49 protein-coding genes and 3 pseudogenes (2 of these 52 cut by a window edge) are annotated in these 57,019 nt (G+C 71.4%); 27 read left to right on the top strand and 25 right to left on the bottom strand.

Annotated features, from left to right (window positions below; all coding sequences use genetic code 11):
• Both PV419_RS19075 and PV419_RS19070 read left to right on the top strand, forming a co-directional pair.
• Positions 1-314, top strand: the end of a protein-coding gene (locus PV419_RS19075) for a carboxymuconolactone decarboxylase family protein (RefSeq protein WP_415925343.1). Its footprint begins 370 nt before the window's first position; 314 of the gene's 684 nt are visible here — the last part of the coding sequence; the start codon falls outside the window, past its left edge; the stop codon is at positions 312-314.
• A 168-nt stretch (positions 315-482) separates the two neighbouring features.
• Entirely contained in the window at positions 483-776 is a 294-nt protein-coding gene (locus tag PV419_RS19070; RefSeq protein WP_319690496.1) for a DUF1330 domain-containing protein, read from the top strand.
• Positions 777-1,306: 530 nt separating this feature from the next.
• On the opposite strand, the gene PV419_RS19065 is transcribed toward PV419_RS19070, so the two are convergent.
• A complete protein-coding gene (locus tag PV419_RS19065; protein WP_319690495.1) occupies positions 1,307-3,334 on the bottom strand; it encodes an AAA family ATPase in 2,028 nt (675 codons plus the stop codon).
• 403 nt (positions 3,335-3,737) lie between these two features.
• Positions 3,738-5,770 (bottom strand): annotated as a pseudogene (locus PV419_RS19060) (DEAD/DEAH box helicase); the annotation flags it as partial.
• 183 nt (positions 5,771-5,953) lie between these two features.
• Here PV419_RS19060 and PV419_RS19055 point away from each other — a divergent pair.
• The 3 genes from PV419_RS19055 to PV419_RS19045 all read left to right on the top strand — a co-directional run bounded on the left by PV419_RS19055 (position 5,954) and on the right by PV419_RS19045 (position 8,072).
• Positions 5,954-6,139 (top strand): hypothetical protein, encoded by a 186-nt coding sequence (locus PV419_RS19055; protein WP_319690493.1) that lies wholly within the window; start codon positions 5,954-5,956, stop codon positions 6,137-6,139.
• A 455-nt stretch (positions 6,140-6,594) separates the two neighbouring features.
• Positions 6,595-7,785 (top strand): tyrosine-type recombinase/integrase, encoded by a 1,191-nt coding sequence (locus PV419_RS19050; RefSeq protein ID WP_319690492.1) that lies wholly within the window; start codon positions 6,595-6,597, stop codon positions 7,783-7,785.
• Complete coding sequence (locus PV419_RS19045; RefSeq protein ID WP_319690491.1) at positions 7,782-8,072, top strand: hypothetical protein; 291 nt, start codon at positions 7,782-7,784, stop codon at positions 8,070-8,072. Before PV419_RS19050 ends, PV419_RS19045 begins: the two co-directional genes overlap by 4 nt.
• Before the next feature lie 269 nt (positions 8,073-8,341).
• Here the strand turns inward: PV419_RS19045 and PV419_RS19040 are convergent, their stop codons facing one another.
• On the bottom strand, positions 8,342-8,596 hold the full coding sequence (locus PV419_RS19040) for a hypothetical protein (protein WP_319690489.1): 255 nt from the start codon (positions 8,594-8,596) through the stop codon (positions 8,342-8,344).
• On the opposite strand from PV419_RS19040, the gene PV419_RS19035 reads away from it, so the two are divergent.
• Positions 8,568-9,869 carry a hypothetical protein gene (locus PV419_RS19035; RefSeq protein ID WP_319690487.1) on the top strand — a complete coding sequence of 434 codons (1,302 nt, stop codon included), beginning with the start codon at positions 8,568-8,570 and terminating at the stop codon, positions 9,867-9,869. The two genes, PV419_RS19040 and PV419_RS19035, sit on opposite strands and share 29 nt — an antisense overlap.
• A gap of 13 nt (positions 9,870-9,882) precedes the next feature.
• Here PV419_RS19035 and PV419_RS19030 read toward each other — a convergent pair whose 3' ends face one another.
• A complete protein-coding gene (locus PV419_RS19030; RefSeq protein WP_319690486.1) occupies positions 9,883-11,244 on the bottom strand; it encodes a hypothetical protein in 1,362 nt (453 codons plus the stop codon).
• Positions 11,245-11,774: 530 nt separating this feature from the next.
• Here PV419_RS19030 and PV419_RS19025 point away from each other — a divergent pair.
• Complete coding sequence (locus tag PV419_RS19025; protein ID WP_319690484.1) at positions 11,775-12,056, top strand: hypothetical protein; 282 nt, start codon at positions 11,775-11,777, stop codon at positions 12,054-12,056.
• Between the two features lie 550 nt (positions 12,057-12,606).
• Here PV419_RS19025 and PV419_RS19020 read toward each other — a convergent pair.
• Entirely contained in the window at positions 12,607-13,008 is a 402-nt protein-coding gene (locus PV419_RS19020) for a hypothetical protein (protein WP_319690483.1), read from the bottom strand.
• A gap of 284 nt (positions 13,009-13,292) precedes the next feature.
• Here PV419_RS19020 and PV419_RS19015 point away from each other — a divergent pair, with 284 nt between their 5' ends.
• The gene (locus tag PV419_RS19015) at positions 13,293-14,591 is read left to right on the top strand and encodes a hypothetical protein (protein WP_319690482.1); all 1,299 of its coding nucleotides are present in this window, start codon (positions 13,293-13,295) and stop codon (positions 14,589-14,591) included.
• Between the two features lie 104 nt (positions 14,592-14,695).
• On the top strand, positions 14,696-15,262 hold the full coding sequence (locus PV419_RS19010; protein WP_319690480.1) for a hypothetical protein: 567 nt from the start codon (positions 14,696-14,698) through the stop codon (positions 15,260-15,262).
• A gap of 101 nt (positions 15,263-15,363) precedes the next feature.
• Here PV419_RS19010 and PV419_RS19005 read toward each other — a convergent pair whose 3' ends face one another.
• The 3 genes from PV419_RS19005 to PV419_RS18995 all read right to left on the bottom strand — a co-directional run bounded on the left by PV419_RS19005 (position 15,364) and on the right by PV419_RS18995 (position 17,529).
• Positions 15,364-16,158, bottom strand: a complete 795-nt coding sequence (locus PV419_RS19005; protein ID WP_319690478.1) for a hypothetical protein — start codon at positions 16,156-16,158, stop codon at positions 15,364-15,366.
• Positions 16,159-16,287: 129 nt separating this feature from the next.
• On the bottom strand, positions 16,288-16,824 hold the full coding sequence (locus PV419_RS19000) for a PadR family transcriptional regulator (protein WP_319690476.1): 537 nt from the start codon (positions 16,822-16,824) through the stop codon (positions 16,288-16,290).
• A gap of 87 nt (positions 16,825-16,911) precedes the next feature.
• Positions 16,912-17,529: a class I SAM-dependent methyltransferase gene (locus tag PV419_RS18995; protein ID WP_319690474.1), complete on the bottom strand. Its 618-nt coding sequence runs from the start codon at positions 17,527-17,529 to the stop codon at positions 16,912-16,914.
• A 208-nt stretch (positions 17,530-17,737) separates the two neighbouring features.
• On the opposite strand from PV419_RS18995, the gene PV419_RS18990 reads away from it, so the two are divergent.
• From PV419_RS18990 to PV419_RS18980, 3 genes are all read left to right on the top strand, one after another.
• Positions 17,738-18,172 (top strand): roadblock/LC7 domain-containing protein, encoded by a 435-nt coding sequence (locus PV419_RS18990; protein WP_319690473.1) that lies wholly within the window; start codon positions 17,738-17,740, stop codon positions 18,170-18,172.
• A gap of 126 nt (positions 18,173-18,298) precedes the next feature.
• Positions 18,299-19,489, top strand: coding sequence for a zinc-dependent alcohol dehydrogenase (locus PV419_RS18985; RefSeq protein ID WP_319690471.1), 1,191 nt, complete (start codon positions 18,299-18,301; stop codon positions 19,487-19,489).
• Positions 19,490-19,598: 109 nt separating this feature from the next.
• Complete coding sequence (locus PV419_RS18980) at positions 19,599-20,051, top strand: YbhB/YbcL family Raf kinase inhibitor-like protein (RefSeq protein WP_319690469.1); 453 nt, start codon at positions 19,599-19,601, stop codon at positions 20,049-20,051.
• Positions 20,052-20,079: 28 nt separating this feature from the next.
• Here the strand turns inward: PV419_RS18980 and PV419_RS18975 are convergent, their stop codons facing one another.
• Complete coding sequence (locus tag PV419_RS18975; RefSeq protein ID WP_319690468.1) at positions 20,080-20,508, bottom strand: PPOX class F420-dependent oxidoreductase; 429 nt, start codon at positions 20,506-20,508, stop codon at positions 20,080-20,082.
• A gap of 124 nt (positions 20,509-20,632) precedes the next feature.
• On the opposite strand from PV419_RS18975, the gene PV419_RS18970 reads away from it, so the two are divergent.
• Together PV419_RS18970 and PV419_RS18965 are read left to right on the top strand one after the other, a co-directional pair.
• Entirely contained in the window at positions 20,633-21,043 is a 411-nt protein-coding gene (locus PV419_RS18970; RefSeq protein WP_319690466.1) for a roadblock/LC7 domain-containing protein, read from the top strand.
• Between the two features lie 97 nt (positions 21,044-21,140).
• On the top strand, positions 21,141-22,136 hold the full coding sequence (locus tag PV419_RS18965) for a DUF6397 family protein (protein WP_319690464.1): 996 nt from the start codon (positions 21,141-21,143) through the stop codon (positions 22,134-22,136).
• Here PV419_RS18965 and PV419_RS18960 read toward each other — a convergent pair.
• Together PV419_RS18960 and PV419_RS18955 are read right to left on the bottom strand one after the other, a co-directional pair.
• Entirely contained in the window at positions 22,073-22,933 is an 861-nt protein-coding gene (locus tag PV419_RS18960) for an acyl-CoA thioesterase II (protein ID WP_319690463.1), read from the bottom strand. The genes PV419_RS18965 and PV419_RS18960 overlap by 64 nt on opposite strands.
• A 90-nt stretch (positions 22,934-23,023) precedes the next feature.
• Entirely contained in the window at positions 23,024-25,537 is a 2,514-nt protein-coding gene (locus tag PV419_RS18955) for a DEAD/DEAH box helicase (RefSeq protein ID WP_319690462.1), read from the bottom strand.
• A gap of 176 nt (positions 25,538-25,713) precedes the next feature.
• Here PV419_RS18955 and PV419_RS18950 point away from each other — a divergent pair, with 176 nt between their 5' ends.
• Positions 25,714-26,505, top strand: a complete 792-nt coding sequence (locus PV419_RS18950; RefSeq protein WP_319690460.1) for a metal-dependent hydrolase — start codon at positions 25,714-25,716, stop codon at positions 26,503-26,505.
• A 47-nt stretch (positions 26,506-26,552) separates the two neighbouring features.
• Here the strand turns inward: PV419_RS18950 and PV419_RS18945 are convergent, their stop codons facing one another.
• Entirely contained in the window at positions 26,553-28,334 is a 1,782-nt protein-coding gene (locus PV419_RS18945; protein WP_319690458.1) for an ABC transporter ATP-binding protein, read from the bottom strand.
• On the bottom strand, positions 28,331-30,265 hold the full coding sequence (locus tag PV419_RS18940; protein WP_319690456.1) for an ABC transporter ATP-binding protein: 1,935 nt from the start codon (positions 30,263-30,265) through the stop codon (positions 28,331-28,333). The genes PV419_RS18945 and PV419_RS18940 overlap by 4 nt, the downstream gene beginning before the upstream one ends.
• A 156-nt stretch (positions 30,266-30,421) precedes the next feature.
• On the opposite strand from PV419_RS18940, the gene PV419_RS18935 reads away from it, so the two are divergent.
• Complete coding sequence (locus PV419_RS18935; RefSeq protein WP_319690454.1) at positions 30,422-31,159, top strand: L,D-transpeptidase family protein; 738 nt, start codon at positions 30,422-30,424, stop codon at positions 31,157-31,159.
• 55 nt (positions 31,160-31,214) lie between these two features.
• Here the strand turns inward: PV419_RS18935 and PV419_RS18930 are convergent, their stop codons facing one another.
• Complete coding sequence (locus tag PV419_RS18930; RefSeq protein ID WP_319690453.1) at positions 31,215-31,868, bottom strand: phosphoribosyltransferase; 654 nt, start codon at positions 31,866-31,868, stop codon at positions 31,215-31,217.
• Positions 31,869-32,095: 227 nt separating this feature from the next.
• On the opposite strand from PV419_RS18930, the gene PV419_RS18925 reads away from it, so the two are divergent.
• Positions 32,096-33,505 carry a cation:dicarboxylate symporter family transporter gene (locus PV419_RS18925; RefSeq protein ID WP_319690451.1) on the top strand — a complete coding sequence of 470 codons (1,410 nt, stop codon included), beginning with the start codon at positions 32,096-32,098 and terminating at the stop codon, positions 33,503-33,505.
• Between the two features lie 44 nt (positions 33,506-33,549).
• On the opposite strand, the gene PV419_RS18920 is transcribed toward PV419_RS18925, so the two are convergent.
• The gene (locus tag PV419_RS18920) at positions 33,550-33,993 is read right to left on the bottom strand and encodes a MarR family winged helix-turn-helix transcriptional regulator (protein WP_319690449.1); all 444 of its coding nucleotides are present in this window, start codon (positions 33,991-33,993) and stop codon (positions 33,550-33,552) included.
• 126 nt (positions 33,994-34,119) lie between these two features.
• Between PV419_RS18920 and PV419_RS18915 the strand changes: the two genes are divergently transcribed.
• Positions 34,120-35,928, top strand: a complete 1,809-nt coding sequence (locus tag PV419_RS18915; protein ID WP_319690447.1) for an ABC transporter ATP-binding protein — start codon at positions 34,120-34,122, stop codon at positions 35,926-35,928.
• Positions 35,929-35,951: 23 nt separating this feature from the next.
• Here the strand turns inward: PV419_RS18915 and PV419_RS18910 are convergent, their stop codons facing one another.
• The 6 genes from PV419_RS18910 to PV419_RS18885 all read right to left on the bottom strand — a co-directional run bounded on the left by PV419_RS18910 (position 35,952) and on the right by PV419_RS18885 (position 42,927).
• On the bottom strand, positions 35,952-37,094 hold the full coding sequence (locus PV419_RS18910; RefSeq protein WP_319690445.1) for a CaiB/BaiF CoA-transferase family protein: 1,143 nt from the start codon (positions 37,092-37,094) through the stop codon (positions 35,952-35,954).
• An 88-nt stretch (positions 37,095-37,182) separates the two neighbouring features.
• Positions 37,183-38,151, bottom strand: coding sequence for an acetylxylan esterase (locus tag PV419_RS18905; RefSeq protein ID WP_319690443.1), 969 nt, complete (start codon positions 38,149-38,151; stop codon positions 37,183-37,185).
• Between the two features lie 118 nt (positions 38,152-38,269).
• A complete protein-coding gene (locus tag PV419_RS18900; RefSeq protein ID WP_319690440.1) occupies positions 38,270-39,313 on the bottom strand; it encodes a LacI family DNA-binding transcriptional regulator in 1,044 nt (347 codons plus the stop codon).
• Positions 39,314-39,530: 217 nt separating this feature from the next.
• Complete coding sequence (locus PV419_RS18895; RefSeq protein ID WP_319690439.1) at positions 39,531-40,355, bottom strand: hypothetical protein; 825 nt, start codon at positions 40,353-40,355, stop codon at positions 39,531-39,533.
• Positions 40,356-40,575: 220 nt separating this feature from the next.
• Positions 40,576-40,830: a hypothetical protein gene (locus PV419_RS18890; RefSeq protein WP_319690437.1), complete on the bottom strand. Its 255-nt coding sequence runs from the start codon at positions 40,828-40,830 to the stop codon at positions 40,576-40,578.
• 129 nt (positions 40,831-40,959) lie between these two features.
• Positions 40,960-42,927, bottom strand: coding sequence for a glycoside hydrolase family 127 protein (locus PV419_RS18885; protein WP_319690435.1), 1,968 nt, complete (start codon positions 42,925-42,927; stop codon positions 40,960-40,962).
• Positions 42,928-43,155: 228 nt separating this feature from the next.
• Here PV419_RS18885 and PV419_RS53315 point away from each other — a divergent pair, with 228 nt between their 5' ends.
• The 7 genes and pseudogenes from PV419_RS53315 (at position 43,156) to PV419_RS18845 (ending at position 50,211) form a co-directional block, all read left to right on the top strand.
• On the top strand, positions 43,156-45,039 hold the full coding sequence (locus tag PV419_RS53315) for a family 43 glycosylhydrolase (RefSeq protein ID WP_415925330.1): 1,884 nt from the start codon (positions 43,156-43,158) through the stop codon (positions 45,037-45,039).
• The gene (locus PV419_RS18870; RefSeq protein ID WP_319690433.1) at positions 45,039-46,487 is read left to right on the top strand and encodes an RICIN domain-containing protein; all 1,449 of its coding nucleotides are present in this window, start codon (positions 45,039-45,041) and stop codon (positions 46,485-46,487) included. Before PV419_RS53315 ends, PV419_RS18870 begins: the two co-directional genes overlap by 1 nt.
• A 125-nt stretch (positions 46,488-46,612) precedes the next feature.
• Positions 46,613-47,278: pseudogene (locus PV419_RS18865) on the top strand (beta-L-arabinofuranosidase domain-containing protein); the annotation flags it as partial.
• Between the two features lie 13 nt (positions 47,279-47,291).
• A pseudogene (locus PV419_RS18860) lies at positions 47,292-47,884 on the top strand (beta-L-arabinofuranosidase domain-containing protein); the annotation flags it as partial.
• Positions 47,885-47,920: 36 nt separating this feature from the next.
• Positions 47,921-48,499 (top strand): hypothetical protein, encoded by a 579-nt coding sequence (locus tag PV419_RS53310; RefSeq protein WP_415925342.1) that lies wholly within the window; start codon positions 47,921-47,923, stop codon positions 48,497-48,499.
• A gap of 30 nt (positions 48,500-48,529) precedes the next feature.
• Positions 48,530-49,141 (top strand): LamG domain-containing protein, encoded by a 612-nt coding sequence (locus PV419_RS18850; protein WP_415925341.1) that lies wholly within the window; start codon positions 48,530-48,532, stop codon positions 49,139-49,141.
• Positions 49,142-49,203: 62 nt separating this feature from the next.
• The gene (locus tag PV419_RS18845) at positions 49,204-50,211 is read left to right on the top strand and encodes an aldo/keto reductase (RefSeq protein ID WP_319690431.1); all 1,008 of its coding nucleotides are present in this window, start codon (positions 49,204-49,206) and stop codon (positions 50,209-50,211) included.
• Positions 50,212-50,238: 27 nt separating this feature from the next.
• On the opposite strand, the gene PV419_RS18840 is transcribed toward PV419_RS18845, so the two are convergent.
• The 4 genes from PV419_RS18840 to PV419_RS18825 all read right to left on the bottom strand — a co-directional run bounded on the left by PV419_RS18840 (position 50,239) and on the right by PV419_RS18825 (position 54,926).
• Positions 50,239-51,066, bottom strand: a complete 828-nt coding sequence (locus PV419_RS18840; protein ID WP_319690430.1) for an alpha/beta hydrolase — start codon at positions 51,064-51,066, stop codon at positions 50,239-50,241.
• Positions 51,067-51,166: 100 nt separating this feature from the next.
• Positions 51,167-51,934 (bottom strand): enoyl-CoA hydratase-related protein, encoded by a 768-nt coding sequence (locus PV419_RS18835; RefSeq protein WP_319690429.1) that lies wholly within the window; start codon positions 51,932-51,934, stop codon positions 51,167-51,169.
• Positions 51,935-51,999: 65 nt separating this feature from the next.
• Positions 52,000-53,319, bottom strand: coding sequence for a hypothetical protein (locus PV419_RS18830; RefSeq protein ID WP_319690427.1), 1,320 nt, complete (start codon positions 53,317-53,319; stop codon positions 52,000-52,002).
• Complete coding sequence (locus tag PV419_RS18825) at positions 53,316-54,926, bottom strand: amino acid adenylation domain-containing protein (protein ID WP_319690425.1); 1,611 nt, start codon at positions 54,924-54,926, stop codon at positions 53,316-53,318. The genes PV419_RS18830 and PV419_RS18825 overlap by 4 nt, the downstream gene beginning before the upstream one ends.
• 502 nt (positions 54,927-55,428) lie before the next feature.
• On the opposite strand from PV419_RS18825, the gene PV419_RS18820 reads away from it, so the two are divergent.
• Positions 55,429-56,064, top strand: a complete 636-nt coding sequence (locus tag PV419_RS18820; RefSeq protein WP_319690424.1) for a TetR/AcrR family transcriptional regulator — start codon at positions 55,429-55,431, stop codon at positions 56,062-56,064.
• A gap of 94 nt (positions 56,065-56,158) precedes the next feature.
• Positions 56,159-57,019, top strand: partial view of a GTP-binding protein gene (locus PV419_RS18815; RefSeq protein WP_319690422.1) — the 5' portion only. The gene runs 222 nt beyond the window's last position; only the first 861 of its 1,083 coding nucleotides appear in the window; its start codon is at positions 56,159-56,161; its stop codon lies beyond the right edge, outside the window.

Here is a 57,019-nt window from a genome sequence, read left to right as displayed (position 1 = left end):
AACGCCGTCGACGAACTGCACGACACAGCACAACTCTCACAACCCGCTTGGGATTCCCGGGGCGTCCACTACGAAGACGCCCAATTCCTGGAGTTCCTCGTGTTGGCCGGCTGGTACCGAGCCATCAGCTGCCTGGCCAACGGGCTCCTCCTGGAGGAAGAGCCCTGGGGCGCCCCGTTCCCGGCGCCGTGAGCCCTTTCCGACTCCACGCTGAGCTGGCCAGATGTAGAGCGAGGACGGCTTGGGCGGGACATGTTCACGACTTCATCCAGACAGGGATGCCTGGTGAACTGAGCGATTGGCACGAGTTGTAGGCAGGGCTCCATCGCCAACTGAGACATCGTCTTATCTCAACAGCACACCACAATCAGCCAGTCCCTTGCGAACCGCCCTCTGACATGCCCGGTGATCCGTCGCCGGGGCCGATCAATCTGAGTGGCGACTCGAAGGCTGGCACGCTTGTCCGAACACAGGAGGTTTCCATGGCCAAGGGCTACTGGGTCAGCGTCTACCGCACCATTTCCGACCCCGAGAAGCTAGCCGCCTACAACAAGTTGGCCCGTCTGGCCGTCGAGCCCTGGGGCGGGCGGACGCTCGTCCGCGGCGGTCGGGTCGTCGCCCACGACGCCGGAATCGCCGAGCGCACCGTCCTGGTCGAGTTCGACACCTTTGAACAGGCGGTCGCGGCACGCGAGAGCGCGGCATACCAGGAGGCGCTGGTCGTCCTTTCCGACGGCGTCGAGCGCGACTTCCGCATCGTCGAAGGCATCGACTGACCGGCGCACTGACGTTCAGGCCGGCCTGGCGGCCCCGCCGGCCTCGTCGGCAGAACTCACGCTCGCCCGAAGCGAACCGCGAACCGGTACTCATGCGACAGATCGGTCCAGCGAGCAAACGGATCTGATGACCAGCGGCACGTCCAGCATCCATCTGCTGCGTGACCCGTCGGGGCTACTTTCATGAAAGGCCCGTGACCAGCAGGAATGCCGGTCGCGGGCCTTTTTTGTGATCTCCAGTGTGCATGCGAGTGTGCACGAGTGCCCGAGAAAACCTCACTCACACTCCTGTCCGACATTGCGGGACAAGCCTTACCCGTCCGAGGCGAACCCCTCGGACGGGTAGAACAGGTCGCAGACTCCGTCGGTCTCAGTCTGCAGGGACCCGTTAGCCGGCTCCCTCGTTGGACGACGCACGCCGGACGGCAGGACACCAGGCTGAGCAGGGAGGCCAGGGCTACACCAGTCCGTACGTTGACGGCGCGTTGGGGCACTTGTGCGCCCGCGGCGACCACGCGGGCGCCGCGCCATCATGCGGGCTGGGTGGTGATGGTGCACAGGCGCTTGGTGGCCCGGGTCAGGGCCACGTACAGGTCCCTCTCCCCGCCGGGGCGGGCCGTGATGATCTCCTCGGGGTTCAGGACGACGACCCCGTCGAACTCGAGGCCACGTGCTTCGGACGCGGGCACGATGCGTGCGTGGTCGGCGATGCCGTGAGCCGTCAACTGGCTCACCCGGGTGTCCGCGCAGATCACTCCCAGGAGTTCGTCCGGCTGCGCGGTGCTCTGGGCGCGCAGTTCCTCCACGACGGCGGTGACCAACCCGTCCCCATGTGTGGTCACGGTGCGCGGGCTCTCACCGCTGCGCAGTGACCGTGTGGGCCGCTGGTCCGGAGCGATCCGCGCGAGCAGGTCCCGGACGCTCTCCAGGATCTCCTGCGTGGTGCGGTAACTGACCGTCAGGTCGTGCAGTCTGAACCGCGTCCCGACATGCGGACTCAGGGCTTCCTTCCAGTCGCGTGCCGTCGTGGCCGGGCCCGACTGGGCGAAGTCACCCACCAGCGTCATCGCCCTCGCCGGGCAGCGGCGGACGATCATCCGCCACTGCATAGCGGTCAGTTCCTGCGCCTCGTCGACGACGACGTGCCCGTACGTCCGCTCGGGCGGGCCGTCGACCAGGCTCGCCGCCTCGTCCAGCAACGGCACGTCCGCATCGGTCCACGGGGCGTCCGGGGCACGCAGGAGAAGGGACCGCTCCTGCGGGGTCAGGGTCGGCAGGCGCTCGGCCAGGGCATCGGCATCCGTCAGCAGTGCCTTCACGAGGTCGCCGGGTACCAGCCTCGGCCACAGCGCCTCGACCGCCCGGTCGACACCGGCGTCGTCGAGGAGATCGGCCCCGATGGCGTCCAGGTCCAGCTCGTGGACCGGACCCGGGTCGGCGGCGCCCTCGGCACGGCGCTGGGCGACCCCCGTGAACCGGTCTAGGTTCAGGCCCGTCATCTGCTCGGCGTCGGCGTCGATCTGCTCCAGGAGGTCGCCCATGTCCCGTTGCATCGCGTCGGTGACGGCGTCGACCAGGAGTTCCTTGAACGCCTGGCGCGCGGGGTTGTGGCCGGATGCGGCCGCCAGGGCGGCGGCGCGTGCAGTGGCGACCTCCTTCTCGGACAGGTGGACCAGTTCCTGCCCGACCCGGACGGTGAAGTCACCGGCGGGGGCCTGGTGGTCTCGCAGCAGGCCGGCCAGGGCGTCGGCGAGGTCCAGGCCGCCCTTGAGGCGCGCCGTGTCGAACGGGTCCACTGCGTCCGGGGACACTCCGGCCAGTTCCTGACAGATCGTCAGATCGACGTCGTTCTCCCCGAGCGAGGGAAGGACCTGGGAGATGTAGTCGAGGAAACGGGTGTTGGGGCCCACCACGAGGACGCCTTCCTCCGCGGCGCGCGGGAACGCGTACAGGACGTAGGCCGCCCGGTGCAGGGCGACCACCGTCTTGCCGGTGCCGGGCCCGCCCTGCACCACGGTCACCCCGCGGTGGGCGGAGCGGACGATCTCGTCCTGCTCGGCCTGCAGCGTCGCGACGGCCGCGTGCATCCTGCCCGTACGCCGTGCCGACAGAGCCTCGGTCAACGGGCCGTCACCCACGACGTCTTCGTCGGTCGGGGCGGTCCCGTCGAGCAGTTCGTCGCTCACCGAGACGACCGTGCGCTCCTCGAGGCGCAGGTGCCGGCGCCGCCGCAGATCCATCGGGTGGCCCGGTGTCGCCTCGTAGAAGGGCCGCGCCGCGTTCGCGCGCCAGTCCACGAGCAGCGGCAGTTCGTCCTCCTCCGTGTGCAGTCCGATCCGCCCGATGCGCAGGGCCGTGCCGTCCGTCCAGTCGATGCGCCCGAAGACCAGCCCCTTCTCGGCGCCTTCCAGCCGGCCGATCTCCTTGGTCAGGCGGTCGGCGGCGATCTCTCTCTCGTACGCCTCGCCGGCGCTGTCCGCCGGGGCCTTCAGCACACTCGCCCGGTTCGCTCGCGCCTCGGAAAGCCGCTCGGTGAGCAGCTCATACAATGAGGACACGTAACCTTGCTCCGATTCAACCGCACGCACGGCGGAATCATTTGTGTTTGACAACAAGGGACTCCTTCGATTCGAGCCGCACCATACGGCCAAAGTTCCCTAAAGGTAAGTCTTGACTTACTTGTTGCGTCTATGTCCTTACGGCTGACCGCACTTCGTGTCATGCATTCCGTCGTTTCCCTTGAATGCCGGTGATACTTTCCCGTGCACGGGAAAAGCAGTGAATCCAGGGAAAGGTTCGTGGTCGCGTCACAGGCCGGGACGGGGCTGGCCTGCATTCCAAATGCGGACACCGGCGGTCGTCGTGATCCGGTTGTGTGACGCGGCGAGTTGGGTAATGTTCCCGCCGCCGTGTGCGGCCAGGATGCCGGACCTTGACGACTCAACATGCTGACTTGACAGGGAAGTCGAGGATCGCCCGCAGTTCGGAGAGGTTGTTCTCGATGGGGGTTCCGGTGAGCGCGACGCGCGCCTTGGCGCCGATGGTGCGCAGCTGCTTGGCGGTCGCCGAGTACGGGTTCTTGACGTGCTGTGCCTCGTCGGCGACCACCAGGCCCCAGCCCCGGGCACCGCGTCGGCCAGCCGCCGCGCGTCGAGCCGCATCGTCCCGTACGTGGTGAGGACGAACTCCCCGTCCGCCAGCTGCGCCAGGGTGCGCGCGGCGCCATGGAAGCGGCGCACCGGGGTGCCGGGCGCGAACCGTTCGATCTCGCGCTGCCAGTTCCCCAGCAGGGAGGCGGGGGCGACCACGAGGGTGGGGCCGGCGGCCTCGGGGACGGCCTGGCGGTGGAGGTGGAGGGCGATCAGCGTGATGGTCTTGCCAAGACCCATGTCGTCGGCGAGCGTGCCTCCGAGGCCGAGCGAGGTCATCCGGCTCAGCCAACCCAGGCCCCGCAGCTGGTAGTCGCGCAGGGTGGCGGCCAGGCTCGCGGGCTGGGTGACGGGCCCGTGCCGCGGTCCCTCGGGGTCGGCGAGATGGTCCCGCAACGTGGCCAGCCAGCCGGCGGCCCGCACCTCGACCCCGGTGCCCTCGGTCTCCGCGCGGCCGGTCAGGACGGCGCCGAGCGCGTCGGCGGTGGTGATGTCGCGGTCCTTGCGGCCGCGGGCCCGGCGGGCCGCCGCCGGGTCGATGACGATCCATCGGTCACGCAGCCGCACCACCGGGCGGGCGGCCTCGGCGAGCCGGTCCAGCTCCGCCCGGGTGAGCTCCTGGTCGCCGACGGCGAACCGCCAGCTGAAGCGGAGCAGCGCGTCGGCCGACAGAGCCGACAGATACGAGGGCATCGCGGATCCGGCGGGGCCCGGCCCTTCGCCCTCGGCACCGCCGTGCGGGCCGACGACAGCACGCGCGGTCAGCCCCCGCGCGAGCTCCTTCGGCCAGTGGACCTGGACTCCCGCGGAGTCCAGGTTCCCGGCCGCCGGGCCGAGCAGCTCGATGACCTCCTCGTCGGCGAGGTGGAGCGCCTCGGGGACGGCGGCGGACAGCAGCGGTGCGAGCGGCGCCCAGGCGCGGGCGGCCCGTCGCAGCGTCAGCAGCGCGTCCATACGGGCACGCGGACCGAGGGCAGCGGCGGCGGCCGAGGTGCCCGCCCACACTTCGGCGGCGTCTGCCGCCAGGGCGGGGTCGGCCAGGCTGTGGAGTTGGAGGACGGCGCGGAAGCGGGGACCGGACGGGGCCTTCTCGCCGCCCCCGGTGAGGTCGGCGTCCAGCAGCTCGATCCGCAGCGACAGCCGGACACCGGCGCCGTGCCCGGCGGCGAGATCCGCCGCCCAGGCCCGCTGCTCGGGCAGGCGCCGAGGCTCGGCCGCGGCGAAGGCCGGCCCGCCGGCGGCCAGGGCCGCCGCGGGCGAGCGCGGCAGTCCGTCGGCGACCGCGTCGAGGAACGCGCGGACGTGCCGCTCCGGCTCCGGCAGGCGCACCGGATCGGTGCCGGGCAGGGGCACGGCGTGTGCGGCCGGGGGCGTGGCGGCGGCCAGGTCGCGCACCGGCCGCAGATCCTCGTGGGCGAGCGGGCCGACGGGCCACGCGTCGTGGTCGGTGGCCGTGAGCCCGGGCAGCAGCCTTCTGCGGGCGGCGAGCTGCAGGGCGAGCACCGCGGCGGCGCCCCAGAAGGCCGCCGTGGGATCGGCCTGGGGGGAAGGGTCGTGCGCGGCGCGGGCCCGGGCGCGGCTGAGCACCGGAAGCGCCTCGGCCAGGGGCAGGACGAGGGCCCGTACGGCACGGGTACCGACGCCCGGCTCCCCGTCGTCCCCGTCGGAGAGGGCCGGGACCACGATGGTGATCTCTTCGGTGGTACCCGGGCCGGTGGGTTCCTGGCCGTCAGTCCGCCAGAAGGCGACGCGTCCGGTCCGCGCCGGGTCGGCGGGGAGGAAGACGGCGGTACAGCGGCTGAGTTCGGCGATCTCGGAGGCCGTTGCCACGGTGGGTGGTGTCACGGAGCTGACGCATTCCTCAAATTTGACTAGCGGGAGCGGCCGAGGGTACCCGACGAGTGGCCCGCCCGGGCGGGCGTCCTGTGTGAAGCACCTCACCCGGATCGTTCGCACTCAGGAACCGGACGCCGCCGGTGTCCGTTGACAGGAGTGAAGCGGCATGAGCCGTGAAGGAGGCAGAGGGAGATGTCCAAGCGCGCTGTGGCCGTCGCCGGGGGTGCGGCGATAGGAGTGATCCTGCTGTGTCAGCTGCTGCCGTTCTGGGCGGCGGTCCTGGTGATCGTCGGTGTTCCCACGCTGGCATACCTGTTGCTCGACCCCTCCCAGCGGCGCAGACTGCGCCGGGTGTCGCGCAAGGAACTGGGGCGCTGACCGCGGCCGCGGCGGCTGACGGCGAATTCCCCGATGGAAACCAGAGAAGGGATGCGGCAAGGCGGGGCAGGGGCGCAGCGGGAGACGGCGGGACACCGTGTGGCGGAGCGAACCGGACCGTCGGCCGGGCTCGGGGTCCAGGGTGCACGCGCCTGGGAGTGACCGCGCAACACCGATCGCGGGTGTCACCCGGACCCCGTCCAACCGTGCCGTGAGGACCCGGTCGACCCGGCGCCCCCGTGCCCCCGCCGCCCTCGGCCCGGTGGCCTGGCGGTCCAGCGATCCGGGGTCGGGCCTTCCGTAAATGACTTGTGCCGTTGGCCGGCACCGAGTCGTTGACCGGACTACGGAAGGAACGCCGGGCAGGTGCGCATCCCCCGCTTGGTCTAGTCGATAGACGTTGCGTATCCCGATCCCGTGACGTCCGCGCCATCCATCTCCCGCGCTGGAGGCGCGTGGCTACGGACCCAGGTGTCGTGCCCTGGCTGGTCTTCGACGAGGAGCGGAAGGTCGTGCAACCAGTCCGCAGGTTCTTGATCGACTTCATCGCCCGGGACAACCGGACCGGCAGCGTGCGCAGCTACGCCTACGACCTGCTGCGCTGGTGGCGGTGGCTGCGGGTGGCCGATGTCGAGTGGAACCGCGCGACCTCGGCAGAGGTTCGGGACTTCGTGCTGTGGCTCAGGGCCGCGACGAAGCCGCGCAGGTCGGCGCGTACACATTCCGCGTCGACCGCGGGGACCACGAATCCGATCACGAGAAAGACATACCTTGACGACCGCTACAAGCCGCGGACGATTCGGCACAGCAACGCCGGTGCTGCGAGCTTCTACGAATTCTGGATCGAGTCGGGCGGCGGACCGCTGGTCAACCCGGCGCCGCTGGCGCGGTCCGACCGGCGCCGGCCGCATGCTCATCACAACCCGCTGGAGCCCTTCCGACGGGGCGAGGGACGGCTGCGCTACAACCCAAAGGTTCCCCGGCGCGGGCCCCGGCAGATGCCGGACGAGCGGTGGAACGAGTTGTTCCGGGCCCTGCGCTCGAACCGGGACCGGGCGATCCTGGCGCTGGCGGTCAGCAACGGCGCCCGCGCGTCCGAGCTCCTGGGCGTCCGCGGAGTCGACCTCGACCGGGGTGACCAGCTCATGCGGGTCGTGCGCAAGGGCACCTTGGCCGAGCAGTGGCTGCCGGCCAGCCCGGAGGCATTCGTTTGGACCCGCCTCTACCTCACCGAGGGACCGCCGGCCGATCCCCAGGTCCCACTGTGGCGGACCCTGCGCCGCCGGGACCACGGTGAAGGGCTGGCCTACCAGCCCATGAACTACGAGGCGCTGCGCGCCGTGTTCCGCAGGGTCAACGCCTTGCTGGGCACGAACTGGTCAATGCACGACCTTCGCCACACCGCCGCCCTGCGCATGGCCCGCGACGAGAGCCTGTCTCTGCGAGACGTGCAGACCATCCTCGGCCACGCCCATCTGAGTACGACGGCCGGCGTCTACCTGGTGGAAGAAGAGTCACAGGTCATCCGACGCGTTCAAGAGCACCTTGTCGAGCCGAAGGAACGGGCGAAGCGCCCCGCCCCACCTGTCGCAGTGGGCTACGACGCGAGCGACCTGGACGTGCTGTTCAGCGAGGGTGCGACATGACCCGCCAGGCACCCCGCCGCGCCAACTCGATTCGACGAGCCGGAACCGGCCCGACGCCGCCACGGCGGCTGTTCGTCGAGCACGACCTGAAGGCTGACGAGGACCGCATCGGCCCGCACGACCGGCTCAGCCGGGACGAGGTCCTCGCCCTACTGCCCACCCTGCCGGCCTGGCCGCAGAGAACGTACAGCCGCGGAGTCGCTCCCGGGACCCGGCGTCTTGCCGGGGCGGCCAAGATCCTCGACTGGCTGTTGACCCACCCCGGGGAGGGCTGGCAGGCACGCTGACCGCCGACGCCGACCGCGGCAAGGAGTGGCTCGGCGCCCTGACCGAGGGCGACCCACGCTGCGAAGAATCCCGGCGCAGCGAAATCCTCCTGGGCCTGAACAGCCTCATGATCAGCAAGATTGTGCTGCCTCGCCACGGGTTCCTCCGCCGCTTCAAGGCTCTGACGCTACTCAAGGACGTCCAGCGGATGTTCCCCGTCGGCCGACTCGACCGCATGCGCGAGTACGGGGTCGAACTCGGCATAACACCCCGGCACATCGACGAGGGCCTACGGGTGATCTCCGCGATCATCCTGCACACCGGACGTGACCTGGAAGAACTCACCGGCGAAGACATCTTCCACCTGCGGGCTGTCGCCCGCCGCGACCGAGGCGAAGCCTATGTGGGCACCCATCCCGCCTGGGACCTGTTGCGCGGCATCGGCGTCATTGACTCCAAGGACACCCTCAAGGACGCGCTGCGGCACGGCCAGCGGCCCACCGCGGAACTGGGCGATGCCTACAACCCTCCAGTCCACGCTCATCCGCGACATGCTGGTCCGCTACCTCGAAGAGCGCCGCCCGGGCGTCGACTACGGGACCTTCCGCGGGCTGGTGAGCGAGTTGGCGGGCGTCTTCTGGGCGGACATCGAGGCCCACCATCCCGGCATCGAGACCCTGCGCCTGCCCCATCTGCCGCTTCTGGTGGAGACCGCCGAGGGCGTCCGACGCGAAACGGCCGCGCTGCTGGAAGCCGCCCGCGCCACCCCCTTCGAAGAGGTCTTCGAACACGAAGGCGCCCGCTACCTGCGCATCCTGCCCAAGGTCAACCAGATCCCCAGCCGCCTGGACCACGGCTCCCAGTACATCTACATCAAGGAGGTCGGCAGCACCGGCCGCCGGATCAACCAGAGCGTCGTCGAAGACGACGCCTTCTGGGCCTGGGCAGCCATCGAAACCCTCCGCCACACCAGTGTCCGAGCTGAGGAACTGACCGAGTTGACCCATCTCGCCCTGGTCTCCTACAAGCTTCCCGACACCAGCGAGATCGTCCCGCTGCTCCAGATCGTGCCGTCCAAGAGGCAACGAGGAACGTCTCTTGCTCGTCACGACGGCAAGATCCCACTGGTCGCCCGCTACGACCACCACGAGCGCGTCACCGGCCCGCAGCTCCCCCACCTCTTCCAGCGCCGGCCCTACTGGCAGGCCCAAGGCTTGAACGAGACCAGCATCAAACGCTTCCTCGACCGCACCCTCGCAGCCACCGGGGGCCTGCCCGTCCACATCGCTGCCCGCATCCTCGGCCACAAGACGCTGACCACCACCCAGGCGTATCTCGCCGTCTTCCAGGACGACCTGGTGCGGACCTACCGCAGCTTTTTGGACCGGCGCAGGGCCGACCGGCCCCAGGAGGAGTACCGCGAGCCCACCGAGCAGGAGTGGCGCGACTTCCAGCAGCACTTCGAGCTGCGCAAGGTCTCCCTCGGCACCTGTGGACGGCCCGACGGAACCCCCTGCAAGCACGAACACGCCTGCATCCGCTGCCCTGTCCTCCAGATCGACCCCCGCCAACGACCGCGCCTCATCGAGATTATCCAGAACCTCCGCGAACGCATCCGCGAAGCCCGTGGCCACGGCTGGCTTGGCGAAGTCGAAGGACTCCAGGTCAGCCTCGACGCCGCCACCGCCAAGCTCAACAGTCTCAGCCGGGCCCCGGCCGACGGCCGGCCGCAGCTGGTCGACCTCGGCATGCCCGTCTTCACCGACCCCGCACCGCCGCCTCCGCGAGAACCGGGAGAACACGGGGCCCGGGCCTGAGCCTCTCGTGGAGTCACAAGCCGGCAGCGCTGAGGATTCGATACATCTGGGTCGGCCGCAGCGCGGAGTTGGCAGCGGCATCGTCGGCGACCTGGGGGTCGGGGTCTGAAAGCAGATGCTCCAGCAGCGCGTCCGTGATGTTGGGGTGACGGGCGACCCCGCGGCGTAGGAAGGACTCGGCAGCGGCGGCGAGTTGCTGAAGGTCTGGCACGGGTAGTTCTGGGTCCTGCAGGGCGAGGTAGCGCACGTTCGGGCTTGGTTCGTCAATGAACGTGCGCAGCATGTGACGGGGGAAGTTGGGGTGGTCGACGAGTAGCGGTCGGATGTGGAATACGTCGCCGTGTGCTCGTACCAGCCCTTCCAGGACTTCCGGTGGTGTGTCCGGCCGGCGGGCGGCAGCACGGCGGACTGCGAGTTCCGGGTCGTTGTCCAGCCGGCGCCATGCTTCTTCAGGTAGGTCGTGGCAGGAGGCCAGTACGCGCCGGAACGTCGTGTACTGGCAGTCCAGGTAGGTCATCCGCTCGTTGAGAGGCGCTTCGCGTAGCCAGTCCGGTTCGGCGAAGTTCCAGCGCAGAGCCACCTCGGCCTCAATGCTTCCGTCCGCGCGTTCGGCTTCTACGAGCGCATACAGTCGGTCCCGGGTTTCGGCGTCCACATGGCGACTCTGCGCCACCGCGACCCGCACAAGCGGGTCGTCGATGCCCAGTAGCCGGGCAACCATCTCTGCCGAAAGGTGAGGGTTCCCGGCGACAGCCTGATAAACCTCCTCTTCCTCGCTCTGCATGAGCTGCGCAAACTGCTCCGACGTGAGCGGGACGTAGCACGCCACGTTGACGCGCACGGCAGGGTCGGCAAGGCAACGCTCCCTCCACTCGGGCGGGACACCTGGTTGCCTGTGCTCGGTGGCGGCTGCACGGACCTGCGGATCCGGGTCGGCGAGTAGTCCCACTTGCACAGTGAGAGGCCGGTCATACCAGGCTCGCGCGACCGCGGCGCGCAGGCTCGGACTCGGCGCGCTGGCGAGTGCCGTTCGAGGCTGGCCATAGGCTTCCTCCAAGCCATCGATGCCGATCGTCACCTTGCGGTCCACCATGTCGCGGACAAAGTCTGTGTACGCGTCACGGATCGCCGGATCGGGATGCTCGGCGATCCTTCGGCGCATCTCCGCGGAGATCCGGTCCCCATGAAGGCCCACCGCGGTGCTGTCGTCGCCGTGCGTCAGCAGAGCCTCGACAACGGCGTCCTCCAGCCGCCCGCGACGCAGCGATATCCCGTGTCGGCCGGCCTTGTGTGTGGCCAGGCGCACCAGGACGTCCTGAGGGGCCGTTGGGTTCCGCCCCAGCCCGGACAGTTGCGGATGATCGAGGCTTGTCATGCGCCCAACCTAGTCGGGCCACTGAATGCCAACCCTCGATCGGTCCTTAGTCCGGAAAAGGGCGACGATCTCCTCCATGACGCATGGAAAGGACGGCCTCGCGATCTGTCGGTGATCGCCCATGGCCGCATAAATTCCTCAGCCGCTGACCCCTTCCTGGCTCCGGGCGCACTTCGACCCGTTGCCTTTCCCCGCCCGGATGAGCGCCGTGGCACGGTACGCCCGCACGCTCTCCCCGGACGCCTGCACCGCCCTGCGTGCCGCCCTGGACTCCTCCCCGGAGCCGGACGACCGGCACCTCGCGCTGTTTCTCGCCATCGCCCGCCGCGACCTCGATGCCGTGTCGGCCGCGCTCGCCGACCCCCTGCTACGGCGCCGCGCCCTGTCCGCGGCCATCCGACTGCCGGTGCCCGAAGAGGCCCTGGCCCCACTCGCCTTGAACCACAGCCGCTCCGTACGGCATGAGACCTATTGCGTGCTGCGCGTCAGCCGGCGTACCGCGCTCGCCGACCGACTGCTGCCGCAGGCGCATGGCGCGTACGGCCCCCGTCGACGCCGCCCATCTGCTTCCCGCCTGCTCGCCCGGCGTGGCGGCCGAGTGGCTGCCCCGCCTCGACCCGCGGATCGGGGTTCTGCACACCCTTGCCCGCACCGCCCCGGCGGCCGTCGCCGCCCGGCTGGCGGCCGACTACCGGGCGCGGGACGACCAGGGCCGACGGCGACTGGCCCACCGCCACCGACTGTTACCGCTGTTGTGGCCGAACGCGACACCGACGCCGGGCTGCTGCTCTTCGAACGAGCGCCCGCGCTGATCGACGGCCGCGGCGCGGTGGCACTGCTCCGCAAGCCTCGGGAGGTGCTGGCGATCCTCCGGCGAGCCGCGGCCCGTGCCGACAGCGACCGCGCCGACACCGCCCGCGGCGGCGGGTCGGAGCGGACGCCCGCCCTCCGGCTGCCTGCCGGGCCGCTGCCGCGGTCCGGGCTGCGGGCACTGCGCGCCCTCACCCCCGAGGAACTCGCCGAACTGGCCGAAGCGGCCCAGGCGAGCGCCGGCGGCATCCGCTGGTACGGCCCCGACCGGCTCGACATCACCCCCGACCCTCTGCTCACCCTGCTCCTCGCCGCCACACGGCGCCGCCTCGTCGAAGCCCGGATCCCCGCGCGCGGCCTCGGCAGGAGGGCCCGGTTCAACGCGCTCGCCGCGCTCGACCCGGCGGACCGCGCGGATCTCCTGCGCCCCGCCCTGGCCCGGCCGCACCGGTCGCCGATACTGCGCAACCAACTCGCCGCGCTGGCTCCGCTCGCCGACGCCGAACAGATCCTGCTCGAGGCGGCGACGGGACACCGCCTCTACGAACGCGCCTATGCCTGGCGCGCGCTCCTTGCCTGCGCCGAGCTGAACGCCGACCCCGCGGCGTTCGCGCGGAACGTGGCGGCCTGCGAGCGGGCCTGGCACGACAGGGAGGAGGTACGGCGCGCCGCGCTGGAGCAGGCCGCCGGCGCGCCGCCGCGGATGCTGGCCGCGGTACCGCTGAGCGTGTTGCGCGACGCGGTGCTGACCACCGTCCACTCCCGCGACTCCACGCCCGCCACGGTCGCCGCGGCCGAACGGTGGCTGCGCCGCACCACAGAGAGCGCGGCGGCCCGGGGAGACGGCGAGCGGGCGGCACACGCGGCCGGTCTGCTGTGCCGGGTGCTGTGCGACCCGCGCCGTCGCGGCCCGGTCGCGCCGCTGAGGCTCGACTCCCGGGCGGCGGCGGCCATCTGGGCCGGGACGGCCCCCGATCCCCTCGGCAGAGCGACCGACCGTCCCGCCGCACGGGTCGGCCGGCCGACCGGACAGCCCGATCCGCCGACCGGACAGGCGGACAACCACCTCCCCGCCTCCCGGCTCGTCCTCCTCACCGAACTCCTCACGCCCCATCTCGCCAGACTGCCCGAACTGGACGCACTGGTGGGCCACACCGCGCTCGACGGGGAGGATCCCGGGGCGGCCGCCCGCGCGGCCGCCGCATGGCTCGCGGCCCCCGCCACGCGGGAGCGCCGCTGTGCCCAGGTCGCCGTGGACCCCGTCGTTCGCCACGGTGGAACCGGTGCTGCGGACCCTGGCTGCCCGCCGCACCGATCTGTTGGAGGACGTGCTGCGCGCCGCCCGGCACGGGTTGTACGGTCAGCTGTCGCGCCGCCCCGCCGACCGCTGGGTGCCGCGTCTGCCGCACTCCGTCACCGGCCGGTGGCCCGCGCGGGCCCGCCGCCTGCTGGCCGCTCACCTCGCGGCGGTGGCCGCCGACGACGAGGCCCCGCCGCGCGCACGCGCCGACGCGGCGGCCCTGCTGCGCGATCCGGCGCTCCTGGCAGACCTGGCGTCCAACGCACCGCAGCCCGTGGCCGCGGCGGCGCTGACCGCACTGAGCGAAAGCGCGGCGCTCGGCGAGTGCTTCGACGCCCCTCCAAGCGCCCGCCCGAACGACCGGCGCGTCCCCGCCGACGAGCAGCCGCGCGGCGACACACCGGCCCCGGCCTCACGAACCCCGGGGACGCCCGCCCCCGGCACGCCCGACCGCGATGCGGCCGACCCGGTCGTCGCGGAAGCGCCTGTGCCCGGCGACGGGCCGGGTGTCGAGACGCCCGCTGGGGTCATGGGCGACTCCCGACCTGCCGGCCCGGGCGCGTCCGGACCGGATGGGCCCGACACCCCGGAGCCGCAAACCGCTGTCCTGGGCACGCCCGTCCTCGACGCGCACGGCTCGGCCGTCGGCGCGCCTCACACGCCCGGCCCCCACACGTCCGCTCGGGCGGTCCTCGACGCTCGTCCGGCCCCCGACGTCCTCTCTCTCCTCCTCCACCGCGCCGGATCCGGCGGAGCGCGCGGGCGGGCGGCGATGGCAGGGGTGCGGCGCCTTCTGGGTGGCGTGCCCGACCTGAGGGCCGTCGCGCTCCTCGCACCCGTCGTGCGCTCGGTGTCGGCGCTGGTCGGTGGCCGTAAGGAGGCCGCCCGCGCTCTGGCCGAGCTGCCCGGCGACGCGGCGTTCGCGGCGCTGCTCGCGGCCTGGGACGAGTCCGGGCAGCACCGGGACGTGCGGGTGGTGCTCGCCCGCCCGCTCCTCGCCCGCGTCGACGCGCCGGGCGTGGCCAACCGGCTGACGGAGCATCTGCAGGAGCCCGCCGTCCGCGAGGCCGTGATCGTGAGCGATCCGGAAGCGGCGGGCATTCGTGCTCGCTCGGCGTTTTTGTCCTTCCTCGCCGGGTGGTCCGTACCGGGGACGACGAGGCGGCCCGGGCCGCCTGCGCCGCGCTGCCCCACTGCATGGTGGCCGCGATGTCCGAGGAAGGAACCGGCGCGCTGACGGCGGCCGCTGTCGCCACGAACCGGCCGTCAAAAGCGTGGCGCGCCGCGGTGGACGCGCTCGGGTGAGTCGCAGGGGACGAGGGGGCCGTCGCCCTGCGCGGTGTGCTGGAGACCCTGGTCGCCCGGACGCGCGCCGACACCGGCGCCGACGGGCGGAGCGGACGAGGTGATCGCGCCGGCGCGCTGCGGCGGCTCGCCGGCTGCGGGTCCGCGGTCACGAACCGACTCGCCCAAGAGCCGGCCGATGAACTTGCTCAGGGCGACGCCGTAGTGGATGCGCTCCTGACCGCCGGGCTGCGCCGCGAAGCCACCGGCGCCGTGCTGAGCGTGGCCTGTGCCGCGCTGCGCGCGGGCGACCCCGGCCTCGGCCGCTGGGAGCGCTATCTCTCGCTGGTCCAGGAACGGCCGGATCGCCTGCGCTTCGCCGACTACCTCGCGTTCGATCACGACGACGAGCATGTGCGGGCGGCGGTGCGCACCGTCGTCGGCGTGTTGCGCGAGCGCGGCGACGCCCTGGGCGGGCTGACGGCGCTCGCCTTGGTGAAGGCGAGGGGCGGCAGGAGCGGCTGGCCGGGCCCGTGGCGGGCGGAGATCGACGAGCTGTGCGGGCACCCCGACCCGGACACGGCCGAGGCGGCCATTCTTGTCGACCCGCACCGCCGCTGGTGACCAGCGGCGGGAGGCGGCGATCCGTACACCGGAGGCGATCCGTGCACCGGCCGGGTCGGCGCCCCCACAGACCGAGGCGACGCCCCGGACCCGACGCCGGCTCAGCCGGGTCGTACGGCCAGCTGGTCCAGTGCCCTCAGCAGGCCCGGCAGCTCCGGCCCGCGGCCGACCGGCAGCACCTCGCCCGGCGCGTCGTCCATCAGCACGAACGCGATGTCATCCGTGCGGGCCACGATGCTCCAGCCGGGCCCGTCGGCCCGCAAAGTCCGCGCGTCGCCGGAGGCGAAGGCGGAGCGGACGCGGCCGGGTGGCGGAGGTGCGTCCAGGTATCCGCGCGCCTCCTCCAGTACGCGTCGCACGCCCCCGTGCGGCTTCTCGCCGGGAGATACGAACGTGACGTCGCTGTCGACCTGCTCGCGCCACAGCGCCCACTGCAGCGCTATCTCGTCCGCGCCCAGCCGCCGCTGCGCCGGGCCCCACCGTTCGGTGTCCGGCGGGGCGAGCGGCGGCGTGGCGGCCTCCCCGCCCTCCGGGCCGGGGTCGGGGTCGTGCGGCGCGGGGACGCCCGGCGTGGAGACGGCCACCGCGAGCGGCCAGCCGGGGAGGGAGGCGACCACCGCCCGGCCGTCGATGGCCAGGTTGTACTCCATCCCGCAGTCCCACGCGGCGACGGCGCAGGCGACCAGCGAGGCGTCATCGATGACGACCGTCCATCGGGCGCCGTCGCCGTCCTGGCCCAGCACCAGGCCGTACCCGTCCTCGTACGGCTCGAGACCGAGCGCGGCGCAGGCCTCGGGATAGTCGTCGCCCAACACGCTCGGGAACCCCGCGGGTGTCAGCACCACCGCGGTGAGCACAAACAGCGCGTCGTCGTCCGACTCCTCACTGGCGGGCACGGCAGCCTCCTCTTTGCGGTATCGGAATCCGGGGCCCAATGCGTTGTGCGGCGCACCTTAACCAGCCAGTAGCCTCGGCGTCGAGACTCCGTGCGCGGATGCGGACCGGGCCTGTCTGCCGCACCGCTGTCAGGCGCCGCCGGTCGCCCGCAGCGAGTCCAGGGTTCGACGCAGCCAGGACTGTTCGGCCTGGCTGGTGGCGCGGGCGATGGTGAGGATGCCGCGCCGGAAGGGATCCTCGATCTCCTCGGCGGGCAGCGGCCGGTCGTCGTCGTAGAAAAAGCTCATGGGCTGCCGCAGAAACGCGAGCCGGCGCTCCAGCACCCTCGCCTGGGTCGCCGGGTCCTCCAGGTGCCGCAGAAACGCGAGCACGGTGAACCAGCGGTTCTCGTCGGTGATGTCGGACTGTGGCGGCTCCGCCAGGCGGCGGCGGAGCTCGGCTCGGCCCTCGGCGGTCAGGGTCAGCACGTGCCGTGGCGCGGCGCCCGTGCCCGGCTGTGTCTCGCGGGCCAGCAGTCCTGCCATCTCCAAACGCTTGATCGCCGGGTACAGCGTGCTTTCGGCCACGGGTTTGACGTGCCCGGTCAGCGCGGCGATTCGCTTGCGCAGCTCATAGCCGTGCAGCGGCGTGTCGCAGAGGAAGCCCAGGATGGCGAGGTCCAGCATGTGCGCATTGTGCCGCACGGGCGCTGTATCTCGACTGCGGGATACCTCGGTAGCGATGCATCAGTGGCGATGCATCGCTCGATCGGCTCAGCCCTGACGGACCGCGAGGGCCAGGAAGCGTGTGTCCCGGTCCGCGTACGAGGTGAGCCGCCAGCCCGAACGGGCCAGCAGCGGGCGCAGGTTGGGCTCGGCCCGCAGGTCGTCGGGGGTGATCGGGCGGCCCTTCCGGGCGGCGAGCGCTGCCCGTCCCACGGGGTGGAACAGCGCGAGCCGGCCCTGGGGGCGCACCACCCGGGCCAGCTCTCGCAGCCCGGCCTCGGCGTCGGGAAGATGGGAGATCAGCCCGGCGCCGAACACCGCGTCCAGACAGCCGTCGCGCAGCGGCAGCCTGGTGACGTCGGTCAGGGCGAGCGCCGCGTCCCGGTGTCGGTCGGCGCGTATCGCGGCCGCCAGCATCGCGGGCGTGGCGTCGGCGGCGAGGACCGTTCCGGTGGGGCCGACGGCGGCGCGCAGCGCGGGCAGGGCACGGCCCGTACCGCAGCCGGCGTCGAGCACCGCGTCCCCGGCGCGCAGACCGAGGTCGCCGACGGCGGCGGCGTAGGCGGGGCCGTCGTCGGGGAAGCGGGCGTCCCAGTCGGCGGCCCGCGGGGCGAAGAATTCCCGGACCTCGGCCAGACGATCGGCGGGTGTGTGCTGGTGGCTCATCTGACTCCTCGGGCAGGCCGGATCTGAAGCAAGCTGAGGGAAAACCCTGAGTGAGAACCCGAATAGTGTGCACGTTCGGGCATCGACCGATCGTTCTGTCATCTGTCCCTGTCAAATTCCAGCATCTTCCGAATGCGCCCCCTGCGCGCGCCCCCTCCGGGCTAGCGTCCCTGGGCCATGGGACAGCTCCCGACAGAAGGAGACGGCCATGACCGAGCACCGCAGAATCGCCGCCCGCTTCCCGGACGGTCTCGACTGCCTTCTGGACGATCTGGTGGTCCGCGTCGGGGACGTACGACACGCCGTCGTACTGTCCGGTGACGGAGCGACGGTGAGCGCTTCCCGCGGGCTCAACCGTCGTGACGCCGAGCAACTGGCCGCTGTGGCCTCCGGCTTCCACGGCCTCGCCGTCGGCGCGGCGCGCCGACGGGCGCGCGGCGCGGCGCGCCAGACCATGGTGGAGATGGGGGCCGGCAACCTGTTCGTCGTGGCGGCGGGCGAGGGCTCGTACCTGGCCGTCCTGAGCGCGGCCACCGCCGACCCGGCGCTGATCGCCTCCGAGACGGCCCGGCTCGTCGAGCGGGTGAAGGAGCATCTGCGCGCCCACCCGCGCCTCCCGGAGACCCCGGCCGCTCCCGCCTGACCGGCTCACGCCGTACGCCCCCGGGCCCGTACGTCCCCGGGCCCGCACGGCGCCCGCGCTCCGGTTCGCCCCAAGAGCGCGGGGTACCCGGGGCTCCTGGGAAACCGAGGGTGAAGGGACGCGGCTATGCGAGCGGTGACCTGGCAGGGCAGGCGGGACGTGCGCGTGGAGACGGTTCCCGACCCGGTCATCAAAGAGCCGACGGACGCGATCGTACGGATCACGTCCACCGGGCTGTGTGGCTCCGACCTTCATCTGTACGAAGTGCTCACGCCCTTCATGACCCCCGGCGACATCCTCGGTCACGAGCCGATGGGGGTCGTCGAGGAGACCGGCGCCGAGGTGACCGGCCTGAACTCCGGAGACCGGGTGGTCGTGCCGTTCCAGATCGCCTGCGGCCACTGCTGGATGTGCCGCTCCGGCCTGCCGACCCAGTGCGAGACCACCCAGGTCATCGAGCACGGTATGGGCGCCGAGCTGTTCGGCTACACCAAGCTGTACGGGGCGGTGCCCGGCGGCCAGGCGGAGTATCTGCGGGTTCCGCAGGCCCAGTACGGGCCGATCAAGGTGCCCGAAGGGCCGCCGGACGACCGTTTCGTCTATCTCTCCGACGTCCTGCCCACCGCGTGGCAGGCCGTCGCGTACGCCGATGTCCCGCCGGAAGGCACGCTGGCCGTGCTCGGCCTCGGCCCCGTCGGGGACATGTCCTGCCGGATCGCGAAGGCCCGGGGAGCCGGCCGGGTGATCGGGGTGGACCTGGTGTTGGAGCGGCTGGAGCGGGCCCGTGACCACGGCGTGGAGGTGTACGACCTCAGGGCGTACGACAGCCAGGAGGACCTCGTCGACGCCATCCTCTCCGCCACCGACGGCCGAGGCCCGGACGCGGTCGTCGACGCGGTGGGCACCGAGGCCCACGGCAGCCCCATCGGAAAGACGGCCCAGCGGGCCACCGGATTCCTGCCGCGGGAGTGGGCCGCCAAGCTCACGGCGAAGGCCGGGGTGGATCGGCTGGCGGCGCTGCGGCTGGGCATCGCGCTGGTACGGCGCGGCGGAACCATCTCCCTCTCGGGGATCTACGGCGGCATGGCCGACCCGCTGCCCCTGCTGACCCTGTTCGACAAACAGATCCAGCTGCGCATGGGACAGGCGAACGTCCGCCGCTGGGTCGACGACATCCTGCCCTTCCTGACCGACCAGGACCCGCTGGGGGCCGAAGGGTTCGCCACCCACCACCTGTCTCTTGAGGAGGCGCCCCGCGCCTACGAGATGTTCCAGCGCAAGGAGGAGGGCGCGATAAAGATCGTCATGCGCCCGTGACCGCCGGTGTCGTCCATGACGCCTGCGACGCCTGTGATGCCCGTGGAGGCCGTGCCCGGCCGAGGGCGGCGGCCGCTTGGCCGCCCTCGGCGCGGGTACTCGGGTGGTCATGGCTGGAATCGAGCTCAACAGCGCCGCGTTCGACGACCACGACCGGATCCCCCGCCGGTACACAAAGGACGGGGAGGACCTCTCGCCGCCGCTGACCTGGTCCGGAGTCCCGGCCGGCACGGCCGAGCTGGCCCTGCTGTGCGAGGACCCGGATGCACCGTCCGGCTCGTTCGTCCACTGGCTGGTCACCGGCATCGCCCCCGCCAGCGGCGGGGTGGGCGCCGGGCAGACACCCGCGGGCGGCCTGCCGCGCACCAACGGATACCACCAGGAGGGCTGGGGCGGGCCGCACCCGCCCTCGGGCGGTCAGCCGCACCGGTACTTCTTCCGACTGTACGCCCTTCCCGAACCGCTGGTCCTCCCCGACGAGCCCTCGGCCGACCAGGTGCACCGCGCCGTCGACCGCAGCCAGCTCGCGAGCGGCACGCTGGTCGGCCTCTATCAGCGCTGAGTGAGCGATGGGTTTCGGCCGAATCCGGCTAGTCGGCGATGTCGGCGAGAGCGACGACTTTCTCGATGCGGACCCGTACCAGCAGCTCGCCCGGGACGCCATTGCGGGCGCCGTACTGCTCCGCGAGGTCCTGCCCCATGTACCGCGCCGCGATCCTGGTGGCCCAGGCGCGGACCTCCTCCAACCGGTCGCTGAGCTCGGCGCGCCCCTGCAGGGTGACGAACGAGAACGGAGGCCGACCGTCGTCCACGCAGAGGCTGACCCGCCCGTCGCGGGCCATGTTGCGGCCTTTGACGGTGTCCTCGCCCGTGTTGAAGACGATGTCGTCGCCGTCGAGCAGAAACCACACGGGCGCGATGTGAGGGCTGCCGTCGGCCCGCACGGTCGATAGTTTCGCGGTGTGCGTGCCCTCCGAGAGGAACTTCTGCCACTGATCCTTGGTCATTTTCCGTGCCATGTCTCCATCTTGTGTCAAGCGGCGCACATCGGCGCGCCGACAGGCGGGCCGGGTTGCCCGGAGCGCGGCAGTGAGAAAGGCTGGCCCGGCAGCTGTGGTGGATGGCCGGACGGGGAGGAACGGTATGGCACTCAGCAAAGGGCTCGATTGGCTGTTGGACGACCTGACCGAGCGGATCGCTCAGATACGGCACGCCTTGGTGCTGTCGAACGACGGGCTGGTGACGGGCGCCAGCTCTTCGCTCGTCCGGCAGGACGCCGAACATCTGGCCGCTGTCGCCTCGGGGTTACACAGCCTGGCCAAGGGGTCAGGGCTGCACTTCCGCACGGGGCGGGTGCGGCAGACGATGGTCGAATTCGAGGAGGGTGTGCTGTTTGTGACGGCCGCAGGGGACGGCAGTTGTCTGTGTGTGCTCAGTGGCCCGGACGCAGATGTCGGCCAGGTCGCGTACGAGATGGCGCTGTTGGTCAACAGGGTGGGGGAGCACTTGGGCGTCGAGGCCAGACAGGAGAGCGGCGCGCCCAGCGGGCTCTGAGCGGAGGTTATCCACAGGCCTGACGGGCGGTCTCGCTCAGCGGCTATCGTCGTCACTGTCGGTGATTGACCAGTCGCGGGGGAGGACCGTCGTGGTAGTGGGGGAACGTCAGAAGCAGAGGAAGAACCCGGTGCCGCCGGTGTCGGACGGCGCCGCGGAGACCGTCGCGTTGGACAGGGCCGCCAGGGAGCTGGGCCTCAGGCGCGGCGAGTTCGAGCTGGCCGTGCAGCTGGGCGAGGTGTGCACCGTCGCCGTGGGCTCCATGGACCGGCGGGTGGCGCGCGCGGAGCTGCTTCGGCTCGCGGCCGCCGAGGGCTTCCCGAGCGCGCTGCGCGCCCGGCTCCGCGTGGTGGGCACGGCCGAGGGAGCCGAGCTGCTGGGCATCAGCCAGGGCCGCTTCACCCGACTGGCGCGCGGTGGCTTCTTCACCCCGGTCCGGTTCTATGTGAACCGGTACCGGGCCGTGGTGTGGTTGTATCCGGCCGCGGAGCTCGGCGCGTTCGCCGAGCGGGAGCCCGCCTTGCTGACCGGCCGCATCCCGGCCGGGCTGCGCGCCACACTCGACGCTGGGGAGGACCAGCGGGCCGCCAGATGGCGCGGCCGCCGCGTCGAGCAGCTGCTCGCCCGGACCGATGACCCCTGGGAGCGGGCCGCGGTGTGGGCCGCGGTGCTGGCCCCCGCCGAGCTGGACGCGGTCGTCACCGACCCGGCCGAGCGGGCGTATGTGCGTGAGCTGATGCCCCGGCTCGCCCCGGTGCCCGCCGGGACCGGCCCGGCGGCGGAGGTGACGGCCGTTGTGGTGACGGCGGACGACCCCGCGGAGATCCGGCGCTGCCGGGCCGCGTTGGACTCCTGTGTGCGGGACGCCCGCCGGGCGCGGCCCATCCCGCCGCCCGTCCCGCGCCAGGCCGAGGTGGCGCAGTCACCGGAGAGCGAGCCCGCTCCGCCTCCGGCGCGGCCTCGCAGGCTCCCGCTCTGGCACCGCCTCGTCCGTGGACGACGGAGCGCGGCGGGCGGCCTGACGGCTCCCTACACGGGGCGGAAGAGCCCTTCCTGCACCACGGAGACGAGGAGTCGGCCGGCCCGGTCGTAGATCCGGCCCCGGGCCAGCCCGCGGCCGCCGGTGGCGATCGGCGACTCCTGGTCGTACAGGAACCACTCATCGGTGCGGAACGGCCGGTGGAACCACATGGCGTGGTCCAGCGAGGCCATGTCGAAGCCGCGCGGGCCCCACAGCGGCTCTACCGGCACCCGCACCGCGTCCAGCAGCATCATGTCGCTCGCGTACGTGAGTGCGCAGGTGTGCACGAGCGGGTCGTCGCCGAGCGGGCCGACTGCCCGCATCCACACCGCGCTGCGCGGCTCGGCGCCCTCGAGCTCCTTGGGCGTCCAGCGCAGCCGCTCCACATAACGGATGTCGAAGGGCTGGCGGCGCGCCATTCTCTCGAGCGACTCGGGGAGCGCCCCGAGATGCTCGCGGATCTCGTCGGCGAGCTTCGGCAGGCTCTCCGGCTCAGGCACCTCGGGCATCGGCAGCTGCTGCTCGATGCCCGGCTCGGGAAGATGGAAGGAGGCTGTCAGATTGAAGATCGTCCGACCCTGCTGGACGGCGACGACCCGGCGCGTGGTGAAGGAACGACCATCGCGGACCCGCTCCACCTGGTACACGATCGGCACCCCCGGCCGCCCCGGGCGCAGGAAGTACGCGTGGAGCGAGTGCACCGGGCGCTGCCCGTCGGTGGTCCGTCCCGCGGCCACCAGCGCCTGCCCGGCCACCTGCCCGCCGAACACCCGCTGCAGCGACTCGTCGGGGCTGAGGCCCCGGAAGATGTCCAGCTCGATCTGTTCCAGGTCCAGCAGATCGACCAGGCGCTCGGCGGGATTGGGCATCGGTGGTGCTCCTTCACTGGTGGTGCTCGCCGCGGGCCGGGCCCCGCTTGTTCGGGCCGCGCCTGTTCCGGGGCCGTGATGCCTGGGAGGCTACAGCTGCCCCACCTCGGTGATCCGCACCACGGCCCGGCCCTCCTCGTCGGAGGCCGTCAGGTCGACCTCCGCCGAGATGCCCCAGTCGTGGTCCCCGTTCGGGTCGTCGAAGGTCTGCCGCACCCGCCACAGCCCGTGCTCGGACTGCTCCTCGATGCGCAGCAGCTTCGGGCCGCGCGCCTGCGGGCCCGTGCCCAGGTCGTCGTACTCCTCCCAGTAGGCGTCCATCGCCGTCGCCCACGCGTCCTCGTCCCAGCCGGAGTCCGCGTCCATCTCGCCGAGCTCGGCCACCTTGTCCAGCGCGGCGAGCTCAACCCGGCGGAACAACGCGTTGCGCACCAGGACGCGGAAGGCGCGCGCGTTCGAGGTGACCGGCCTGACCTGGTCGGCGCGCTCCTGAGCCTCCTCCGCGGACTCCTCCTCGGGGTTCGCGAGCTGCTCCCACTCGTCCAGCAGGCTGGAGTCGACCTGCCGCACCATCTCGCCGAGCCAGGCGATGATGTCCTGGAACTCATCGGACTTCAGATCGTCCGGCACGGTGTGGTCCAGGGCCTTGAAGGCGCTGGCGAGGTAGCGCAGCACGATGCCCTCGGTCCGCGCCAGATCGTAGAACGAGGTGAACTCGGTGAAGGTCATCGCGCGTTCGTACATGTCGCGGATCACCGACTTGGGCGACAACGGGTGGTCGCCGACCCACGGGTGGCTCTTGCGGTAGAGGCCGTACGCGTGGAAGAGCAGCTCCTCCAGCGGCTTGGGATACGAGACGTCCTGGAGCCGCTCCATGCGCTCCTCGTACTCGACGCCGTCCGCCTTCATCGCGGCCACCGCCTCGCCGCGGGCCTTGTTCTGCTGCGCCGCCAGAATCTGCCGCGGATCGTCCAGGGTCGATTCGACGACCGAGACCATGTCCAGGGCATAGGAGGGGGATTCGGGGTCCAGGAGCTCGAAGGCGGCGAGCGCGAAGGTGGACAGCGGCTGGTTCAGCGCGAAGTCCTGCTGCAGATCCACCGTCAGCCGTACAGTGCGCCCCTCGGCATCGGGTTCCTTGAGCCGCTCCACCACGCCCCCGTCCAGCAGCGAGCGGTAGATCGCGATGGCGCGGCGGATATGGCGCAGCTGGTTCTTGCGGGGCTCGTGGTTGTCCTCGAGGAGGCGTCGCATCCCCTCGAAGGGGTTGCCCGGCCGGGCGATGACCGACAGCAGCATCGCGTGGGTGACCCTGAACCGCGAGGTGAGCGGCTCGGGTTCGGAGGCGATCAGCTTCTCGAAGGTGTTCTGCCCCCAGCTGACGAAGCCTTCGGGCGCCTTCTTGCGCACCACCTTGCGCCGCTTCTTCGGGTCGTCCCCGGCCTTCGCCAGCGCCTTCTCGTTCTCGATGACGTGCTCGGGCGCCTGCGCCACGACAAAGCCCGCGGTGTCGAACCCGGCCCGCCCGGCGCGGCCCGCGATCTGGTGGAACTCCCGGGCCCGCAGCGTCCGCACCCGCTGGCCGTCGTACTTCGTCAGCGCCGTGAACAAGACCGTGCGGATGGGCACGTTGACGCCCACCCCCAGGGTGTCCGTACCGCAGATGACCTTCAGCAGCCCGGCCTGCGCCAGCTTCTCCACCAGCCGTCGGTACTTCGGCAGCATCCCGGCGTGGTGCACCCCGATACCGTGCCGCACATAGCGGGACAGGTTCCGGCCGAACTTGGTGGTGAACCGGAAGTTCCCGATGAGCGCCGCGATCTCGTCCTTCTCCGCCCGCGAGCACATATTGATGCTCATCAGGGCCTGGGCCCGCTCCACCGCGGCCGCCTGGGTGAAGTGCACGATGTAGACGGGCGCCTGCCGGGTCTCCAGCAGCTCGGTCAGCGTCTCGGTCAGCGGCGTGGCGCGGTACTCATAGCTCAGCGGCACGGGCCGGGTCGCGGACCGCACCACGGAGGTGGGCCGCCCGGTGCGCCGGGTCAGGTCCTCCTCGAAGCGGGTCACATCGCCGAGCGTCGCCGACATCAGCACGAACTGGGCCTGGTCCAGCTCGAGCAGCGGGATCTGCCACGCCCAGCCGCGGTCCGGCTCCGCATAGAAGTGGAACTCATCCATCACCACTTGACCGATATCGGCGTCCTTGCCGTCCCGCAGGGCGATGGACGCCAGCACCTCGGCCGTGCAGCAGATCACCGGCGCGTCCGCGTTGACCGAGGCGTCGCCCGTGAGCATCCCGACGTTCTCGGTGCCGAAGAGCTTGCACAGCTCAAAGAACTTCTCCGAGACGAGAGCCTTGATCGGCGCGGTGTAGAAGGTGACCTCGTCACGAGCGAGGGCGGCGAAGTGGGCGCCTGCCGCCACCAGGCTCTTGCCCGAGCCGGTGGGGGTGGACAGGATGACGTTCGATCCGGACACCGCCTCGATCAGCGCTTCCTCCTGGGCGGGGTAGAGCGAGATGCCCCGCTCCTCGACCCACGTCGAAAACGCCTCGAAAAGGGCGTCGGGGTCGGCGTCGCTCGGCAGCTGATCGATAAGAGTCACGCCCCTATACTGCCTGCTTTCCCGCGCGAGCCGGGAACCGGCTGCTGGGACGAAGATCGTCCGCCGCTAGGCTGTGCCCGGCGAGTGAGCCGAAGGGGCGCACCGAGCCCCGGAGAACTTCCGAAGAGGCCGACTCCCGCGCACGCGCGGGCACGAACAGGGGCGGGGTTAAGACCATGATGGGACCGGCGCATTCGCTGTCCGGGGCGGCAGCCTGGCTGGGGGTGGGCGCGGCGGCCGCGGCGGCGGGCCATGAGATGCCCTGGCCGGTGCTTGTCGTCGGCGCTCTGATCTGCGCCGGGGCGGCGCTCGCCCCCGATCTCGACCACAAGGCGGCGACGATATCCCGCTCTTTCGGGCCGGTCTCCCGGGGCCTGTGCGAGGTGACCGACAAGCTCTCGCACGCGGTCTACAAGGCGACCAGGAAACAGGGCGACCCGCGCCGCTCAGGCGGCCACCGCACCCTCACCCACACCTGGCTGTGGGCGGTGCTGATCGGCGCGGGCGCCTCGACGCTCGCGATGACCGGCGGCCGCTGGGCGGTGCTCGCCATCCTCTTCGTCCACATGGTGCTGGCCGTCGAGGGACTGCTGTGGCGCATGGCGCGGGTCTCCAGCGATGTGCTGGTGTGGCTGCTCGGCGCCACCAGCGCCTGGATCCTCGCCGATGTGCTGCACAAGCCGGGCAACGGCGCCGGCTGGCTGTTCACCGAGCCGGGCCAGGAGTATCTGTGGCTCGGCCTGCCGATCGTCCTGGGCGCCCTGGTGCACGACATCGGGGACGCGCTCACCGTCTCCGGCTGCCCGATCCTGTGGCCCATACCGATAGGCCGCAAGCGGTGGTACCCGATCGGGCCCCCGAAGGGCATGCGATTCCGGGCGGGCAGCTGGGTCGAGTTGAAGGTACTGATGCCGGTCTTCATGGTGGTGGGCGGCCTGAGCGGCCTCGGCGCCCTCGGCATCATCTGACCCCGGCACCCGGCGGCGCGGGCCCAGCCGCGCCGCCGGGGCGGTCGCTACTGGTGCCAGGAGCGCCACAGCGCCGCGTAGGCGCCGTCCGCCGCGACGAGTTCGTCGTGGCTGCCCAGCTCGCTGATCCGGCCCTGCTCGACCACCGCGATCAGGTCAGCGTCATGCGCGGTGTGCAGCCGGTGGGCGATGGCGACCACGGTCCGGCCCTCCAGCACCCGGCCCAGGGACCGCTCCAGGTGCCGCGCCGCCCGCGGATCGAGCAGCGAGGTGGCCTCGTCCAGGACGAGCGTGTGCGGATCGGCCAGGACCAGCCGGGCCAAGGCGATCTGCTGGGCCTGCGCCGGGGTCAGCGCCAGCCCGCCCGACCCGACCTCGGTGTCCAGACCGTCCTCCAGCGCCCGCGCCCAGCCGTCGGCGTCCACCGCGCCCAGGGCCGCCCACAGCTCGGTGTCCCGAGCGGAGGCGCGGGCCAGCAGCAGATTGTCGCGCAGGGACCCCACGAAGACATGGTGCTCCTGGTTGACCAGCGCCACATGCTCGCGCACCCGCTCCGCCGGCATCCGGGCCAGCTCCGCGTCGCCCAGCGTCACCGTGCCCCTCCGGGGCGCGTAGATCCCCGCGAGCAGCCGGCCCAGGGTGGACTTGCCCGCGCCGGACGGTCCGACCAGGGCCAGCCGCGTCCCCGGCCGTACCCGCATCGTCACCCCGTGCAGCACATCGCTGTCCGCCCGGTACCCGAACCGCACCTCGTCCGCGCGCACCTCCCGGCCTCCGGGCGCCACCGTGTCGTCGGCCGCATCCGGCTCGATCTCCCGCACCCCCACCAGCCGGGCCAGCGACACCTGCGCCACCTGCAGCTCGTCGTACCAGCGCAGAATCAGCCCGACCGGCTCCACCAGCATCTGGGCCAGCAGCGCCCCCGTCGTCAGCTCGCCGACCGTCATCCAGCCTCGCAACACGAAGGCGCCGCCGATCATCAGCACCGACCCGGTGATCAGCGAGTACGTCACATTGATCACGGGGAAGAGCACGCTGCGCAGCCAGAGCGTGTACCGCTCCCACGCGGTCCATTCGCGGATCCGGCGCTCGGACAGGGCGGTCCGCCGGTCGCCCAGCCGCTGCGCCTCGATGGTCCGTCCGGCGTCCACCGTCTCGGTGAGGGACGAGGCCACCGCGGCGTATCCGGCCGCCTCCGAGCGGTAGGCGCTCGGCGCCCGCCGGAAGTACCAACGGCAGCCGATCACCAGCACCGGGAGCGCGATCAGCACCGCCAGCCCCAGCGGCGGCGCGGTCACGGTCAGGGCGCCGAGCAGCAGCCCGGTCCACACCACCCCGATGGCCAGCTGGGGCACCGCCTCACGCATCGCGTTGGCCAGCCGGTCGATGTCGGTGGTGATCCGGGACAGCAGATCGCCGGTCCCGGCCCGCTCCAGCACGCTCGGCGGCAGGCCCACCGACCGTACGAGGAAGTCCTCGCGCAGATCCGCCAGCATCCTCTCGCCCAGCACCGCGCCGCGCAGCCGCACCATCCGGACGAACGCGGTCTGCACCGCGAGCGCCACCGCGAACAGCGCGACGGTGCGTCCGATGTGCAGGTCGCGCTCTCCCGCGGCGAGGTCCTCGACCACCCCGCCCAGCAGCTGCGGGCCGACCATGGAGGCGATCACGGCGGTCGCGTTCACGGCCATCAGCACGGCGAAGGCCGCCCGGTGCCGCCGCAGCAGCTCGCGGACGTAGTCCCGCACCGTGGCGGGGGTGCCGACCGGCAATGTCGTCGCCGACTGCGGTGCCGCGGGGTCATAGGCCGGTCGGGCCACTCCGATCATGCCGACTCCCCAATCTTTCCGATCCGCCCCGCGACCCTCGGCCCCGTGGGCTCGTGCCCGTCCGTATCCCGGTCCGTATCCCGGTCCGCGTCCCGGTCCGCTTCCCGGTCCGTGGTTCGGTCTTCCTCCGGTTCGCGCGTGACCACCGCGCGGTACGCGTACTCGGTGCCCAGCAGTTCACGGTGCACGCCCGTCGCGGCCGCCTTGCCGTCCCGCACGAACACCACCCGGTCGGCCCGGTCCAGCAGCAGCGGGCTGGAGGTGAAGACGACGGTGGTCCGCCCCGTCCGAAGCCGCCGCAGGCCCTGCGCGATCCGCGCCTCGGTGTGCGAGTCCACCGCGGACGTCGGCTCGTCGAGTACCAGCACCTCGGGGTCCGTGATCAGCGAGCGGGCCAGCGCCAGCCGCTGCCGCTGGCCGCCCGACAGGGAACGGCCGCGCTCGGTGATCCGCGCGCGCAGCGGGTCCGCCGCTCCCGAGCCGTCCACCGACGCCTGCGCGAGCGTGTCCAGCACATCGCCGCACTGCGCCGCCTCCAGCGCCTCCGTCACTGTGACCGCCCCCGAGCGGGGCACATCGAGCAGCTCGGCGAGCGTGCCCGACAGCAGCACCGGGTCCTTGTCCTGGACCAGTACGGCCCGGCGTGCCGCGGTCAGCGGCACCTCGTCCAGCGGAACGCCGCCCAGCAGCGCCGACGGCGCTCGGCCGGGCTCTGCCTCCGCCGCGTCGCCGCCGTCATCGTCGCCGTGCGGAGCGTGCCCCCCGAGCCGGTCGGCGAGCCGTCCCGCCAGGTCCGGGTCTCCGCACACCACCGCGGTCAGCTGCCCGGCGGACGCGAGCACCCCGCTCGCCGGGTCGTACAGATCGCCGCCGAACTTCTCCCCGCCCGGTCCGTCGGCCGCCGCGCCCGCGCCGGGGTGCTCGGCGCCGGACGAGGAGCGCCGCAGCCCCAGCACCCGGGCGGCGCGCCGCGCCGAAGGCCGGGAGAAGGAATAGGCCATCGCGATCTCCTCGAAATTTCTCAAGGGGAAAAGCAGGAAGGTCACCGCGCTGTAGACGGTCACCAGCTCGCCCACCGAGATCCGCCCCTGGTGGGCGAGCGTCGCCCCGTACCAGACGACGCCGATCAGCAGCAGCCCCGGCAGGGCGACCTGCACGGCGGCGATCAGCGCCCACATGCGGGCGCTGCGCACCGCCGCCGCCCGCACCTCCTGGGAGGCCCGCCGGTAGCGGTCGAGGAACAGCTCCTCGCCCCCGATACCGCGCAGCACCCGCAGCCCCGCCACGGTGTCCGAGGCCAGCTCGGTCGCCCGGCCCGCCTTCTCCCGCTGCTCGTCCGCCCGCCGCGTGGCCCGGGGCAGCAGCGGGAAGACCGCCAGCGCCAGTGCGGGCACGCCGAGGGCCACCACCAGGCCCAGGGCCGGCTGATAGATGATCAGAGCCACGCACACCCCGACGGTGGTGATCGCGGCCGCCGTGAAGCGGGACAGCGCCTCCACGAACCAACCGATCTTCTCCACATCGCCGGTGGAGACGGCCACGACCTCGCCCGCCGCCACCCGCCGCGTCAGCGTCGAACCCAGCTCGACCGCCTTGCGCGCCAGAAGCTGCTGCACCCGTGCCGCCGCCGTGATCCAGTTGGTGACCGCCGCCCGGTGCAGCATGGTGTCGCCGAGCGCGGTGAGCGCGGTCAGCCCGGCCATCAGCCCGCCGGCCAGCGCCAGCCGCCCGCCCGAGCCGTCCACGACCGCTTGGACGCCAAAGCCGATGGCCACGGGGAAGGACACCAGGGCGGCCATGTGCAGCAGACCCCACAGCGCCGCCTTCACCTGCCCGCCCAGTTGATTTCTGCCCAGCCACCACAGGAAGTGGCGCCCTGATCGGACGTCGGGCAGGCCGGGATCGGGATACGGAAGATCGCGAATGTGCATGACGTCCCAGGTCTCGGGCGGGGTGACGGGCAGGCAGGAGCCGTGAAAGACTCGCGCCCCACCCCTGCGGCATTCAACTGGTTTTCCCGCGCCGGGACACGGAACACGCCAATCCCGCGTGCGTCGTCGTGACGCGGGAGTGGGACGATGGGGCACATGCGAATTTCCGGCACGACGTCCATGCGCGCGGCGGCCGCCACCGGCGCCGCCCTCATCCTCCTGACGGCCTGCGGCGGCGGTGCGGGCGGCGACGGCGACAAGAGCGGTGGCCAGGGCAAGCAGGCGCTGCGCAGCTCCGCACCCGTGTCGGACCCCACGCGCATCCCGGAGGTGAGCGATGCCTTCCAGGCGAAGATCCCGGCCGACTCGCGGCAGGTCGTCGCGGTCTACGGCAATGGCGTGAACTCCGCGGACGCGACCGTCGTGCTCTATACCAAGCAGGGCAAGAACTGGGAGCGGACCCGCAGTTGGGCCGCGCACAACGGCAAGCGCGGCTGGACGACGGACCATCACGAGGGCGACAAGCGCAGCCCGGTGGGCATCTACTCGCTCAGCGACGCGGGCGGTGTGCTGCCGGACCCCGGCGCCCGGCTGCCGTACAACCAGGCTGCCGCCTTCGCCGCCCCGCACTACTGGCCCAAGACCCACTGGCACGACTTCGACTACGTCATCGCCATCGACTACAACCGCGTCAAGGGCACCTCACCGCTCGACCCGACCCGGCCTCAGGGCCAGAGCAAGGGCGGATCCATCTGGCTGCACATGGACCACGGCAGCGGCACGTCGGCGTGTGTGAGCCTGCCCAAGTCCGGCATGGAGTACCTGCTGAAGAACCTCGACCCGACCCTGCACCCGGTCGTGGTGATGGGGGACAAGGCCCACCTGGCCGGGTGAGCGGGGGACCGGCCCGACCGGTCCGTCAGACCGGTCCGTCAGGGGGCCGGACCTCTCACCGTGGAGCGAGGGAGGCCCGCAGCACATCGATCACCTCATCGTCGCGGACCTGCGCGAAGTCCTCGTACCACAGGCCGACCGCCTGGAACGGGTCGGGCTGGTCCAGGCACACCAGGTCGTCGACCTCCGGGCGGACCGCCGCCACTGCCTCCCGTGAGCACACCGGCACCGCGAGGATCACCCGGGCGGGCTCGCAATGGCGTACGGAGCGCAGTGCGGCCCGCGCGGTAACGCCGGTGGCCAGCCCGTCGTCCACCACGATCACCGTGCGGTCCCGCAGGTCGGCGGAGGGGCGCCCACGGCGGTAGAGCTGCTCGCGGCGGCGCAGCTCGGTGCGCTCTTCCCGGGCCCGCGGGGCGAGCTGGGCGGGTGTCAGATCGAGCAGGGCCAGTGCCCGCTCGTCGTACAGCGGCGGGTCGTCCCCGGCGAGCGCGCCGACGCCCAGCTCGGGGTTGAACGGGGCGCCGATCTTCCGGGCCACCAGCACGTCCAGCGGCACCTGCAGCGCCTGGGCGATCTCGTCCGCCACCGGCGCGCCGCCCCGGGGCAGCGCCAGCACCACGGGATTCCTCAACCGCTCGCCACGCGGCGGCTCGCGCAGCCGCTCGGCCAGCTTCCGCCCGGCTTGCCTCCGGTCGCGAAAACGCATCGTCCCACCTCTCCGTTCTGTGGCCGTCCCCTGCGTCGGACCTCGAACCCGTGGGGCAGGTCTGTTCCGCTCCTCGCCCCTGAGTGCCCGTCGGCCGGGGCGGTATGCGTGGGCAGGATTTTCCCGGTTGTTACACGGGGCCCTTCCGCGGACCATCACGCTCCGCCATAGTGGCGCATCGCGGAATTCATTTTCCGTATCTCAGAAACAAGCCCGGAGGAGTCCACGTGCCGCTCGCCGCACCATCCCTTCCCCTGCGCGCCCTGAGACTGCTGCGCACCTCGCTGTTCACGCAGGTCGCCTGCGCTCTCGTGCTCGGAGTAGCCGTCGGGCGGCTCTGGCCGGACGTGGGCACGGCCGTCCAGCCACTCGGCGACGGATTCGTGCGTCTGATCAAGGCGGTGATCGCCCCGCTGGTCTTCTGCGTCGTCGTCGCCGGGATCGCCAAGGCAGGGGACCTCAAGGCCTTCGGGCGGATCGGGCTCAAGGCGCTCATCTGGTTCGAGGTGGCCTCCACCGTCGCGCTGCTCCTCGGTCTGCTGGGGGCCAATCTGGTGGGCCCCGGCACCGGTATGCATGTCGACCCCGCCACGCTCGACTCCTCCGCCGTCGACGACAAGACCGGCGGCGGACATCTGCCCTCGACCTCCCAGTTCATCCTGGACGCGTTGCCGGACAGCGCCGTCGGCGCCTTCGCCCAGAACTCCCTCCTCCAGGTCCTCGTGTTGGCCTGTCTGGTGGGCGCGGCCCTGCTTCACCTGGGCAAGACCAAGGTGCCCGCGATCCTGTCGGCCGTCGAACAGGCCCAGGAGGTTGTCTTCGCGATCGTCGGCTTCGTCATGAGGCTCGCCCCGCTGGCGGTCTTCGGCGCCATGGCGCATCTCGTCGGCCAGTACGGGATGGGGGCCCTGACGACGTACGGGAAGCTGATCGCGCTCTGCTACGGCGTCGCGCTGCTCTTCCTGGTGCTGCTCGGCGTCGCCCTCAAGGTGATCACCGGGCTGAGCCTGTGGAAGTTCGTCAGGTACACCCGCGAGGAGATGCTGCTGGCCCTCGGTACCGCCTCCAGCGAGACCGTTCTGCCACGGATGATGCAGAAGTTGCGCGCGGCCGGGTGCCGGGACGACGCGGTCGGGCTCGTGCTCCCCACCGGATACTCCTTCAACCTCGACGGCGCCGCCATCTATCTGTCCATCGGCACCCTGTTCATCTCCCAGGCGGTCGGTGTGGACCTGAGCCTGGGGCAGCAGATCACCGTCGTCCTCGTGTTGATGCTGACCAGCAAGGGCATGGCGGGCGTGCCCGGTTCGGCTTTCCTGGCCCTCTCGGCGACGGCCTCGGCCCTCGGGGTGATCCCCGCGGCTGCCGTCGCGCTGCTGCTCGGCGTGGACCGGATCATGGACTCGATGCGGGTGGCGACCAATCTGCTCGGCAACTGTGTCGCTGTCTTCGCCGTCTCGCGCTGGGAGGGCGCGCTGGACGTGGCGAAGGCCAAGCGCGTGTTCGACGGTGGGCAGGCGGCCGTGGAGGAGGAGCCCGCAGAGACCGCCCGGCCCACGGAGCACGCCGCACCGGCGGAGACCACGACCCCGGCCGGGACCGTCCCGCCCGCGGCGTCCCCCGCGTCCGGACACTGAGCGGCGTCACCGGGCGCGCGGAAAGCGCCTCGGGGGCGGGCTCCTCAGCAGCGGCCCTGGTCGGGTGTGCCGGCGAGCGTGTCCAGCAGCTCGCCGAGCACCTCGCGCTGCCGGTCGGACAGGGGAGCCAGGATCTCCTCCGCAGCGGCCCGGCGCGCGTCGCGCAGCGCGCGCAGCGTCGCGCGGCCGGTGTCGGTGAGCTCGACGCGCACCACGCGGCGGCTGTCCGGGTCGGGCGCACGGCGCACCGAGCCGTGCGCCTCCAGGGCGTCGACCAGCGTCGTCACGGCGCGCGGGACCACTTCGAGCCGCTGCGCGAGGTCCGCCATGCGCGGCGGCCGGTCGCTGTGCGCCGCCATGCGCAGCAGACGGGACTGGGCGGGGGTGATGCCAAGGGGCTCCATGTGCCGCTTCTGGGCGCGGTGCAGTCTGCGGGTCAGGCGCAACAGCTGCTCCGCGAGGAGGCCTGAGGTGTCGGAGGCGGGCATGATCGCAGTCTATCAGGACAAGGTTCATTGTGAGTATAGGTAACAATGAGCTATGCTCGGCAAAATGCTGCGCAAGGCCGCGCCGCACCCGGCCGCGGACCACCCATCCCTGCCCAGAAGGAGCCCATGCACCACGACGTATCTCAGTGGACCCCGCCTTCCGCCGATCCCGAGCAGCCCGCCCAGCTGCGGCGCATCCTCGGGCTCTTCCGCCCCTATCACGGCCGCCTCGCCCTCGTCGCCCTGCTGGTCGGCCTCTCCGCCCTGGTCTCCGTCGCCTCGCCGTTCCTTCTGCGTGAGGTCCTCGATACCGCGATCCCCGAGCGCCGCACCGGGCTGCTGACCCTGCTCGCCCTCGGCATGATCGCCGCGGCCGTCGTCACCAGCGTCTTCGGAGTGCTGCAGACCCTCATCTCCACCACCGTCGGCCAGCGCGTCATGCATGACCTGCGCACCGCCGTCTACGACCGGCTGCAGCGCATGCCGCTCGCCTTCTTCACCCGCACCCGCACCGGTGAGGTGCAGTCCCGGATCGCCAATGACATCGGTGGCATGCAGGCGACCGTCACCTCCACCGCGACCTCGCTGGTCTCCAATCTCACCAGCGTCGTCGCCACGGTCGTCGCGATGCTCGCCCTCGACTGGCGGCTGACCGTCGTCTCGCTGCTCCTGCTGCCGCTGTTCGTCTGGATCAGCCGCCGGGTAGGGCGCGAGCGCAAGCGGATCACCTCGCAGCGTCAGAAGCAGCTGGCGGCCATGTCCGCGATGGTGACCGAGTCCCTGTCGGTGAGCGGGATCCTCCTCGGCCGCACGATGGGCCGGTCCGAGTCGCTGACCCGGGAGTTCGCCCGGGAGTCCGACCGCCTGGTCGGCCTGGAGGTGCGCTCCAGCATGGCCGGGCGCTGGCGGATGTCCACCATCGGCATCGTCATGGCCGCCATGCCCGCCGTCATCTACTGGGCCGCCGGCATGGTCCTGGACTCGGGCGGCCCCGCCGTCTCCATCGGCACCCTGGTCGCCTTCGTCTCGCTGCAGCAGGGGCTGTTCCGGCCCACGGTCAGCCTGTTGTCCACCGGCGTGGACATCCAGACCTCCCTCGCCCTCTTCCAGCGCATCTTCGAGTACCTAGACCTGCCGATCGACATCACCGAGCCCGCCGAGCCCGTGCGCTTGGCGAAGGTGCGCGGCGAAGTCCGCTTCGACCGCGTCGACTTCTCTTACGCGAAGGACTCGAAGCCCACGCTCACTGGCATCGACCTGACCGTCCCGCCGGGCGGCAGCCTGGCCGTCGTCGGGCCGACCGGCTCCGGCAAGACCACCCTCAGCTATCTGGTGCCGCGGCTGTACGACGTCACCGGCGGCTGGATCCTGATCGACGGAGTGGACGTCCGCGACCTCGACTTCGACACCCTGTCCCGCGCGGTCGGCGTCGTCTCCCAGGAGACCTATCTCTTCCATGCCTCCGTGGCCGACAATCTGCGCTTCGCCAAGCCCGGCGCGACAGACGAGGAGATCGTGGCGGCCGCTCGGGCCGCCCAGATCCATGACCACATCGCCTCGTTGCCCGAAGGCTATGACACCCTCGTCGGCGAGCGCGGCTACCGCTTCTCCGGCGGTGAGAAACAGCGCCTGGCCATCGCCCGCACCATACTGCGCGACCCGCCCGTGCTCATCCTCGATGAGGCCACCAGCGCCCTGGACACCCGCACCGAGCACGCCGTACAGCAGGCCATCGACACCCTCTCCGCCGGGCGGACCACGATCACCATCGCCCACCGCCTGTCCACCGTGCGGGACGCCGACCAGATCGTGGTCCTCGACGGCGGCCGCATCGCCGAGCGGGGCAGCCATGACGAGCTGTTGGCCAAGGGCGGGCGGTACGCCGCCCTGGTGCGGCGCGACGAAAGCCTCGCCCCCGCGGCCCCGGCAGGGTAGGCCCAGCCCTCGGCCCCGCCCCGCTATCGGGAGAACTCGGCGCGCACCGCCTCCGTGTGCTCGCCGAGCGCGGGCACCGGCCGCATCGCCGCCTGGCGCCCGTCCACCTCGACCGGCGGCAGCAGTCCGCGCAGCGGACCCACCGGGGAGCCGAACTCCCCCCACCGCGCGCGGGCCTCCAGCTGCGGATGGGCGGCGAACTCCGTGACATCGCGGAGCCGGGCGTTCGCGATGCCCGCCCCGTCCAGCAGCGCGATCAGCCCATCGGCGGTGTGCGCCGCGAAACACTCCTCGAGCTCCGCCGTCAGCTCCTCGTCATGCTCGCGGCGCGCCGGGTTCTCGGCGAACCGCGGATCGCGGATCAGTTCCGGGCGGCGCAGTACCCGCTCGCACAGGGCGATCCACTCGCGGTCGCTCTGCACGCTGAGAAAGACCCGCGCGCCGTCCCCGCAGCGGTAGGGCCCATACGGCGAGATGGACGGATGGCGGGCGCCGCTGCGCGCGAGCGGAGCGCCGCCGTAGGCCTGTGCGAAGTAGGGGTGGCCCATCCATTCGCCGAGCGCGTCCAGGAGACTGACGCTCAGATCGGTTCCCTCGCCCGTACGCTCCCGCTCGTACAGCGCGGTGAGAATCCCGCTGTACGCGTACATCCCGCCCGCGATGTCCGCGATCGAGATCCCGGGCCGCGCCGGAGCCCCCGGGTCGCCGGTGATCGACAGCAGACCCGCCTCGCACTGGACCAGCAGGTCGTATGCCTTCTTGTCCCGGTAGGGGCCATCGGCGCCGTAGCCGGAGATGGCGCAGGTGATCAGGCGCGGATGCCGGTCGCGCAGCACCCACGCGCCGAGGCCGAGCCGGTCCACGGCGCCGGGCGCGAGATTGTGCACGAACACATCCGCGTCGGCGACGAGCGCGTCCAGCAGCCTGCGGTCGGCGTCGCCCTTGAGGTCCAGGACGACGCTCTCCTTACCGCGGTTGACCCAGACGAAATAGGCGGACATGCCCTTGACGGCGCGGTCGTAGTCGCGGGCGAAGTCCCCGCGCCCCGGCCGTTCCACCTTGATGACGCGGGCGCCGAGATCGGCGAGCTGGCGGGTGGCGAACGGGGCGGCGACGGCCTGTTCCAGAGCGACGACGGTGATGCCGTCCAGGGGCTGCGTGGGCACGGGCGACTCCTTCGGTGCGTGCTTGAGGCCCCTTTCTTCCCCTTCGGGGGCGGCGGCCGAACGCCCGCAGCCCCCGAAGGGGCGCTCCTCAGCCGAACAGGCCGCGCAGAAACGCGATCTGCTCGGCCTGCTGGTGTACGCCCCCGCCCTCATGGCCGTTGAAGGCCCACACCTTCAGGTCCTTGTCGCCCGCGTAGTGGTTGTACGCGGCGAAGCCGCAGGACGTGGGGGTGATCGGGTCGCGCAGCGCGGTCGAGAAGAGCGCGGGTGCATGGGCGCGGGCGGCGAAGTTGAGCCCGTCGAAGTGGTCCAGGGTGGCCAGGACCTGGTCCGACAGGTCCCGTCGGCCGGCGCAGAACCGGGCCACTTCGCCGTACGGGTCGGCGTCCGTGATCTCCACGGCGCGGCGGATATGCGTCATGAACGGCACATCGACCAGCGCCGCGGTCAGATCCGGCACCAGACCGGCCGCCGCCAGGGCCAGACCGCCGCCCTGGCTGCCGCCGCTGACGACGATCCGCCCCTCGTCGACCAGCGGGTGCGTACGGGCGGCTGCCACGGCGCGTACCGCGTCGGTGTACAGCCGGCGGTAGTAGTAGTCGTCCGGGGACAGGATCCCCTTGGTCATCTTGCCGGCAGCCTCGGGTCCGGTGCCGCCGACCGGGTCCGGCGTGGTCCCGGGGTTGTTCGGGGACGCGCCCTGGCCGCGGCTGTCCATGACGAAGACCGCGTAGCCCACCGAGGGCCACAGCAGCCAGTTGTGCGGCAGACCCCGGCCGCCGTTGTAGCCGATGTACTGCACCACGCATGGGAGCGGGCCCGCCGCGTCCCGCGGCGCCAGCAGCCAGCCGCCTATCCGGTGCCCGCCGAACCCGGAGAACTCCACGTCGTAGGTGTGCAGACGCGCCAGCCCCGCGTCCGTCTCGGTGAACACCGCGTCCAGAGCGTGCTCACCCGCCTCGGCAAGGGTGCGCTCCCAGAAGGCGTCGAAGCCTTCGGGCTCGGGCAGCGCCGGCTGGTAGGTGCGCAGCTGGTCCACGGGCATGTCGACAAACACGGCGGGGGTACCTCCCGGGTCTTTCGAGCATGGTTCGTTCGGTAAGCGCTTACCGTAGCGGCAACGCTCACCGTCGTACATGATCGTCCGGATATCCGATCGGCGTTCGACTTCTCGGTCAAGAGGGAAGACCGGCCGGAGGAGTGGTGCTGGAGCGGACCACGAGACGGGTGGACAGCTCCGTCCGGGTGCCCTCGGGCACCTCGCCCGACATCAGCCGCAGCAGACTGCGCAGCGCCGTCGCCGCCATCTCGGACAGCGGCTGACGCACCGTGGTGAGCGCGGGAGTGACCCAGCGGGCCTGCGGCAGATCGTCGAAGCCCACCACGCTGATGTCGTCCGGCACCCGCAGCCCCCGCTCCGCCACCGCCTGATACACACCGAGCGCCATCTGGTCGGAGCAGGTGAAGACGGCGGTGGGCGGCTCGGGCAGCTCGAGGAGCTCACACATCCGCTGATGGGAAACGGTTTCATCGAAGTTGCCGTACCGCACATAGTCCGGCGGGACGCGCAGCCCGGCCGCCGCCATTGCCGAGCGGTACCCGGCGACCCGGGCGCTGCTGCACAGCTTCCGCCGATAGCCGCCGATCACCGCGATCCGCCGGTGTCCGAGGCCGATCAGGTGCTCCGTCGCGCTCACCCCGCCCTGCCAGTTGGCGGCACCGACGGACGGCACACCTGGGGGCGGGTCCAGCGCGGGGTCGATCATCACAAACGGGATGCGGTGCTCGTCCAGCCACGTGTACTGGGTGGGCGTCAGCTCGGCGAGGTTGAACAGCACCCCGGAACTGCCGCGGGCGCAGAGTTTGTCCAGCCAGCCCCGCTCGGGGCGGCCGCCGCGGGTGCGGGTGAGCCCGGCCGAGACCACCACGTCCAGCCCCGCGTCGTGCGCGGCCCGCTCCACGCCGTGCAGCACCGCCCCTGACCACGCGGTGTCCAGCGAGTGCACCACCAGGTCGATCAGGGCCGGCGGCTTGGACGCCTCGAAGCGAGGCCGGCGCACATACCCCAGGCGGTCCAACACCTCGGTGACCCGGCGCCGGGTGTCCGGGGCGACGTCCTCCCGGCCGTTGACCACCTTCGAGGCGGTCGGCACCGACACCCCCGCCTCACGGGCGATGACCGCCAGGGTAGGCCCCGTCGATCCCGAGGATCGTGCCATCGAGAATCCCCTTCCGTACCCACCAGTTGGCGAAAATTTCGAATACGGGGACTCACCCGCTCGAAACGTTGACTGGATAGCAACCGGTTCCTACATTAAGGCGCCCCCAGTCGGCGGGGAACCCCTGGAATTGAGGATTCAACATCGCTCGAAACTTTCGGAAAACCACAGACAGGCCCCGTACGCTGGGGGGCGTACGGGGCCGCGGCGCGGGTGTTTACAAGCCGTAGCGGCTCTTGAGGTGGCGCCAGAAGTCGCGGTACATCCACTTGTCGAACTCGGTGATGTGATCGGCCGTCCCCGCCTGCATCAGGAAGCCGCCGACACCGGTCGGGGTCCAGTCGTAGAAGTCGTCCAGACCGTAGGTGTGGCCTATCTCGTGCAGCAGGATATGGATGTTGTCCTGGTTCACCGTGCCGACCATGTACTCACTGCCGATGCGCTGGCCCCAGTCGCCGCCCGCTCCGCCGCCGAAGCCCTTGGTCAGCCACAGCGACTGGTCGTAGTGGCGCGCCGCGCCGCCGGGACACTTGGAGTAGTTGCCGTCCTGGTGGAAGAAGCGGCCGCAGTCGGGGGCGCACTGCGGCGCGCCGCCGCTGTCCAGCCCGGTGTAGATGTCGACCGAGTTGTCGGCCCACTGGAGGGTCGAGCGGTTCTTGACGGCCCAGCCGACGATCTTGACCGGGACATCGTTGTACGGGAAGCCGTCGAAGCCCGCGACGGAGTCGATCCACTTCTTGGACTGTCGCTTGAGGGCGGTGTGGATCTGATCGCGCAGCGCGGCACTGACGGGCTGGTCCGATTCCCAGCGGACGCAGTAGTTGAGGCTGCCCTTGTTGGCCATCACCTGGTCCCAGCCGTAGTTCTTGAAGCCGTACAGGTTCGGGTAGGTGGACTCGACGTGCTTCCATACCTCGTTCAGCGGCTGGACGAGGTTGCTCGGCGGGTTCCAGGTGTCGGCCGTCGCCGAGGGCGCGGCCCCCGCGGGTGCGGAGAAACCGATGACGGACAGCGCTCCGGCCGCCACGGCGACCAGGAGCATTCGGAGTCTTCTCAAGAGCGGCATGGCGGCTCGCTTCCGGGTCGGGAAGTGGGAGCGGGCGGCACGCCCCCGCGGAGGGGCGGTACGGGTGCGTGGCCGCCCGCGACGGTTGGTCGCCGCCGCTCGCCGGAACGTTGCCGCCGTCGCCCGCCGGACATACGCGCTGCCGCCCGCCGAGAAGCGCCGCAGTCCTGCGGAGGGCCCCGGCCCTGACGCGGCCCTAACGCCGCCGGCGCCGCTTGCGCCGCCTGCTCCAGAACCAGCCTGCCGGGGGCTCGTCCGCCCGCCATGGCTGCGGCTCGGGCGCGCGCCGCCGCCAGCGCGCGGTCAGCATCCGGGTCCGTGCGGCGGGCTCGGACACCTCCGCGCCACGTATGAAGTCCTCGTCCAGGACGACGTCGTCCCAGTCGCCGGGTTCGCCGGGTTCGCCGGATTCGTCGGGGTCCGCTCCCCGGTCCGTGGAGCCGGTGCTCAAGGGACACCTCCCGTTCGCCGGTGCCCTCGGGCACAAGACCGTGTTCCTCAGCGGCACAACGTCCCGACCACCCGGCGAGTTCCACCGCTCGGTGCTGGGGCACGCGGCGCGCGGAGCTGGCGCAAGCGCTTACACGGGGATCCACACCCGCATCGCACCGGCCTCGCGGTTCGCCCACGCGTAGTAGGGGATCGCCGTCACCCGGACCGGCTCGGCGGCGAGGGCACCCGGTGCGTCAGGCGCGCCGGCGTCGGCGTACGGCCACCAGCCCTCGGGCCGGACCTGGGAGCGCAGCGCCCCGGTGGTGATCGCGGTGACCCCGCCCAGCAGCTCCGGCCGGTGCGCGGCGTGCAGCGCCGCCCCGGGGTCGAGCCGGACGCGGTCGAGCCTGAGGCCGGCAGGCTGGTCCGGCGCCTCCAGGCAGTACACCAGCGGCCCGCGCTCGATCGCGACGCAGCCGCGCACCGCGTCCGCCCGGGGGTCGGGCCGGGTGAGCCGGGGGCGCAGCGGCAGGCCCAGTACCACCGTCTCGCCCGGGCGCCAGCGGCGCCGCAGCCGTAGCCAGCCGCTCTTGGCCCGCGCGGCCACCGGCCCGCCGTTCACCGTCACCCCGTACTCGTCCGCCCAGTGCGGGATGCGCAGTGACAGGGTCCAGTCCCCGTCGCCGGGGACCTGGTCCACGACGACCGCGATCCGGCCCTCCCAGGGGTAGCCGGTGCCCACCCGCACCGCCCCGCCGCCCGCCGCGTACGAGCCCGACGCGTACTGGTGCAGCTGCAGGCCCTCCGCGTCGCCACTGGCCATGTAGTGCGGCAGCGAGGCAAGCAGCCGCATCACGTTCGGCGGGCAGCAGGCGCAGCGGAACCATTCCGTGCGGCGCGCCCCCTGGTCGCCGTGCGGGCCGGTGTAGTCCTCGCGGACCTGGAGCGGGTTGACGTACAGCCAGCGGTTCCCGTCCAGCGAGACGCCCGACAGGAAGCCGTTGTACAAGGTCCGCTCGACCAGGTCGCTGTAGCGGGCCTCGCCCGTCAGCAGCGCCATGCGCCACCCGAACTGGATCGAGGCGATGGCCGCGCAGGTTTCGGCGTACGCCCGGTCCGGCGGCAGCTCGTACGCGTCGCCGAACGCCTCCGAATCGTGCCGGGAGCCGATCCCGCCGGTCAGATAGGTCTTGGTGGCGGCCATGTCCTCCCACAGCCGCACCAGCGCCTCCCGCAGCCCGGGATCGCCGGTCTCGGCCGCCAGGTCCGCGGCCCCGGCGAGCAGATACAGCTGGCGCACGGCGTGCCCGGTGACCTCGGTCGCGTCCCGCACCGGGGTGTGGTCCTGCCAGTAGGGCGCGCCCGGGCGGCGGTCGGCCTCCCGGTCCTCGGCGCCGTCGCCGAGGCTGCCCGCTCCCCGCCGGTCCACGAAGTAGGCGGCGAGGTCGAGATAGCGCCGCTCGCCGGTCTCCCGGTACAGCTCGACCAGTGCCGTCTCGATCTCCGGGTGTCCGCACACCGCGTCCACCGGCTTGCCGGGGCCGAAGGTGGCGTCGATGTGATCGGCGAACCGCACCGCCACGCCGAGGAGTTCGGCGCCTTTGGTGGCCCGGTGGTGCGCGACCGCGGCCTGGATGAGATGGCCCGCGCAGTACAGCTCGTGCCCCCAGTGCAGCTCGGTCCACCGCTGAGCGCCCGGCCTGACCTGGTAGTACGTCTGGAGGTAGCCGTCGGTGTCCTGCGCGGCCGCCACCAGCCCGGTCAACCGGCCGACCTGCCGGGCCAGTTCCCCGTCAACCGGCCCGGCGGCCCCGGCCGCGCCCGCAGCCCCATCTGGTCCCTCGGCCAGCTGCCAGGACGCGGCCTCCAGCCACTTGTGCACATCGGAGTCCTGGAACTGGAAGTCGCCGCTGAACCCCGGTGCCTTCGCTTCGGCGGCCGCCCGCAGATTGTCCAGATTGCCCGCCTCCTCGAGGCGGTGCGGGCCCTGCGCGATGCTCACCTCGGCGTTGGTGCGGCGCCTGGCGGCCCAGAAGCCGCCGGTGATACGGGCCGTCGCGGCCGGGCGCAGTGCGGTGTGCGCACCCTCGGAGAGTCGGATCGGTCCTGCGGTCATCTGCCTACCACTTCTTCCTGGTCACAGACACGGAAACCGGTTGTCGCGGTGAGCTTAGGTAAGCCTGGCCTCCGCGACAAGGCTTCCGTCTCGTACTGGAGAACGGCCTCGGCGCCGCGGCGTTTTCGAAACTTTCGCACCCTCCTCAGGGCCTGCCAGAAGTCATCAGAAGCTTTAATCTCCGAACAAAATCGATCACGGGGGTCCATCATCAGGAGACAGGCAGACATGAGCAGCAGCGAACAGCAACCCGGCCGCCGGCTGGTCCTCAAGGGCGCCCTCGCCGCGGGCGCCGTTGTGGGCGCGCCCGGCCCGGCCCACGCCGCGGGCCCGGCCGCCGCGCCGAGCGAGGCCAAGGCCGAGCCGTACCGCAATCCGCTCGTCCTGCAGCGGGCCGACCCGCACATCGTCAAACACAGCGACGGCTACTACTACTTCACCGCCACCGCACCCGAGTACGACCGCATCGTCCTGCGCCGCTCCAGAAGTCTGCAGGGCCTGGCCACGGCCGCGGAGTCGGTGATCTGGAGGAAGCACGCCAGTGGTGACATGGGCGCCCACATCTGGGCGCCGGAGATCCACTTCATCGACGGCAAGTGGTACGTCTACTTCGCCTCGGCACCCGCCAACGACGTCTGGAAGATCCGGATGTGGGTGCTGGAGAACGCGAGCGCCAACCCCTTCACCGGCACCTGGACCGAGAAGGGCCGCATCACCACCCCCCTGGACTCCTTCTCCCTCGACGCCTCCACTTTCGTCCACCGGGGGACCCGTTATCTCATCTGGGCCCAGTCCAACCCGGCCGTCGGCAACAACTCCAGCATCTACATCGCCCGGATGGCGAACCCATGGACCATCACCGGCCCGCAGGTGGAGATCTCCCGCCCGACGTACGACTGGGAGACCCGCGGCTACAAGGTCAACGAAGGCCCCTCGGTCCTCCAGCGCAATAGCCGGGTCTTCCTGACGTACTCCGCGAGCGCCACCGACAGCAACTACTGCATGGGGATGCTGACCGCCACCGAGGGCAGCGACCTGCTGGACCCCGCGTCCTGGGCCAAGACTCCGACCCCGGTCTTCACCAGCAATGACACCACCAAGCAGTACGGTCCGGGACACAACTCCTTCACCGTCGCCGAGGACGGCCGCACCGACGTCCTCGTCTATCACGCGCGCCAGTACAAGGACATCACCGGCGATCCGCTGAACGACCCCAACCGCCACACCCGCGTCCAGACCCTGCGCTGGAAGGCCGACGGCACCCCGGACTTCGGTGTCCCGGTCGCGGATGCGCCCGTGCGCGAGGTGAAGGCGACGACGCGGTACACCATGACCGCGTTCACCAACAGCAGCGAGTCGAATATGTATGTCTACGATTCGCCGGACGCGCTGACCTACAAGCTGCTCAAGGGCCCCGCCTACACGCCCCCGGCCCAGCTGATCCGCGACCCCAGCGTCATCAAGCACACCGACGGCTACTACTACATCGTCTACACCGCCAACTGGACCGGCAACACCATCGGCTTCGCGCGCAGCAGCGACCGGGTCAACTGGACCTTCGTGCGCGACCACACCCTCCCGGTGGCCGGTCTGGAGCGCACCTGGGCGCCCGAGTTCTTCGTGGACACGAACGGCAGCGTGAACGTCATCGTCTCGCTGGACACCACGTCCACCTCCGGCCAGACCTTCCGGCCGCATCTGCTCACCGCCACCAACGCCGCGCTGTCCTCGTGGACCACCCCGAAGCCGATCACCGGCCTGGACACCGCCAACTACATCGACACCTTCGTGGTCCGCTACGCCGGTCAGTACCACGCCTTCACCAAGCAGGAGACGACGAAGTACATCGAGTACGCCACGGCCACCAGCCTCGGTGGTCCGTACACCTTCCGCGGCACCGGCGACTGGGCGGGCTGGGGCAGCTGGCGTGAGGGGCCCGCGCTGGTCCACCTGGACAACGGCGCCTGGCGCATCTACTTCGACGGTTACGCGGACCACAAGTACTACTACAGCGACAGCCTCGACGGATTCCGGACCTGGACCCCGATCAGGGAGCTGCCCGGCCTCTCCGGATTCGCCCGCCACTTCACCGTCCTGAAGGAGAGCGTGTGATGCCCGCTCTGAAGCTGAGGCGCCCCCGCCTGTGGACGCTGGTGGCCGCCGTGTGCATGGCCGTGCTGGCCCCGCTGCTGTGCGCGTCCGGTGCCCAGGCCGCCCCCGTGACCATCCTCAACGGGACGCAGTTCGCGACCACCTCGGGCGATCCGGTGCACGCCCACGGCGGGGGAGTCATCAAGGTCGGCGCGTACTACTACTGGTTCGGTGAGAACCGCAACGCGGACAACACCTTCCGCTATGTCTCCGCCTACCGCTCGAAGGACCTCAAGAGCTGGGAGTTCCGCCGACACGTCCTGACCGAGGCGACGGACCCCGAGTTGGCGCAGGCCAACATCGAGCGGCCCAAGGTCCTCTACAACCAGCGCACCAAGCAGTTCGTCATGTGGATGCACAAGGAGAACGGCACCGACTACAGCGAGGCGCGCGCCGCGGTCGCCACCTCCCCGACCGTCGACGGCGACTACACCTGGCGGGGCAGCTTCCGGCCCCTGGACCAGCACATGTCGCGGGACATCACGCTCTTCCAGGACAGCGATGGCACCGGCTACATGGTCTCCGCGGCCCGGGAGAACTACGACCTGCAGATCTACCGGCTGACCGACGACTACACGGGCGTGGCGAGCCTGGTGGCCAACCCCTGGCCCGGCGGCCACCGCGAGGCGCCCGCCCTCTTCAAGCGCGGCAACGTCTACTTCATGCTGACCTCCGGCGCCACCGGCTGGAACCCCAACCAGCAGAAGTACGCCACCGCGACCGACCTGGCGGGGCCGTGGACCGAGATGAGAGATGTCGGCGACGCGACCGCGTACGGCTCCCAGACCGCGTACGTCCTGCCGGTACAGGGCGACCGGGCGACGTCCTATCTGTACCTGGGCGACCGCTGGGGCAACTCCTTCGGCGGCAAGGTCAACGACTCCCGCTATGTGTGGCTGCCGCTGTCCTTCCCGACCTCCCGCACCATGACGATGGACTGGTTCCCGCAGCTGTCCGTCGACACCGAGGCGGGCACCGTGACCGGCTCCGGCGGGCCGTACCGGACGCTGGTGGCCCGGCACAGCGGCAAATGCGCCGACATCACCTCCGCCGCTCAGGCCGACGGCACCGCGGCCGTGCAGTACACCTGCAACGGCGGTGGCAACCAGCTGTTCTGGTCCAAGGACACCGGCGACGGCTACATCCAGCTGGTCGCCCGGCACAGCTCCCAGTGTCTGACCGTCAGTGGCGCCTCCGCCGACGACGGCGCGAAGGTCGTCCAGTCGGCCTGCGGCGCGGGGACGAACCAGCAGTGGCAGGCCACGGACGCGGGCGACGGGTATGTGCGGCTGACCTCCCGCAGCAGTGGCAAGTGCCTGGACGTCGCGGACGAGTCCACCGCGGACAAGGCCGCGATCGTGCAGTGGACGTGCACCGGCGGAGCCAACCAGCAGTGGCGGCGCGGCTGAGCGGGCTGGCCGGTCCAGTGTCCTGTTACCGCTGGGGCTGTTGACTTCCACAGAAGTGCCGGTAGCGTCGCCGTGCGCAGCATGTCGGACATTGTTCGTAATTTCGAACCTCTGTGAGGGAAGACATGAACGAACCAGTCGACAGACGGCACTTCCTGACCACTACGGCCTCAGGTGCCGCGGCCGTCGCGCTCACGGCCGCGGCCGGCGGCACCGCCATGGCTGCCGCCCCTGCCGCATCCCGCGGCCGGGCGCGGGCGCTCACCAGCGTCCGGCCGTTCCCGCTCGGCGCCGTCACTTTGCTGCCGAGCGCCTTCAAGGACAACCAGTCCCGCAACACCGCCTATCTGCGGTACGTCGACATCGACCGGCTGCTCCACACCTTCCGGCGGGGCGTCGGCCTGGCGAGCAGCGCCCGGCCGTGCGGCGGCTGGGAGAGCCCGACCACCGAGCTGCGCGGCCACAGCACCGGCCATCTGCTGTCCGGGCTGGCCCTCACCCACGCCAACACCGGCGACACCGCGCTGCTGGACAAGAGCCGCAAGCTGGTCTCCGCGCTCGCCGCCTGCCAGGCGAAGTCCCCGGCGGCCGGCTACGGACCGGGCTATCTCTCGGCCTTCCCCGAGAACTTCCTCGACCGGCTGGAGTCCGGGTCCGGGGTGTGGGCACCGTACTACACCATCCACAAGATCATGGCCGGGCTCGTCGACCAGCACCGGCTGGCGGGCAGCGCCGAGGCCCTGGACGTCGTGCTGCGCCAGGCCGCGTGGGTGGACGCGCACCGGCAAGCTGAGCTACGACCAGATGCAGCGGGTACTGCAGACCGAGTTCGGCGGCATGAACGAGGTGCTGGCCGACCTGCACGCGATCACCGGCGACACCCGATGGCTGAGGGTCGCCGAGCGCTTCACCCACGCCCGCGTCTTCGACCCGCTCGCCCGGAACGAGGACCAGCTCGCCGGGTTGCACGCCAACACCCAGATCCCCAAGATGGTCGGCGCCCTGCGGCTGTGGGAACAGGGCCTGGCCGGCCGCTACCGCACCATCGGCGAGAACTTCTGGAAGATCGTCACCGACCACCACACCTATGTCATCGGTGGCAACAGCACGGCGAGGCGTTCCACGAGCCGGACGCCATCGCCGCCCAGCTGTCGAACACCTGTTGCGAGAACTGCAACAGCTACAACATGCGCAAGCTCACCCGGCTGATCCATTTCCACGCGCCCGACCGCACCGACCTGCTCGACTACTACGAGCGCACGCTCTTCAACCAGATGCTGGGCGAGCAGGACCCCGCCTCGGCCCACGGCTTCAACATCTACTACACCGGCCTCGCGCCCGGCGCCTTCAAACAACAGCCGTCCTTCATGGGCACGGACTCGAACCAGTACTCCACCGACTACGACAACTTCTCCTGCGACCACGGCAGCGGCATGGAGACCCAGGCCAAGTTCGCCGACACCATCTACACCTACGCCGACCGCAGGCTGCTGGTGAACCTCTTCATCCCCTCCGAGCTGCGATGGCAGGAGAAGGGCATCACCTGGCGCCAGACCACCGGCTTTCCCGACCAGCAGACCACCACCCTCACCGTGGCCTCCGGCGCCGCCTCCCTGGAACTGCGCGTGCGCATCCCCTCCTGGGCCACCGGCGCCCGCGCGGCGCTCAACGGCACCACCCTCCCCCGCCAGCCGAAACCCGGCAGCTGGCTGGTCGTCGCGCTCCTGGAAGACCGGCGACCGCGTCGAGCTGACCCTGCCGATGGCGCTGAAGCTCGACCCCACACCCGACGACCCGGATGTCCAGGCCGTGCTGTACGGGCCGGTCGTGCTCGCCGGGGCGTACGGCAACCGCCCCAATATGACCATGCCGCGGCCGGTGAAGGACTCGGTGCGGCAGCAGTCCGGCGCCACGCTGAAGTTCACCGCCACCGCGAGCGGCGAGACCGTCACCCTGCTCCCCGTCGCCCGCGTCCACCACCAGAACTACAACGTCTACCGGCTGACCGGTGAGCCGCCCACCCCGCCGCCCGCCTTCGCCGCCTGGCACCGCTTCGACGAGACCGGCGGGACCAGCGCCGCCGACGCCACCGGCAACGACAAGATGCCAGGCTCACCGGCGGCGCCTCCTGGACCACCGGGAGGACGAACGGCGCGGTCGCGCTGAACGGCACCGACGGATACGTCGACCTCGCCGACGACCTCCTGGCCGGGGCCACCGCGTACAGCGTGGCGGCCTGGGTCCGGCTGGACGGCCAGGCCGTGGAGTGGTCCCGGATCTTCGACATCGGGACGGGCGTGACCGCCAACATGTTCCTCACCCCGCGAGCCGACTCCGGCAGGCTGCGTTTCGCCATCACCGCGGGCGGAGGCGGCGCCGAGCAGCGCATCGAGGGGGACCCGCTGCCGACCGGCCAGTGGACCCATGCCGCCGTGGCCTACGGGGCGGGCACCGCCGTGCTCTACGTGAACGGGCGCGAGGCGGGCCGAAACGCACAGGTCACCGTGGAGCCGCGCCACTTCGGCAACCATCTCCGCGCCGCCTGCCTGGGCAAGTCCCAGTACCCTGACCCGTACCTCAAGGGCGCCATCGACGACTTCCGTGTCTACGGCAGGACGCTGACCGCGGCGGAGGTCACGACCCTGGCACAATGACCACGGTTGACACCGAGGTCGAAAAAACCACGAGAACCACATTTGGAACGAGGACGACGCACATGGTCTATCTCGCCGACGAGGGCCGTTACGGCTCCATGCACTACCAGCGCTGCGGCCGCAGTGGCGTGCTGCTGCCGAAGGTCTCCCTCGGCCTGTGGCACAACTTCGGCGACACCCACCCGGTCGAGACCCAGCGCGCGGTGCTGCGCCGCGCCTTCGACCTCGGGGTCACGCACATCGACCTGGCCAACAACTACGGCCCGCCGCCCGGCAGCGCCGAGTCCAACTTCGGCACGATCTTCGCCCAGGACTTCCGCCCGTACCGCGACGAGCTGTTCATCGCGAGCAAGGCCGGATATCTGATGTGGCCGGGCCCGTACGGCGAATTCGGCTCCCGCAAGTACCTCCTCGCCAGCCTCGACCAGTCCCTGACCCGGATGGGCCTGGACTACGTCGATGTCTTCTACTCCCACCGCTTCGACCCGGACACGCCCCTCGAGGAGACCATGGGCGCGCTGGACACCGCGGTGCGGCAGGGCAAGGCGCTCTACGCGGGCCTGTCCAACTACCCGCCCGAGGCCATCGAGCGGGCCACCGCCATCCTCAAGGAACTGCGCACCCCGTACCTGATCAACCAGCACCCGTACTCCATCCTGCAGCGCGGGGTGGAGGGCGGGGTGCTGGAGGCCTCCGCGCAGGCGGGCGTCGGCGTCATCGCCTTCTCGCCGCTCGCCCAGGGACAGCTCACCGACCGCTACCTCGACGGGGTGCCCGCCGACTCCCGCATGGCGGTCGGCCACTTCCTCAAGCGCGAGGTGCTCACCGAGCAGCGGCTCGCCCTGCTGCACGCCCTCAACAAGCTCGCCCAGGGCCGTGGCCAGACCCTCGCCCAGATGGCGCTGGCCTGGGTGCTGCGCGACCCGCGCGTGGTGTCCGTGCTGATCGGCGCGAGCAGCGTCGCCCAGCTGGAGCAGAACGTGGCGGTGCTCGACGCGCCCGCCTTCACCGACACCGAGCTGGCCGAGATCGACCGGCTCTCGGCCGAGAGCGGCGTCGAGATCCCCTGAATCCCCGACGACCGCAGTCGGCGTCCCTCAGCCGGCCGGCCTTCGCAGGTGAGTGGCCCCGGGCTCGCCGAGCCCGGCGGTCCACTCCTCGACCAGCCCGATCAACGCCTCCCGCCGGTCCTCGTGCAGATAGTGGCCGCACCCCTGCCACGCCTCGACACGGGAGTACGGGTGGGCGAGCGCGGCGCGCTCCCAGTCGGCCGCCGCCTCGCTCGAGTACACGCCCAGCACCGGGCAGCGGCGGCGCGCCAGATACGCCCGCGCCGCCGCCCGCGCCCCGAAGGCGTCCGGCGCCAGGTACATCCCGTGGCGGCAGCGGGCGAGCACCTCGGGGTCCATGGCCGCCATCAGCCGCTCATGGCGCGCCCGCACCTCCGGCGGGGTGTGCGGCCCGAAGGCCCCGCGGACGAACCGCACCGCCCACGCGGCGCCCTCGGCGCGCAGCGCCTCCTGCTCCGCGGGCAGCCGGGCCATCTCCGCCTCGTCCGCGCCGTACGCCGGGTCCAGCACCACCACGGCCCGTACGAGGGCGGGGTACTCGACGGCCAGCGCGGTGACGGCCTGCCCGCCCATCGAGTGGCCGACGGCGACGACGGGGCCGGTGTCCAGGCGGTGCAGCAGGGCCGCGAGGTCGGCGGCGAAGTCACGCGGCCCGTAGCCCCCGCCGCCGGGCGCGGGGGAGCGGCCGTGGCCGCGCAGGTCCGGGGCGAGCACCCGGTACCGGCGCGACCACGCGGCCAGGTGCGGGGCCCACTCCCCGGCGTCGCCGCCCCAGCCGTGCACCAGCAGCAGCGGGGGAGCGCCCGTACCGCCCTCGTCGCAGTGGAGCGGCACGGCGGACGGGCGTGTGGTCATGCTGGTGTCCTCCCGGTCGTGGACGGCTGCGGAAGATCCTGCCAGAAAGCGCTTTCCAGCGGCTCGGGGAAGTCCCGTGTCCTTTCCCCGAGCCGCCGGTTCAGCGGCCGGTGAAGCGCGGGGCGCGCTTGTCGAGGAATGCCCGCATCCCCTCGGACTGGTCCTCGGTGGCGAACAGGGCGTGAAACGTCCGCCGTTCGAACAGCAACCCTTCGCGCAACCCCACCTCCAGGGCCCGCTCCACCGCCTCCCGGGCGGCCCTGACCGCGGTCCTGCCGTACGACGCGATGGCGGCGGCCACCTCCACCGCCTCCTCCATGAGCCGGTCGTCCGGCACGATGCGGGAGACCAGACCGCAGCGCTCGGCCTCCTGCGCGTCCATCGTGCGGCCGGTGAGGATCAGGTCCATCGCCTTGGCCTTGCCCACCAGCCCGGTCAGCCGCTGGGTGCCGCCGATGCCCGGGATCACCCCCAGCTTGATCTCCGGCTGGCCGAACACCGCGGACTCGCCCGCGAGGATCAGATCGCACATCATGGCCAGTTCGCAGCCGCCGCCGAGCGCATAGCCGCGGACCGCGGCGAGCTTCGGGGTGCGCAGCGCGGCGAACCCCTCCCAGCCCGCGAAGAAATCCTCCTCGGCCATCTCGACGAAGGACTTGGGCGCCATCTCCTTGATGTCGGCGCCCGCCGCGAAGGCCCGCTCGGACCCGGTGATCACGAAGCAGCCGACGTCCGGGTCGATGTCCAGCGGTGACAGCGCCGCGACCAGTTCGGTCATCACCTCGCTGTTCAGCGCGTTGAGCACGGTGGGGCGGTGCAGCCGCGCGATGACCACGCGCTCATGTTGCTCGATCTTGATGACATCCATCGGGTCTCCTTGGAGGGGCATACGAGTGGGCTGCGGGTGGGCTGCGCGAGCGGGGCCACGAGTGGCTACGAGTCCCAGATGGCGCCGTACGCGGGGATCCCGCGGCGCTCTATGCCGTGGACGACCTGCCAGGTCAGCTTCTTGTTGGAGATGCAGATCACGGCCTCCGCTCCGAAGTCGGCGTACGCGGCGTGGGCCAGCTCGACCATGTCGGGCTTGCCGTGCTCGGAGGTGTCCCAGATGAGCGCGTCGGGCTGGACCGCGAGGATCTCGTCGACCAGCCGGTCGCCGTAGGTCCTGCGCGGATCGCGGGTCGCCCAGACCAGACGGGCCGGGACCTCGCGGGCCAGCAGATGGGGGAGACAGGGGCCGATGCCGCTGCCGGTGGCCACATAGACCACCTTGGTGAACAGGGTCTCGATGTTGGCCACGCCCGCCGTGGTGATGCCCTTGACCCAGACGTGGGAGGGCGCGTCGTCGATGAACTTCCCCGTCCAGTCCCCGGCGCGGGAGATGGTGAGGCGGAACCCCGTCTCGCCGGGGGCGGGCACATTGGCGAAGGAGTGCCACTCCAGCAGCGGGTTGCGACTGATGGCCGTCGACGACCCGGCGAACGGCGTCACGCCGTGGTCGAAGCGGACGAGCGCCACATGTGAGGAGGGGCGCTCGATGGCCACCGGTACCCGGCGCAGCCGCAGCCACGGCAGGGCGACGCTGAAGGTCAGCACGGCCAGGGTCCACAGCTCGGGAGCCGTCAGCAGGGCGGCCGCGGCCAAGGCGCCGCCCCGCTCGTCGAGCGTGGTCAGTACGGTCTGCGCCCACAGCAGGGCGAGCGCCGCCCAGCCGCCGAAGCGGTGTGCCTTCTCGAAGTGGTCGTGGAACCGCGCCCGGAAGGGCGGCAGCGCGGTGGCCACGATGGCCACCAGCAGCCCCAGCAGGACGTACGAGACGGCGAGTGTGGCGGCCGGGGCCCCGTGCCGGGTGAGCGAGCCGACCAGGGCCAGGAACCACAGCGTGCCCGCGGTGGCCCCGCCGACGTGCAGCCCGCCGAAGTGGTAGACCTTGGCCAGTGTCCAGCGGATCCGCAGCGGCCAGCTGGTGGGCGCCGCGGTGGCGAGCCGGAACAGCAGATTGATGACGTACTGCTGGCGGACCACGATCGCCAGCAAAAAATTCGCCAGCGCGGCGTGGGAGAGGGTCCGCGGCCCGAGCCCCCCGTCCGCGCGGTGGGCGAGGAACGCCAGATTGACCGCCCACACCAGCGCGATCAGCCGGTTGTAGTGCATCAGGCGTGGGTGCTTGAGGATCCGCCGCGGCAGCGAGGTCGGCGGCGGCAGCGCCACCTTCGCCCGGGGCGCCGGGGCCACGGTGCGGGCGGGGGTCACGACGCCACCTCGCCACTCGCCCGAAGTTCGGCGGCCAGTCGCAGCAGGGCCGCCTTGTCGACCTTTCCGCGGCTGGTGAGCGGCAGGGCCGCCATCGGGTGCACCGCCCGCGGCACGCAGTAGTAGGGGAGCGCGGCGGCCACGGCCCGGCGCGCCGCCTCGGGGTCGAGGTGGGCGGGCGAGACGAAGGACACCAGACCGGCGTCGTCCGGCTTCAGCGTCACCGCGCGGGCGCAGCCGGGCAGGGACTCCAGCACCGCCGACACCGAGTCCAGCTCCACGCGGAACCCTCGCACCTTCACCTGGTCGTCGGTCCGGCCCAGGTGTTCCAGCTCCCCGTCGGGTGTCCAGCGGCCCAGGTCGCGGGTGCGGAACATCATCCGCTCCCCGCCCAGGAAGGGGTCGGGCACATATCGCTCCGCGTTCAGCGCGGGGTTGTGCAGGTACCCGGCCGACACCCCGTCACCGCCGGCCCACATCTCACCCGTCTCGCCGATGGCGCAGGGCCGCCGGTCCGCGTCCAGGACGTACACGGTGTTGTTGGGGGTCGGGCGGCCGATGGTCAGGCGCAGCGCGGCGGGGTCGTGGCGCTGCATGGTGTTCACGATGGTGGTCTCGGTCGGCCCGCACGCGTTGTAGAAGGTGCAGAAGCGGGCCCACCGGTCGGCCAGCCGGCGCGGGCACGGTTCCCCGGCCACGGCCGCCACCCTCACCTGCCGACACTGGTCGGGGTCGATCCGGCTGAGCACGGTCGGGGTCGCGATGACCACGTCCACCCGCCGCACGGTCTCGGCGATGTCCTTGCCGCGGATGACCAGCGTGGCACCGTGGCTCAGGCAGCCCAGGATCTCCCACGCGGCCATGTCGAACGCCACATTGAGGATCTGGCTGACCCGCGTCCCGGGGCGCATGCCGAGGTCGCCGGGTTCGGTCAGCAGGATGTTGCAGACGTTCCGGTGGGTGACGGTGACCCCGTTGGGGTGCCCCGTGGTGCCGGAGGTGAAGAGCACATAGCAGCCGTCGTCGCCCCGTGCGGGCCGGGCGGGCCGGAACGTCCGCGGGGGCTCCAGGGGCTCGGCCATCACGGTGTCGATCGCGACGAGGACGTGGCCGTCGGGCGCCGGGATCCGGTCCGCGAAGGCAGACGTCGTGAGGATCACGCGGGTCCGGGCGGTGCGGATGACGTGGTCCAACTGGACGCGGGGGGTCAGCCCGGCGTCCTGCGGTACATACGCGGCTCCGGCCTTCAGTGTGGCCAGCAGGCCGACCAGCATGGGGATGGAACGCCGCACGCATAACGCGACGTTGTCGCCGGGGCGCACGCCGAGCCGGGCCAGGTGCGCGGCCAGCCGGTTCGCCTGCCGGTCCAGCTCTGCGTAGGTGATGGTCGCGCCGAGGTGTTCAGCCGCGACGGCGAGAGGATCGGCGGCGGCGTGCCGCTCGAAGGCGTGGTGGACACCGGCCCAGGGCACGGCCGCCACCGGCCCCCGGCCGAACCGCTGGAAGAGGTGGCGGTCCTCCTCGGACAGCTCCTGCAGCGGGTGTGCCGACCGGGCCGGTGCCACGGCCCGTTCGCTCGGTTCCTGGTGCGTCGTCTCCGGGTACATGGTGTCGTTCCCTCCGAGGTGATGGGGCCCGACCGCCGGTGTGCGCGATCGTGTCGAGGCATGGGCGCGCCGAGCGGCGCACCGAGCAGGATGTTCGGTATGTCGATCCGCGTTCGATTGAACGTGCCGGGGCGTGCCAGGACTGGCGGGTGTGGGGGAGAAGTGTGACGAGCCGCATGTGTCGAAGAGTCGGCGCTCCGGCGCTGAGCGGTTTGCGCGGGCCCGGCCCGGGTCACACGGGCATCGTGTGGCACAGGTGCATCAGCCGTCTCTCTTGTTGAGAGCTTAAGGACCTGGCGGGTAGCTGCGGAAGACGGCTGACAGGCGCAAGTCGGCCAGGATCCCACTAGAGTCCGGCGGCGCCAAATGGTAGGGCTTGCGGTGTTGATGCCGACCTGGCGGCGGCGGGAGCGCGGGTGCGGACGAGGAACCGATCGATGGCCGGGCCGGTGCGCGTGGCCGATACTGGTCGCCGCCCGGGGGAGGGTTACGGTTGCGTCCTATGAGCGGCGAGACGGGCTTGCGGGAGCGCAAGAAGCAGCGGATGTACCGGACGATCTCCGAAACGGCGATCTCCCTGTTTCTGAAACGGGGCTTCGACCAGGTCTCGGTCGCCGATGTGGCCGCCGCGGCCGAGGTGTCCAAGCCCACCTTGTTCCGGTACTTCCCGGCCAAGGAGGACCTGGTGCTGCACCGCTTCGCCGACCACGAGGACGAGGCGGGCCGGGTGGTCCGGGGCCGCCCGGCGGAGCAGTCGCCCCTGGCCGCGCTGCACCAGCACTTCCTGGCGGGGCTGGATCGGCGCGATCCGATCACCGGCCTGAGCGACGAGGCGGGCGTCCTGGCATTCCACCGGCTGCTGTACGGCACGCCGAGTCTGGTAGCCCGCCTGTTCGAGTACACCAGCAGATCGGAGGAGGCGCTGACCACGGCGCTGGGCGCAACCGGCGGACCGGACGACCTCGCGCCACGCCTCGCGGCGGGCCAGATCATCGCGGTCCAGCGGATCCTCGCCCTGGACAACTGGCGCCGGATCGAGGGCGGCGCGAGTGCCGAGGCAATCTACCCGGGCGCGGTGGCCGCCGCCGACCGCGCGTTCACCATGCTGCGTACGGGGCTCGCCCCCTACGCCGGATAGGATGAGCCGTCTCAGCCGCGCGCCCACGAGCCGCCGCACACGCATCACCGCAACGGAATCACCACAACGGCATCACTGCAACGGAGTCGCACCCTTGGCCACCAGGCGGATCCCGGTCGTACTTGTCACTGGTTTCCTGGGCTCCGGAAAGACCACCATGCTCAACCACCTGCTGCGCGGCAGCGTGGACACCCGTATCGGCGTCATCGTCAACGACTTCGGAAGCATCAACATCGACGCGATGGCCGTCGCCGGCCAGGTCGACTCCATGATCCCGATCGAGAACGGCTGTCTGTGCTGCGCCGCGGACTCAGCCGAGATGGACGGGATGCTGGACCGGCTCACCGAGCCGTCGCTGGGCATCGACGTCATCGTGATCGAGGCGAGCGGCCTCGCCGAGCCGCAGAGCATGATCCGTACGCTGCTCTCCAGCGTGAACGAACGCATCCTGTACGGCGGGCTGGTCGAGGTCGTCGACGCCGCGGAGTTCGAGAACACACGGGAGCGCCACCCGGAGCTCGACCGGCATGTGCGGGCCGCCGACGCGGTGGTGCTCAACAAGGCCGACCGGGTCGGGGAGCCGGAGCGCAGCCGGGTGCTGGAGGCCCTCGCACGCATCGCCCCGGGCACCCCTGTCGTCACCGCCGAACACGGGCGCGTCGACCCCGGCTTCCTCTTCGACCGCGGCCCCGGCGCGCCGAGCGGGCAGCGGTTCCACCAGCTCTCGTTCGCCGAGGTGTGCACGGACGAGCACGACTGGCACGAACACCTCCACGCCGCTTACCAGAGCGCGGAGTTCACGGCCGACCGGCCGCTGGACCCGCGCAGGTTCATGGAATTCCTCGACGGCCGGCCCGCCGGGCTCTACCGGATGAAGGGGTTCATCCACTTCGCCGCGCCCGGGCACGGTCAGAAGTTCGGCTTGCACGCGGTCGGCTCCTACCTCCGCTTCCAG

The sequence above is a fragment of the Streptomyces sp. ME19-01-6 genome, assembly GCF_033793745.1.
Lineage (GTDB): Bacteria > Actinomycetota > Actinomycetes > Streptomycetales > Streptomycetaceae > Streptomyces.
Note: the sequence above shows the minus strand (reverse complement) of the source record. Positions and strands in the feature narration are given on the sequence as shown.

Bases quoted from the DNA above. Each gene is read 5' to 3' on its own strand.
- PV419_RS19070 (WP_319690496.1), top strand. From the start codon at position 483: ATGGCCAAGGGCTACTGGGTCAGCGTCTACCGCACCATTTCCGACCCC.
- PV419_RS19055 (WP_319690493.1), top strand. From the start codon at position 5,954: ATGTCCAAGCGCGCTGTGGCCGTCGCCGGGGGTGCGGCGATAGGAGTG.
- PV419_RS19045 (WP_319690491.1), top strand. From the start codon at position 7,782: ATGACCCGCCAGGCACCCCGCCGCGCCAACTCGATTCGACGAGCCGGA.
- PV419_RS19035 (WP_319690487.1), top strand. From the start codon at position 8,568: ATGCCTACAACCCTCCAGTCCACGCTCATCCGCGACATGCTGGTCCGC.
- PV419_RS19040 (WP_319690489.1), bottom strand. From the start codon at position 8,596: ATGAGCGTGGACTGGAGGGTTGTAGGCATCGCCCAGTTCCGCGGTGGG.
- PV419_RS19030 (WP_319690486.1), bottom strand. From the start codon at position 11,244: ATGACAAGCCTCGATCATCCGCAACTGTCCGGGCTGGGGCGGAACCCA.
- PV419_RS19025 (WP_319690484.1), top strand. From the start codon at position 11,775: ATGGCGCGTACGGCCCCCGTCGACGCCGCCCATCTGCTTCCCGCCTGC.
- PV419_RS19020 (WP_319690483.1), bottom strand. From the start codon at position 13,008: ATGGCCGCCGCCGCCCGGGAGTCGAGCCTCAGCGGCGCGACCGGGCCG.
- PV419_RS19000 (WP_319690476.1), bottom strand. From the start codon at position 16,824: ATGCTGGACCTCGCCATCCTGGGCTTCCTCTGCGACACGCCGCTGCAC.
- PV419_RS18995 (WP_319690474.1), bottom strand. From the start codon at position 17,529: ATGAGCCACCAGCACACACCCGCCGATCGTCTGGCCGAGGTCCGGGAA.
- PV419_RS18990 (WP_319690473.1), top strand. From the start codon at position 17,738: ATGACCGAGCACCGCAGAATCGCCGCCCGCTTCCCGGACGGTCTCGAC.
- PV419_RS18985 (WP_319690471.1), top strand. From the start codon at position 18,299: ATGCGAGCGGTGACCTGGCAGGGCAGGCGGGACGTGCGCGTGGAGACG.
- PV419_RS18980 (WP_319690469.1), top strand. From the start codon at position 19,599: ATGGCTGGAATCGAGCTCAACAGCGCCGCGTTCGACGACCACGACCGG.
- PV419_RS18975 (WP_319690468.1), bottom strand. From the start codon at position 20,508: ATGGCACGGAAAATGACCAAGGATCAGTGGCAGAAGTTCCTCTCGGAG.
- PV419_RS18970 (WP_319690466.1), top strand. From the start codon at position 20,633: ATGGCACTCAGCAAAGGGCTCGATTGGCTGTTGGACGACCTGACCGAG.
- PV419_RS18960 (WP_319690463.1), bottom strand. From the start codon at position 22,933: ATGCCCAATCCCGCCGAGCGCCTGGTCGATCTGCTGGACCTGGAACAG.
- PV419_RS18950 (WP_319690460.1), top strand. From the start codon at position 25,714: ATGATGGGACCGGCGCATTCGCTGTCCGGGGCGGCAGCCTGGCTGGGG.
- PV419_RS18945 (WP_319690458.1), bottom strand. From the start codon at position 28,334: ATGATCGGAGTGGCCCGACCGGCCTATGACCCCGCGGCACCGCAGTCG.
- PV419_RS18940 (WP_319690456.1), bottom strand. From the start codon at position 30,265: ATGCACATTCGCGATCTTCCGTATCCCGATCCCGGCCTGCCCGACGTC.
- PV419_RS18935 (WP_319690454.1), top strand. From the start codon at position 30,422: ATGCGAATTTCCGGCACGACGTCCATGCGCGCGGCGGCCGCCACCGGC.
- PV419_RS18930 (WP_319690453.1), bottom strand. From the start codon at position 31,868: ATGCGTTTTCGCGACCGGAGGCAAGCCGGGCGGAAGCTGGCCGAGCGG.
- PV419_RS18920 (WP_319690449.1), bottom strand. From the start codon at position 33,993: ATGCCCGCCTCCGACACCTCAGGCCTCCTCGCGGAGCAGCTGTTGCGC.
- PV419_RS18915 (WP_319690447.1), top strand. From the start codon at position 34,120: ATGCACCACGACGTATCTCAGTGGACCCCGCCTTCCGCCGATCCCGAG.
- PV419_RS18900 (WP_319690440.1), bottom strand. From the start codon at position 39,313: ATGGCACGATCCTCGGGATCGACGGGGCCTACCCTGGCGGTCATCGCC.
- PV419_RS18895 (WP_319690439.1), bottom strand. From the start codon at position 40,355: ATGCTCCTGGTCGCCGTGGCGGCCGGAGCGCTGTCCGTCATCGGTTTC.
- PV419_RS18885 (WP_319690435.1), bottom strand. From the start codon at position 42,927: ATGACCGCAGGACCGATCCGACTCTCCGAGGGTGCGCACACCGCACTG.
- PV419_RS53315 (WP_415925330.1), top strand. From the start codon at position 43,156: ATGAGCAGCAGCGAACAGCAACCCGGCCGCCGGCTGGTCCTCAAGGGC.
- PV419_RS18870 (WP_319690433.1), top strand. From the start codon at position 45,039: ATGCCCGCTCTGAAGCTGAGGCGCCCCCGCCTGTGGACGCTGGTGGCC.
- PV419_RS53310 (WP_415925342.1), top strand. From the start codon at position 47,921: ATGGAGACCCAGGCCAAGTTCGCCGACACCATCTACACCTACGCCGAC.
- PV419_RS18845 (WP_319690431.1), top strand. From the start codon at position 49,204: ATGGTCTATCTCGCCGACGAGGGCCGTTACGGCTCCATGCACTACCAG.
- PV419_RS18840 (WP_319690430.1), bottom strand. From the start codon at position 51,066: ATGACCACACGCCCGTCCGCCGTGCCGCTCCACTGCGACGAGGGCGGT.
- PV419_RS18835 (WP_319690429.1), bottom strand. From the start codon at position 51,934: ATGGATGTCATCAAGATCGAGCAACATGAGCGCGTGGTCATCGCGCGG.
- PV419_RS18825 (WP_319690425.1), bottom strand. From the start codon at position 54,926: ATGTACCCGGAGACGACGCACCAGGAACCGAGCGAACGGGCCGTGGCA.
- PV419_RS18820 (WP_319690424.1), top strand. From the start codon at position 55,429: ATGAGCGGCGAGACGGGCTTGCGGGAGCGCAAGAAGCAGCGGATGTAC.